The 57,671-nt window shown below is 49.5% G+C and carries 49 protein-coding genes, 3 tRNA genes and 1 pseudogene (1 of these 53 running past the window's edge); 10 read left to right on the top strand and 43 right to left on the bottom strand.

The genetic code is table 11. The features are described 5' to 3' along the window. From DW642_RS07675 to DW642_RS07625, 11 genes are all read right to left on the bottom strand, one after another. Positions 1-658: the 5' portion of a metallophosphoesterase family protein gene (locus tag DW642_RS07675; protein ID WP_117509788.1), read on the bottom strand. 29 nt of this gene lie to the left of the window's left edge; only the first 658 of its 687 coding nucleotides appear in the window; it begins with the start codon at positions 656-658; its stop codon lies off the left edge, out of view. A 113-nt stretch (positions 659-771) separates the two neighbouring features. Further along, positions 772-2,601 (bottom strand): vWA domain-containing protein, encoded by a 1,830-nt coding sequence (locus DW642_RS07670; protein ID WP_117509787.1) that lies wholly within the window; start codon positions 2,599-2,601, stop codon positions 772-774. 19 nt (positions 2,602-2,620) lie between these two features. Continuing rightward, positions 2,621-3,676, bottom strand: coding sequence for an AAA family ATPase (locus tag DW642_RS07665; RefSeq protein WP_055220096.1), 1,056 nt, complete (start codon positions 3,674-3,676; stop codon positions 2,621-2,623). A 136-nt stretch (positions 3,677-3,812) separates the two neighbouring features. Next, a complete protein-coding gene (locus DW642_RS07660) occupies positions 3,813-4,595 on the bottom strand; it encodes a metallophosphoesterase (RefSeq protein ID WP_117509786.1) in 783 nt (260 codons plus the stop codon). Positions 4,596-4,613: 18 nt separating this feature from the next. Then, positions 4,614-5,270 carry a metallophosphoesterase gene (locus DW642_RS07655; RefSeq protein WP_117509785.1) on the bottom strand — a complete coding sequence of 219 codons (657 nt, stop codon included), beginning with the start codon at positions 5,268-5,270 and terminating at the stop codon, positions 4,614-4,616. A gap of 195 nt (positions 5,271-5,465) precedes the next feature. After that, a complete protein-coding gene (locus DW642_RS07645) occupies positions 5,466-6,185 on the bottom strand; it encodes a metallophosphoesterase (protein ID WP_117509889.1) in 720 nt (239 codons plus the stop codon). 62 nt (positions 6,186-6,247) lie between these two features. Further along, a complete protein-coding gene (locus DW642_RS16775) occupies positions 6,248-6,367 on the bottom strand; it encodes a DUF6783 domain-containing protein (RefSeq protein WP_416388126.1) in 120 nt (39 codons plus the stop codon). A gap of 474 nt (positions 6,368-6,841) precedes the next feature. After that, positions 6,842-8,329 (bottom strand): FGGY-family carbohydrate kinase, encoded by a 1,488-nt coding sequence (locus DW642_RS07640; RefSeq protein ID WP_117509783.1) that lies wholly within the window; start codon positions 8,327-8,329, stop codon positions 6,842-6,844. Between the two features lie 319 nt (positions 8,330-8,648). Continuing rightward, the gene (locus DW642_RS07635) at positions 8,649-9,581 is read right to left on the bottom strand and encodes a transketolase family protein (protein WP_117509782.1); all 933 of its coding nucleotides are present in this window, start codon (positions 9,579-9,581) and stop codon (positions 8,649-8,651) included. Beyond that, positions 9,578-10,411, bottom strand: a complete 834-nt coding sequence (locus DW642_RS07630; protein ID WP_117509781.1) for a transketolase — start codon at positions 10,409-10,411, stop codon at positions 9,578-9,580. Before DW642_RS07630 ends, DW642_RS07635 begins: the two co-directional genes overlap by 4 nt. Before the next feature lie 5 nt (positions 10,412-10,416). Beyond that, on the bottom strand, positions 10,417-11,817 hold the full coding sequence (locus DW642_RS07625; protein WP_117509780.1) for an L-fucose/L-arabinose isomerase family protein: 1,401 nt from the start codon (positions 11,815-11,817) through the stop codon (positions 10,417-10,419). A 351-nt stretch (positions 11,818-12,168) separates the two neighbouring features. On the opposite strand from DW642_RS07625, the gene DW642_RS07620 reads away from it, so the two are divergent. Both DW642_RS07620 and DW642_RS07615 read left to right on the top strand, forming a co-directional pair. Then, positions 12,169-13,182 (top strand): LacI family DNA-binding transcriptional regulator, encoded by a 1,014-nt coding sequence (locus tag DW642_RS07620; protein WP_117509779.1) that lies wholly within the window; start codon positions 12,169-12,171, stop codon positions 13,180-13,182. A 140-nt stretch (positions 13,183-13,322) separates the two neighbouring features. Further along, a complete protein-coding gene (locus DW642_RS07615) occupies positions 13,323-15,023 on the top strand; it encodes an ABC-ATPase domain-containing protein (RefSeq protein ID WP_117509778.1) in 1,701 nt (566 codons plus the stop codon). Positions 15,024-15,132: 109 nt separating this feature from the next. Here DW642_RS07615 and DW642_RS07610 read toward each other — a convergent pair whose 3' ends face one another. The 7 genes from DW642_RS07610 to DW642_RS07580 form a co-directional block, all read right to left on the bottom strand. Further along, entirely contained in the window at positions 15,133-16,542 is a 1,410-nt protein-coding gene (locus DW642_RS07610) for a Sapep family Mn(2+)-dependent dipeptidase (protein WP_117509777.1), read from the bottom strand. 107 nt (positions 16,543-16,649) lie between these two features. Then, complete coding sequence (locus DW642_RS07605) at positions 16,650-18,212, bottom strand: ABC transporter substrate-binding protein (RefSeq protein WP_117509776.1); 1,563 nt, start codon at positions 18,210-18,212, stop codon at positions 16,650-16,652. 71 nt (positions 18,213-18,283) lie between these two features. Beyond that, complete coding sequence (locus DW642_RS07600) at positions 18,284-19,051, bottom strand: ABC transporter ATP-binding protein (RefSeq protein ID WP_242991151.1); 768 nt, start codon at positions 19,049-19,051, stop codon at positions 18,284-18,286. Then, complete coding sequence (locus DW642_RS07595) at positions 19,044-19,880, bottom strand: ABC transporter ATP-binding protein (protein ID WP_117509775.1); 837 nt, start codon at positions 19,878-19,880, stop codon at positions 19,044-19,046. The genes DW642_RS07600 and DW642_RS07595 overlap by 8 nt, the downstream gene beginning before the upstream one ends. A gap of 36 nt (positions 19,881-19,916) precedes the next feature. Further along, complete coding sequence (gene nikC / locus DW642_RS07590) at positions 19,917-20,723, bottom strand: nickel transporter permease (protein WP_055228100.1); 807 nt, start codon at positions 20,721-20,723, stop codon at positions 19,917-19,919. Then, positions 20,720-21,661: an ABC transporter permease gene (locus tag DW642_RS07585; RefSeq protein WP_117509774.1), complete on the bottom strand. Its 942-nt coding sequence runs from the start codon at positions 21,659-21,661 to the stop codon at positions 20,720-20,722. The genes nikC and DW642_RS07585 overlap by 4 nt, the downstream gene beginning before the upstream one ends. Positions 21,662-21,671: 10 nt before the next feature. Next, positions 21,672-24,140, bottom strand: coding sequence for a methyltransferase domain-containing protein (locus DW642_RS07580; protein ID WP_117509887.1), 2,469 nt, complete (start codon positions 24,138-24,140; stop codon positions 21,672-21,674). Between the two features lie 144 nt (positions 24,141-24,284). On the opposite strand from DW642_RS07580, the pseudogene DW642_RS16770 reads away from it, so the two are divergent. Continuing rightward, a pseudogene (locus tag DW642_RS16770) lies at positions 24,285-24,440 on the top strand (electron transfer flavoprotein subunit beta); the annotation flags it as partial. A 120-nt stretch (positions 24,441-24,560) separates the two neighbouring features. Here the strand turns inward: DW642_RS16770 and DW642_RS07570 are convergent. From DW642_RS07570 to DW642_RS07555, 4 genes are all read right to left on the bottom strand, one after another. Next, complete coding sequence (locus DW642_RS07570; protein WP_117509773.1) at positions 24,561-25,835, bottom strand: transglutaminase domain-containing protein; 1,275 nt, start codon at positions 25,833-25,835, stop codon at positions 24,561-24,563. After that, complete coding sequence (locus tag DW642_RS07565; RefSeq protein ID WP_330410121.1) at positions 25,732-26,523, bottom strand: N-acetylmuramoyl-L-alanine amidase; 792 nt, start codon at positions 26,521-26,523, stop codon at positions 25,732-25,734. The genes DW642_RS07570 and DW642_RS07565 overlap by 104 nt, the downstream gene beginning before the upstream one ends. An 82-nt stretch (positions 26,524-26,605) precedes the next feature. Then, positions 26,606-27,622 (bottom strand): hypothetical protein, encoded by a 1,017-nt coding sequence (locus tag DW642_RS07560; protein WP_117509772.1) that lies wholly within the window; start codon positions 27,620-27,622, stop codon positions 26,606-26,608. Between the two features lie 60 nt (positions 27,623-27,682). Further along, positions 27,683-29,383 (bottom strand): glycosyl hydrolase family 18 protein, encoded by a 1,701-nt coding sequence (locus DW642_RS07555; RefSeq protein ID WP_158554994.1) that lies wholly within the window; start codon positions 29,381-29,383, stop codon positions 27,683-27,685. A gap of 695 nt (positions 29,384-30,078) precedes the next feature. Here DW642_RS07555 and DW642_RS07550 point away from each other — a divergent pair. Beyond that, on the top strand, positions 30,079-30,828 hold the full coding sequence (locus DW642_RS07550; protein ID WP_055220132.1) for an adaptor protein MecA: 750 nt from the start codon (positions 30,079-30,081) through the stop codon (positions 30,826-30,828). Positions 30,829-30,896: 68 nt separating this feature from the next. On the opposite strand, the gene DW642_RS07545 is transcribed toward DW642_RS07550, so the two are convergent. Beyond that, complete coding sequence (locus tag DW642_RS07545) at positions 30,897-31,067, bottom strand: DUF362 domain-containing protein (protein ID WP_022461616.1); 171 nt, start codon at positions 31,065-31,067, stop codon at positions 30,897-30,899. Positions 31,068-31,273: 206 nt separating this feature from the next. Here DW642_RS07545 and DW642_RS07540 point away from each other — a divergent pair, with 206 nt between their 5' ends. Continuing rightward, complete coding sequence (locus DW642_RS07540) at positions 31,274-31,477, top strand: DUF1858 domain-containing protein (RefSeq protein WP_022461615.1); 204 nt, start codon at positions 31,274-31,276, stop codon at positions 31,475-31,477. Positions 31,478-31,541: 64 nt separating this feature from the next. Here DW642_RS07540 and DW642_RS07535 read toward each other — a convergent pair whose 3' ends face one another. The 10 genes from DW642_RS07535 to srtB form a co-directional block, all read right to left on the bottom strand. After that, positions 31,542-32,138: a MerR family transcriptional regulator gene (locus tag DW642_RS07535; RefSeq protein WP_055220134.1), complete on the bottom strand. Its 597-nt coding sequence runs from the start codon at positions 32,136-32,138 to the stop codon at positions 31,542-31,544. Between the two features lie 157 nt (positions 32,139-32,295). Beyond that, positions 32,296-33,630 (bottom strand): replicative DNA helicase, encoded by a 1,335-nt coding sequence (gene dnaB / locus DW642_RS07530; RefSeq protein ID WP_022461614.1) that lies wholly within the window; start codon positions 33,628-33,630, stop codon positions 32,296-32,298. Positions 33,631-33,634: 4 nt separating this feature from the next. Continuing rightward, on the bottom strand, positions 33,635-34,081 hold the full coding sequence (gene rplI, locus DW642_RS07525; protein WP_022461613.1) for a 50S ribosomal protein L9: 447 nt from the start codon (positions 34,079-34,081) through the stop codon (positions 33,635-33,637). Position 34,082: 1 nt separating this feature from the next. Further along, positions 34,083-36,128, bottom strand: coding sequence for a DHH family phosphoesterase (locus tag DW642_RS07520; RefSeq protein WP_117509770.1), 2,046 nt, complete (start codon positions 36,126-36,128; stop codon positions 34,083-34,085). Between the two features lie 189 nt (positions 36,129-36,317). After that, positions 36,318-36,566, bottom strand: a complete 249-nt coding sequence (gene rpsR / locus DW642_RS07515; protein WP_022461611.1) for a 30S ribosomal protein S18 — start codon at positions 36,564-36,566, stop codon at positions 36,318-36,320. Positions 36,567-36,586: 20 nt separating this feature from the next. Continuing rightward, complete coding sequence (locus DW642_RS07510; protein WP_055220137.1) at positions 36,587-37,048, bottom strand: single-stranded DNA-binding protein; 462 nt, start codon at positions 37,046-37,048, stop codon at positions 36,587-36,589. Between the two features lie 11 nt (positions 37,049-37,059). Next, a complete protein-coding gene (gene rpsF, locus DW642_RS07505) occupies positions 37,060-37,347 on the bottom strand; it encodes a 30S ribosomal protein S6 (protein ID WP_022461610.1) in 288 nt (95 codons plus the stop codon). A 147-nt stretch (positions 37,348-37,494) separates the two neighbouring features. Then, positions 37,495-37,686 (bottom strand): DUF951 domain-containing protein, encoded by a 192-nt coding sequence (locus DW642_RS07500; protein ID WP_022461609.1) that lies wholly within the window; start codon positions 37,684-37,686, stop codon positions 37,495-37,497. 32 nt (positions 37,687-37,718) lie between these two features. Continuing rightward, positions 37,719-38,453 (bottom strand): NAD-dependent protein deacylase, encoded by a 735-nt coding sequence (locus DW642_RS07495; RefSeq protein WP_117509769.1) that lies wholly within the window; start codon positions 38,451-38,453, stop codon positions 37,719-37,721. 26 nt (positions 38,454-38,479) lie between these two features. Further along, positions 38,480-39,331, bottom strand: coding sequence for a class B sortase (gene srtB, locus DW642_RS07490; protein ID WP_117509768.1), 852 nt, complete (start codon positions 39,329-39,331; stop codon positions 38,480-38,482). 207 nt (positions 39,332-39,538) lie between these two features. On the opposite strand from srtB, the gene DW642_RS07485 reads away from it, so the two are divergent. Further along, a complete protein-coding gene (locus DW642_RS07485; protein ID WP_117509767.1) occupies positions 39,539-40,603 on the top strand; it encodes a PTS transporter subunit IIC in 1,065 nt (354 codons plus the stop codon). An 87-nt stretch (positions 40,604-40,690) separates the two neighbouring features. On the opposite strand, the gene DW642_RS07480 is transcribed toward DW642_RS07485, so the two are convergent. The 7 genes from DW642_RS07480 to DW642_RS07450 form a co-directional block, all read right to left on the bottom strand. Beyond that, a complete protein-coding gene (locus DW642_RS07480) occupies positions 40,691-42,574 on the bottom strand; it encodes a serine hydrolase domain-containing protein (protein ID WP_158554993.1) in 1,884 nt (627 codons plus the stop codon). Between the two features lie 177 nt (positions 42,575-42,751). After that, positions 42,752-44,374 carry an extracellular solute-binding protein gene (locus tag DW642_RS07475; RefSeq protein ID WP_117509765.1) on the bottom strand — a complete coding sequence of 541 codons (1,623 nt, stop codon included), beginning with the start codon at positions 44,372-44,374 and terminating at the stop codon, positions 42,752-42,754. A 21-nt stretch (positions 44,375-44,395) separates the two neighbouring features. Next, positions 44,396-45,295 (bottom strand): carbohydrate ABC transporter permease, encoded by a 900-nt coding sequence (locus DW642_RS07470; RefSeq protein ID WP_022461726.1) that lies wholly within the window; start codon positions 45,293-45,295, stop codon positions 44,396-44,398. An 11-nt stretch (positions 45,296-45,306) separates the two neighbouring features. After that, complete coding sequence (locus tag DW642_RS07465) at positions 45,307-46,293, bottom strand: ABC transporter permease (protein ID WP_242991149.1); 987 nt, start codon at positions 46,291-46,293, stop codon at positions 45,307-45,309. Positions 46,294-46,545: 252 nt separating this feature from the next. Next, positions 46,546-48,258: a sensor histidine kinase gene (locus tag DW642_RS07460; RefSeq protein WP_117509764.1), complete on the bottom strand. Its 1,713-nt coding sequence runs from the start codon at positions 48,256-48,258 to the stop codon at positions 46,546-46,548. Continuing rightward, positions 48,236-49,732: a response regulator transcription factor gene (locus DW642_RS07455; protein ID WP_117509763.1), complete on the bottom strand. Its 1,497-nt coding sequence runs from the start codon at positions 49,730-49,732 to the stop codon at positions 48,236-48,238. The genes DW642_RS07460 and DW642_RS07455 overlap by 23 nt, the downstream gene beginning before the upstream one ends. Before the next feature lie 66 nt (positions 49,733-49,798). After that, positions 49,799-51,430, bottom strand: a complete 1,632-nt coding sequence (locus DW642_RS07450) for a glycoside hydrolase family 13 protein (protein ID WP_055220147.1) — start codon at positions 51,428-51,430, stop codon at positions 49,799-49,801. Between the two features lie 101 nt (positions 51,431-51,531). Here DW642_RS07450 and DW642_RS07445 point away from each other — a divergent pair, with 101 nt between their 5' ends. The 3 genes from DW642_RS07445 (at position 51,532) to DW642_RS07435 (ending at position 52,856) form a co-directional block, all read left to right on the top strand. Beyond that, a complete protein-coding gene (locus DW642_RS07445; RefSeq protein ID WP_055220149.1) occupies positions 51,532-52,494 on the top strand; it encodes an AraC family transcriptional regulator in 963 nt (320 codons plus the stop codon). A 215-nt stretch (positions 52,495-52,709) separates the two neighbouring features. Then, a tRNA-Glu gene (locus tag DW642_RS07440) sits at positions 52,710-52,781 on the top strand. 3 nt (positions 52,782-52,784) lie between these two features. Next, a tRNA-Cys gene (locus tag DW642_RS07435) sits at positions 52,785-52,856 on the top strand. 108 nt (positions 52,857-52,964) lie between these two features. Here the strand turns inward: DW642_RS07435 and DW642_RS07430 are convergent. After that, positions 52,965-53,849, bottom strand: a complete 885-nt coding sequence (locus tag DW642_RS07430; RefSeq protein WP_117509762.1) for an SH3 domain-containing protein — start codon at positions 53,847-53,849, stop codon at positions 52,965-52,967. 198 nt (positions 53,850-54,047) lie between these two features. Continuing rightward, the gene (locus DW642_RS07425; RefSeq protein ID WP_117509884.1) at positions 54,048-56,243 is read right to left on the bottom strand and encodes an alpha-galactosidase; all 2,196 of its coding nucleotides are present in this window, start codon (positions 56,241-56,243) and stop codon (positions 54,048-54,050) included. Positions 56,244-56,368: 125 nt separating this feature from the next. On the opposite strand from DW642_RS07425, the gene DW642_RS07420 reads away from it, so the two are divergent. Further along, a complete protein-coding gene (locus tag DW642_RS07420; protein WP_117509761.1) occupies positions 56,369-57,226 on the top strand; it encodes an AraC family transcriptional regulator in 858 nt (285 codons plus the stop codon). Positions 57,227-57,384: 158 nt separating this feature from the next. On the opposite strand, the gene DW642_RS07415 is transcribed toward DW642_RS07420, so the two are convergent. Then, positions 57,385-57,456: transfer RNA gene (locus tag DW642_RS07415), tRNA-Asn, on the bottom strand. Positions 57,457-57,671 lie beyond the last annotated feature (215 nt).

Here is a 57,671-nt window from a genome sequence, read left to right as displayed (position 1 = left end):
ACACAAACACCTCTTCCACTTCCGCATCTTCATGAAAGTGTCCGAAATACCATTTCTGAAACTCTGTCTTATCCGCCACGCGCTGCAGGTACTGGCGGAGTTCCACCTCATCGTCAGACAGCTCTCCATACCCCATTGCCGCGGCCACATCTCTTGGGGCGGTGTGGGTCAGTATGTAGTCCACCCGGAAATCTTCTTTTTCCAGATTTTTCCATCCTTCTTCGTACTCTTCCCGTGACGGAATTTCTTCCGGGAACCACGAAATTCCCTCCGCGCGGGACATTTTGTCGATGCTGTAAGCACCTCCGAAGGTAAAGAATTTCAGCCCGGCAATCGTAAAGATCTGGCCGCGCATCAGATGGATCATGTTGTCCTCAATGATATGCACCTTTCCGCCGTTCCACTGCTCCACGGCGTAGGAGTTCAGCTGTTCGAAGTTCTCATGATTTCCGTCGATAAACAGTGTCGTCACCGGCAGACTTCGGAAAACGGCTCTCGTATTCGCCTCGTATGCTGCAGAAAAGCCGCAGATGCCGACATCTCCGCAGATGATCAGATAGTCATCCCGGGTGTACTCGTCTTTGTGCTCGTTAAAATAGCGTACAACTTTTCCAATATCAAAGGTGCCATGGGTATCGCCTGTAATGACAATGCTCATTCTCAGCATCTCCTCTCGTGTTCTCTGTTTCTGTTCTCTAAAGTATCGCAAAACATCATCCGCAAATTCTGTCCGCTGCTATCGTTTCTTGCAGAGGCACAGACTACGCCGCACTATTCCCGAAAATAAAACACTTCTCCCCGTGCCCGGAACGGCAGCCGGTTTCCTCTCGGAAGCAGAAATGCATGCTCTCGTCTTACCTTCAGGTCATTCTCAATCTCCCCGTCCGTAATAATCAGAATCGGCCCGTCCTTTGGAAAATCGTTCGCCTGTTCCAGACAATCCACGCCCGGCTGCAGTATGGTTCCTCCTCGTCCCGTGACTTTTACCCGGCCGGCAATATCTTCCGGTGCCAGATATCCCGCATCCGTCGCTTTGGCATCACAGAAAATGATTCTCACGAACGGAACATCTTTCGCTGCGGCATAGCTGGCGATGGAGCCGAGTGCCATACCGATCTGTTTTGCACTCATGGAACCGGACGTGTCCACGACCACACCGAAGGTCCGGCTCTCCAGATCCTGCTCGTAATACGCATATCCTGGCCTTGGAATATCCGGCGTGGCACCCTGCCGTCTGCTCGGCCGCGCATAGGTGCGGTGTTTTTCCAGCGGTGGAAACTGTACATCAAACCACTTCGCCAGCGCGGCATCCCAGGGAATGACCGGCATCGCAAGCGCCCTGATTTCCTGCACCAGCCCGGCCGGCAGGAAACCACGATTGTGCTCCTGATGGTAATCCAATCCCTCCCGCAGTGCGTTTTTCAACAGTTCATCCAGGCTGACCCCGTTTTCTCTTCCAGTAAAATGCGGTCTGTTTCCGTTAAACATATCACCTCTGCCAAAGCCCCGGAAGGTGTTTAGTTTTTTGTACTTTCGGATCTCTTTCACGATCAGATCATAGATACTTTCTGCCGATTTGTTGTGAAGTGTTTCATCATACAACAGCCCATCCGGCGGCATTCTGCCGATCTCCATTTCGTGCAGCCAGTCGTTGATGACGTAGTCGCAGGCGATGTTCCACAAAAAGAAGTCACGCCCATTGCACCGTTTCTGGTGCTGCAGTCCGGCATGGAGATATTCATGCGCGAGAACAAAAATCCACTCTTCCTCCGAAAATCCGCACGACGGATTGGCATAAATGATTCCCTGCTCTGCGTCAACCGCTGCAATATGGATTTCATACCGATGGCACATTTCAATGTCCTCCACAATTTTAAATGCAGCCGCAAGACCTCCGAGCAGCGGATAATGGGACAGGAACCATTCTGCTGCTCTGGAAATGACGGTATTCTTTTTCGTTTTAAGATCGTATCCTCCCGCATCGCAGAGTGCAGATTTGATGGAATGAGTGACTGCATAGGAAAATTTTTCAGCATATGCATTTCTTTCTCCCTTTTTATAAACGATCGGCCGTTCTACCCCGATCATATCCTTTAATTTTTCAGAGTTTGTCCCGCAGATCTGCGCACCATTATCCTGGTGCTTCAACAGATATTCATAAATTTTCTGCTCGCTGTTCAGTTTGATCGGATATGCTTCCGCCGGATCTGCGCAGATCGGCTCGCCGAGGCGGATGTCATAAAGGAATCTGGTAATGTAGATATCACAGGCTTTGTTCCAGAGTGCCGGGACAAATTCGCAGTCGGAAGGGATGCTCGCTTTGTCAAAGTGGCCGAACGCCAGGTGCAGAAGGTTGTGTGCCATCACATAGCACCATTGTTCCGGCGACAGGTTCGCCCGCATGTTGACGTAGATATTTCCATCTTTCGTAACACAGGCCAGACTTCCTTTTGCATTCAGATGGGAGGGCTTTGCAGTGATGTACCCATCCAGTTGATGGAACAGTGTATTTTTTTCCAGCAAACCAAAGCCGGCCTCCACTCTGCGGTACCCGGCCGGCTTTTCTTCTTCGCGGTAATACCTGCTTCGAACGTATGGCATCCTTTTCTCCTTCCTTTTTTCATCCGACGAGCCGCGGCAGATCACGGATGATTTCCATCATAAACCAGTCCGGCAGTGCCTCCGCTCCATCAGCTGCGACGGTCATCTGGGCGATTTCGAAATTGATGACTGCGAGTTCTTTGATCATGCCCTTGGCGCGGTACGCAAAGGAAAGCATGCCGCCGGAAATTCCCTGTTTGCTTTTCGGCAGTTCTGCAAGCAGTCTGGCGCGGAAGGACTGTGCGAGAAAATACAGCACATCCCGGTTTTCCGGCTTGTCCGGCCATTTTGCTTTCTGCGCGATAATGTCATCCAGGAGATGTGTGTTGCGCAGTGTTTTTGTGTAAGCAAGAAACATCCCCGCATGCTGTTCCAAGAGGCAGGCGTACGCCATCATTTTTAATGTTTCCTGCGAAATATCCTGCTCCCCGGCCCGGTATTCCTTCAACGCATCGCTCAGCATGTGCCAGGAACGCGGGGTGGAAAACGGTTCTTCGGTTTTCGGCGGTTCGGAAAAGAGGTGATCCGGCCGCTGGATGATATAGTCAATGACCCACGGATGGAGTCCTTCTGCCTGCGCCCACTTGATCCACTGTCCTACATCCGCTTTCAGCTGCACATGGAACATACGGTTTAAAAGGGCGGACGACATCGTTTTTACGATCGCGCTGTCCTCGGCACGGTTTCCTGCTCCGATCACAATGCTTCCCTCCGGAAGATGGTATTCTCCGATCCGCCGCTCATGGATCAGAGAATAGAAGGCTTTCTGCACTTCCTGCGTACAGGCGTTGAGTTCGTCCAGGAACAGGACATATGGCTCTTTTCTGGCGATCATTTTCGGCGGAAGGAATTCCGATGTCTCGCCCCGGATCTGCGGAATGCCGATAATGTCCTCCGGCGCGAGCTGGCTTCCGAGGAGCGACACGCACGGCAGGCCGACTTCGTCTGCGAATTTTTCCACTAACGCGGATTTTCCGATGCCGGGTGCACCCCAGATAAAGACCGGCCGTACCGGCGCAACCTGAAGCAAAACTTCTAATAATTCATCCTGTGTCACACTGATTGGTAAATGCATCTGATGTACTCCCTTCTGTTTCGATCCTGTATCTTTTCAAAGCGGATATCCGCAATCCACTTTACCACTTGCTTAATTTGACTAAATCACTTTTTCTGCCCTGCCGTGATCTTACTGTACTGCATTACAACGTGTCTCACCATATTTCTCTGTATTTTTCAGTTTCACTGTCATATTCCAGCACCGGAATTTTTCCGCTCCGCCAGGTGGTTCCATCGAGATAATAGTGGCTCTGACCGTCGTGCCAGATACCGTCATATGTCCTGTTTCCGCTGATTTTTGCCGTGGAAATGTGGCCTGCAATCACATCCTTATGGAATGCTCCGCGGCTTACCGTTCTTTTCCCCACCATCAGCTCCCTGCTGGTCACGCACAGCCAGTCTTTACCGCCCCATTCGGCAATTCCGGCGTGCACCAGAATCTGGCGTTCTGTTTCATAAAAGTAAGGAAAATGGCGCATCCAGGTGATCAGATCCCCCGCATCTTCGAACATCAGCCGTACTGCTTCTGCATTTCTGGAATCCTCTGAGAGGTGTGCTTCTTTTTCCAGAAACTCTTGAAAATGTTTTTCTTTCAGAAAGCTGTGCAGCGTTTCATAGTCTCCATCTGCATCCGATGCCAGCCATTCCCGGCTGCGATATTGCTCCACACTGCCGATATGCCGGTTGACATCCGCATATTCTTCCAGCCAGTCCAGCAGTGCTTTTTCATGGTTTCCCATCAGGGCAATGACTTTTTCCGAACCATATTTTTCCTGCAATGCCCTGACTTTTTCCAGCACCGCCCGGCCATCTGGCCCATAATCTATGTAATCGCCCAACAGAATCAGCTGGTTTTTCCCCGAAAGATCTGTTTTTTTCAGAGCTGCCTCGAATGCCTCCAGAAATCCGTGAATATCCGACATCATATATCGCTTCATTGCTTTTCCTCTGTTTGTTTATACGTAGAAAGTTTCCTTCGTTTCCAGGCAAAGGCATCCCAGTCTTCCATTCTCAAAGCCGCAGCCGCAGTCACACAGATAGACGTTTTCTTTTTTATTCTTCCAGATGGATCCATTTCCCATGTTCTGATGGCCGCAGACGGAAATATATCCATGCACTCCCTCATGAAGAAAAACCTTGTACCACAAATCCCCCATCAGATAATAGTTGTCCAGTTTCCATTTCCCCGGTTCTGCCGTACAGGCATGGGCAAGCAGATACGGCTGACCATCTACCTCGATTTCCACCTGTACCGGCCAGGAAAGGATGCGCTCTGCGAGCTGCTTTAAATCAACTTCCGTCAGGCGTTCCTGTAAAAGATGGAAGGAATTGTACGGATACGGCTGCAGGAGGGCGCGGTCTCTCTCATCCATCCCGTAATAGTGGAAAATGTAATTGGCAAGCCAATGATCGTGGTTGCCGCGGATCACAGTACATTTTTTCCCCAGCTTCAATACCTGAAAATACACGCCCGCCGGGTCTGGATGATCCATGCAGCGGTCAAACAAATCACCAAGCAGATACAGGTGGTCGTCCTCTTTGAGATCAATTTTTTCCAGCAATTTCATGAACCGCCAGCTGTCGTTATGTATATCGGTAATAATATAGTGCATCCAAAATCTCCTTTTCTTTCGCAGCTTTCGTGTCAGCTCCTGCAATCTTCAAAGCTTTTGTTATCCGCTCATTTTTCCCAAAACGGCTTTCCTGCTTGTGTTTTGGCATGTCCTGTTTCAAAAATCTTCCCGCTTGTTCTGCTGGTTCCGAATCCCGGTCTTCTGATACTGGCATCATGGAACGTCTAAAATCGTTCACCCATTGTTGTCCGAACTGTAAAACTCTTCCCCCGTTTCCAGACAGATTGCCGCCAGCCGCCCTCCCGGGAAGCATGCGCCGCAGTCGATCGCAATGTGGTGATATTTTTTATAAATATACCCGGGATTATCATTTTCTGGAATCGTCTGCGTCGGTGTATGTCCTGTTACCAGATTTGTATCCGCAAAGTATTCCTTCTGATAATCTGGTCTGGCCCATACAAGATCGTGCAGGGAATATTCCTCGATCCTCTTTTCCGGTGTGAATCCCCCCAGCCCTCCATGCACCAGCAGATACTGTTTTTCTCCCACTGTAAGCTCCTCATACAGACTGAAATCCTCCAGAAAATTCAGTACTTCCTCCCGCATCTCGGGATCCAGCGCCCGAAATTCCCGGATCGTAGCATCACCGCCGTTATACTTCCAGCGAACCAGATTGTCCAACAGTTCAGCATCCACTTCCTCGATGGCAAGATCTGTGATTTCCTGACAGAGAAACCGCAGACATTCCAGCGCCATCACCTCATGGTTCCCCACGATACAGAACGCATTCGGCATTTCCATCAGTTTCAATACCACCTTAATCGGATGCTCACCCCGGTCTAAAACATCACCCAGAACATAGAGCGTATCTGTATCTTTCAACTCAATTTCTTCCAGCAGCTCCATAAATTTCTCATACTCACCGTGAATATCAGAAATAACGTAAGTAGCCATAAACAGAATCCTCCCTTTTTCATCCATACGAATCTGCATACGTTCTCCATTACCAGCTTATCTTACCATACTTCCTGTTTTTTACCGGACAAACTCTTGTCCCTCCTTTTTTGCATAATGTACACTCTAGAGCGTGTCTGAAAAAGGCTTTTCGCAAGCTGCGAGTCCCAGTTTGTGGAAATGATTTTTCAGACACGCTCTAATACATCTTCTATTGAAATTTCCTTCATGCGAAATCCCTTTTTCTTGATACTATACCACATCTATTTTTTTCTTCATTGAACTACAAGTTTAATCCTCTTTTTCTTGCTGTTTTCTCGCATTCTATCAGCATTACGCGCTGTTTATACAGCGCCTTTTATTTCTGTACAATTTATTCTCTATATGCAAAAAAGGAACGTTCTATCCAAATCGTTCCTTTTTGTTTGTAGATTATTTTATTTTTCAAATTTCTCAATCACGCACGTATGCGTCTTCGTTTTCTTATCGCAAACGCGTATTTGCCGAGTGCACAGTAATGCCCGCGTCCCCCCTTCGTCATCCCACCGTCAGGCGCAAAAAATCTCCCGCCGCACAGAGCCTCTTGCCCTCCGAAACAGTGCCTGTCCGGGGACTTGTGCTCTGTGGGGCGGGAGGCCTTTTACACCGTCCGTCCCCTATTTACTTAATACCCCGTCGACCGCCGCTTTCCATCCGGCATATTTTTTCTCCCGGATTTCATCGTCCATCTTCGGTTCATACACACTTCGTTTCATATTTCCCGCGAGCTTCTCCAGATCATACACACCTGCCGAAATACCCGCCATATAAGCCGCTCCAATCCCGGAAAGCTCCTCCGCGTCCGGAATATTTACGCGTTTATTCGTAATATCACTCTGGAACTGCATCAGATATCCGTTTCGTGTCGGGCCGCCGTCTACACGGAGTTCCTCGATCCGCATGCCGGTATCCTGCTCCATCGCACGGACAAGGTCGGTGATCTGGTAGGCAATGCAATCGAGTGCCGCTTTTACCACCTCAGCTTTTCCTGTGGTGCGGGTAATTCCGCTGATCGATGCCGTTGCTTTCTCATCCCAGTACGGCGCGCCAAGCCCGGTAAATGCCGGAACCAGATACGTGCGGTCTGCCGGATTTGCCTCCCCTGCCAGTCCTTCCGTCTCTTTTGCCGAAGAAATCAGCTTCAGGTCATCCTTCAGCCAGGTAATCACAGCTCCGGTGTAGTTCAGGTTGCCTTCCAGCACATAGTCCACCTTGCCGCCTCTTCCCCACGCAAGCGAAGTCACAACGCCGTGGCTGCTCTGAATCGGCTTGTCTCCAATGTTCATCATCAGCGAAGAACCCGTTCCGTACGTCGCCTTGATCATGCCCGGTTTTAAACAGCCCTGTCCGAACAGAGCCGCATGAGAGTCGCCTAATACACCACAGATCGGAACCGGCTCGGAAAACAATCCTTCCATCGTCGTGGTTCCATACACCGCATCGGAATCACACACCCTGGCCAGCGCACAAGCCGGAATCCCGAACATCTCGCAGATCTTCTCATCCCACGCCAGTGTTTTCAGATTAAACAACTGCGTTCTCGACGCATTTGAAAAATCCGTCTTAAATGCATGATCCCCCGTCAGCTTGTAAACCAGCCAGCTGTCGATGGTGCCAAGGCAGAGCTCCCCGTCTGCAGCACGTTTCTGTCTTTCTTCTCCGCCGTTTCGAAGCAGCCACGCCATCTTTGCAGCAGGAAAATAAGCCGAAAGCTGCAGACCCGTCGCCTCGCGGATCTCCTCTGCGTGCCCCTGCTCCGCAATCTCCTGCGCAATCCCGCTTGCGCGTCCGCATTGCCATACAATGGCCTCTTCCAGCGGTTTCCCGGTCGCCTTGTCCCAGATCGCCGTCGTCTCACGCTGATTGCTGATGCCGATTCCGGCGATTGTTTCCGGTGCAACACCGGACTCTGCCACCAGCATTTTTACCGTCTGTACGGTATTCCGGTAAATCTCATTCAGATCATGGGACACCCATCCCTTTTCATTGACAATCTGCCGGTGCGGCAGGTCGGTACGGCGGAGTAAATGTCCCACCCCGTCAAAGAGCAGCGCTTTCGTTCCCTGCGTGCTCTGGTCAATTCCGATGATATACCTTTTCTCCATTTTTTCAGCTCCATTCCTAAAATTTTATAAATATCCAGATTCCCATCTCGAATAACGCTGAATACACCCTGTTTTTCAACACACCATGCGTCATTTTCTATTGTCGCAGCATTCACCCTGCCCCTATAGGCAAGATCTTTGGCGATTACCACACATTCCAACATCTTCCGCAGAACGATTTATTCCTGATTATATAGAAAAAGTTCCTGCGTTCCCGGATTTTCTTCCGCCCGGGCACGCAGGAACATGGCATACGCAGACCTGCGGCAGTTTACAGTTCCCTGCGGGCTATCACATTCACCGCTGATTCCATTTCTGGTTAAGCCAGTAATTCTTTCGCTTTTTTTGCAATGCCCTCGGCATTCAGTCCATAATAGTCAAATACTTCTTTGGAAGTTCCCGTGATCACCGGCGCATCCGGCAGAGACATAGGAACGACTTTGCGCGGGCACTCCGCACCGACCACCTGGCTCACCATCGATCCAAGACCGCCGAATGGAGCGTGCTCTTCGATCGAAATGACAACTTTTGCCTTCTTTGCAGCCTCTACCAGACCCTCTTTGTCCAACGGCTTCACACAGTACATATCGAGCAGTCCTACGCTGATTCCCTCTTCTTTCAGCATAGCAGCTGCATCGAGCGCCGGGCGGACCATCTCACCGCAGGCTACCAGTAAAACATCGGTGCCTTCCGAGAGAGCCGTTGCCTTATCCATCTCAAACGGGGTATTTTCTTCGCTGTAAATATCCGCAACGGCATTTCTTCCCACTCGGATATAAGCCGGTTTTTCATCGGTAAGGAGCGCCTCAACCAGTTTTGCTGTCTGGAAACGGTCGCTTGGCAGATACACACGCATATTCGGAATGGCTGCCATTGCTGCGATATCCTGTGCAGAATGATGGCTCATGCCAAGCGCACCGTAGCTCACACCGCCGCTGATACCGATCAGCTTTACATTGGTGTTGGAGTATGCACAGTCAATTTTCGCCTGCTCATAGCTTCTGGTGGAGAGGAAGCACGCCGGAGATGCCGCAAATGCTTTCTTGCCGCATTTTGCAAGACCGGCAGAAACGCTGACCAGATCCTGCTCCGCAATACCCATCTCCACAAACTGCTCCGGATACGCATTTGCAAACGGTGTCAGGGAAGCACTTCCCCTGGAATCGCTGCAGAGCACCACGATATCTTTATCCGTTTCGGCATGTTTCATTAAAACCTCGCAAATGGCCTGTCTGTTTGGAATCTTATTCATGACAGTGCCTCCTTTCTCTCATCCAGATCCTTCATAATCTGTTCTACTTCCTCCGGTGTCGGCACTTTATGATGCCACTCCGCCTTATTTTCCATCACGGAAGAACCACAGCCCTTCGTTGTGTTTGCAATAATAACCGTCGGTTTTCCCTTGCAGTGTTTCGCCAGCTCAAACGCATGAACGAGCGCGTCCATATCGTTGCCCGGTACGGAAAGAACATTCCATCCGAACGCTGCCCATCTCTCCTCCTGGCTGTCCTGTTTCATGACATCCTCGGTATTTCCGGAGATCTGCAGACGGTTGCGGTCTACGATCGCACAGAGGTTGTCCAGCTTGTAGTTTCCTGCGGACATTGCGCCCTCCCAGACAGAGCCTTCTGCCAGCTCGCCGTCACCCATAACGGTGTAGACACGGTAATCTTTTTTATCCATTTTTCCTGCCAGCGCCATTCCCACGCAGACCGGAAGTCCGTGGCCGAGAGAACCGGAATTCATCTCGATGCCCGGCAGTTTATTGTTCGGATGGCCGATGTACGGGCTGCCGAATTTGGAGAATTTTTCGATGACCTCTTCCATCGGGAAGAATCCCTTTGCTGCAAGTACTGCATAATATGCCTCAACGGAATGACCTTTACTCATTACAAAACGGTCGCGGTCCGGGTCGTCCATGTTCTTAGGGCTGATGTTCATCTCTTTAAAATACAGCGCTACAAGCACATCAATGACACTCATGTCACCGCCGATGTGGCCGCCCTTGCCGGAAACTACCATTTCCACTACTTTCTTCCGCAGATCATACGCCAGACAACTCAATTCCTTGTATTCACTCATGATTTTCATTCTCCTCTTAAATATGCTTTGACATCTTCCTCGATCGGATCATATAAATCCGGGGCAATGCCGATGTATTTGCATGCTTCATACAGAACCGGCACAACGTTCTCGTGGATACCGACACAGTGGTGGATGTACGGTCCTTCCACGATTTTTGCCTCGAGGCGTTTCAGGTTCTGTACCTCAACCCATACGTAGGTTCCCTTCGTGTAAGGTCCCTCGACACCTTTTGCATTTCCAAGCAGCAGGGAGTACTCTCCGTTGTCTCCGTCGAAACGCGCCAGTGTCATTTCGCCTAATTTTGCCTGTGCCTCTACAGCTCCCGGATGACTGAATGCCAGAGGATAACCGATGGTCGGTTTTTCCTGTGCTACCGAGATTGGCCACGGTCCGCAGTGCTGCAGCAGCTCGCCGTTCTCGTTGTCCGGGTGGCGTACCGTCCAGTCTGCAAAGAAGCTTCTCTTATCGTTCAGGCCGGCAGCCTCTACCATCAGCGCCGTGATGGCTCCATGGATATCCGTCTCACAGACAACCGGGATTCCCTCTTCGTTCAAAAGGGAGTTTGCTGCGCACGGCATAATGCCGATCTCACCCTGCAGGGCATTCCAGCACTGGATGGCAATCGCATTGCAGGAATATTTTGCAGCCAGATTCTTCATGGCAACTTTCAGGGCCGCAACATTTTCCAGCTCTTCCGGTTTGATCTTTACGCACATATTGGTATTGCAGTAAGAAACGACGTTTGCTACCTCGGTTCCTTCTGCTTTTGCTTTTTTCATCTCTTCGGTCAGTTCCGGCAGCGGAATCGGAGAAAGCTGGATGTTGAATTTTTCCAGCAGCTCGCCCTCGTTGCACATGGTGGACCAGAAATCGAACGGACGCGGTCCGATCTGAAGGATTCTGGTGTGGCGGAAGGTATCTACCACATTACATACAGCAAGGAAATCCTTGATGCCGCGCTCAAATTCCGGATCGGTCAGACGGCAGTTCGTCATGTAGGTGAACGGAACACCAAAACGGCGCAGCACTTTTCCAGTTGCAAACAGGCCGCACTGGCTATCGCGGAGACGCACACCGTTCTCATCCGGTCTCTCATCGCGCGGTCCCCAGAGGAGTACCGGAAGCCCCATTTCCTTTGCCAGTCTTGCACAGACATATTCCGTTCCGAAGTTTCCGTGCGGGAAGAAAATTCCCTTTACGTTTTCACGGCGGAATTTCTCCTGGATTTTCTCACGGTCCGCCTCATCGTAAAACAGACCCTCCTCATTGATGTCTGTGATATCGACAAATTCAACGCCGAGCTCTTTTAAACGCTCTCTCGTCAGGTTGGCGTATTTTACGGCATCCGGGGCACTGAAAATGCTTCTTCTCGTAGGTGCAAATCCGATCTTAATTGATTTCATATTCATTTCCTCCACTTAATTTTCTTTAAACTCTGCTAAATTATGTCTTGAATTTCCCTGTTCTTTATGGCTCTTATATTACTAAATTCTTTTGAACTTGTCAACATCTATTCAGCTTTATTAAATCTTTTTTAGTAATTTATACAAAAAAGAATGGCTGTTTTTATGCATTTCTTCATATTTCATTTTTTTACAGTTCAGAAGTTGACTTCTTTTTTAATTCATATTAAAATCAATGCATAAGTTTAATATTTTTCAGATAAATACTGAAATAAATTTCAACATCCCGCATGCACAAAACAAACGAAAGCACCATGCGGGCTGATTTTATCGAACAGGAGCTGAACTCTTATGAATATTTCTGCGAAAGAACTGGCAAAGCTGATCAACGTATCGCCTGCCACGGTTTCTATGGTTTTCAATAACAAACCCGGCATCAGCGATGCCACAAGAGAGCTGGTTTTAAAAACCGCAGCCGAGTATGGCTATGCGCCGAAAAAAACTGAAGCCTCCGGCGCTTCCTCCCGCATTATTCAGCTGGTCAATTATAAAAAGCACGGAAAGGTCGCTGCCGACACGCCGTTTTTCTCCCAGCTGACCGAAGGAATCTCCACCGAATGCACCCGCCAGGGCTGTGCGCTTCATATCTCCTATTTTTATGAGACCATGGATATTGACAGCCAGCTCGATGCACTCCGCGCTGTGGACTGTGAGGGCATTCTTCTTCTTGCAACCGAAATGGCTCCGTCCGATTTCCGCAAGTTCCGCGATTTTTCTGTTCCGATCGTTGTCGTGGACTGCTATTACGATGAGCTCGATTACGACTGCGTTCTGATCAACAACATTCAGGGGGCGTTCAACGCCACGAATTATCTGATTCAGTGCGGACACAAAAACGTGGGCTACTTTCACTCGAGCCTCGACATCAGCAACTTCTCCGAACGCGCCGACGGCTACTACAAAGCGCTCCGTGCAAACGGCATCAGCACCTCGCATCCATATGTTCACCTGGTTTCCCCGACCTCGGACGAAGGCTACCGCGACATGCTGCGCCTTCTCGAATCGAAAGCTCCGATCGCGGATGCCTACTTTGCCGATAATGACATCATCGCGGCGGCCGCCATGCGTGCACTGCGTGAAAACGGCTACCGCATCCCGGAGGATGTCTCCATCATCGGCTTTGATGACGTTCCGATGTGCGATATGATGGTTCCGCCGCTTTCCACCATGAAGGTCAGAAAACGCGAGCTTGGCGCCACTGCCGTCCAGCGCCTGCTTGACCGCGTGGCCGATCCGAAACGCGAATGTCTGAAAATGTGCATGGCAACCAAGCTGGTGAAGCGCCAGAGTGTTTCCAGACGTTAAAGCTTTTTGGATGAGGCTGTCGTCCAGCGCGTGTCTGAAAAATCATTTCCGCAAACCGGAACTCGCAGCTTGCGAAAAGCCTTTCTCAGACACGCTCTGTACGGCAGCCTCACCTTTTTATTTTGAAAGGAGTTTTTTTCATGCAATCTGCAAATGACCTGAAACAGCTTTTATTCAGTATCAATCACAAAAGCTATCCCGCCTATAAATCTACCCGCGGTGCCTATCAGTTTCCGCGCTACACACTCTCCATCGACCACGTGCAGGGCGATCCGTTCGCCGCTCCATCGCGCGTCAGCGTTCATGTGAATGGAAGAACTGCCGCTTTCCCGGCATCACTCTATGATACGTATGAAAAGCGCGCCGCCCTCCAGGATTACCTGCTGCGCCAGTTTGCGCGCGCTATCGCACCGTATTCGTTCCGCGCAAAGGGCTCCGGCAAAAGTGGTCTGCTTGGGATAAGCCGCTGCGGGCAGGAAATTCTTGAGCGTACTGCCTGTGTTCTGAATCCTTCCGACGGCAGTCTTATCGTCAACATGGAAATCGGCTTTCCGGCTAACGGCCGCACCATCGCCTCGCAGGAGCTGATCCGTATTCTTTTCGACTTTCTGCCCGGCTGCGTGGAAAAATCGCTGTTCTACCGTGCTCTGGATCCGAAAGCATGCGCCAATGTCGCCTATCTCTGTGAGGACCAGCAGGCGATCCGTTCCGCATTAAAAGAAAAAGGGCTTACTGCCTTCATCGCCGACGGCTCCATTCTCCCGCGCGAGACCGGTGTTTCCGATCTGCCGATGAAGCACGCCGTTCCGTTTATCTCACCGGAATCCCTGCGCGTTACCCTCGATCTTCCAAACCGCGGACCCGTTTCCGGCATGGGAATTCCACTCGGTGTCACACTGATCGTAGGCGGAGGCTTCCACGGAAAATCTACCCTGCTGCAGGCGCTTGAGCGCGGCGTATACAACCACATCGCCGGGGACGGCCGTGAATATGTCATCACCGATGCAAGCGCCGGAAAGCTCCGCTCCGAGGACTCCAGAAGCATCAGCAACGTCGATATCTCCCTCTTCATCCACAATCTTCCCGGAAAGAGTGATACGACTTCATTCTCGACCGCCGATGCCAGCGGAAGCACCTCGCAGGCTGCCAACGTGATCGAGGGCATCGAATCCGGCACGAGCCTCTTTCTGATCGATGAGGATACGTCCGCCACCAACTTTATGGTGCGCGATGAGCTGATGCAGCGCGTCGTTGCCGACAGCGAGGAACCGATCACACCGTTTATCAGCCGCGTAAGGGATCTGTATGAGAAGCTCGGGATCTCGTCCATTCTTGTTGCCGGAAGCTCCGGTTCTTACTTCCACGTGGCAGACACTGTCATTCAGATGAAAGAATACGTTCCTTATGACATTACGGATCGCGCAAAAACCACAGCCGCGGAATTTCCGCCGTTTACTGCCTCCGTACGCCCTTTTTCCGTTCCAGCCTTCCATCGCTGCCCGCAGCCGGGTAAAGGCCTGACGGGAAGTGACCGCACGAAAGTCAAAGTGATGGGACGGGAATCCATCCTCATCAACAAATCTCTGACGGATCTGCGCGCCGTGGAACAGCTCACGGACAGTGAACAGCTGAACGGGCTGGCTGCGCTTCTTTTAGAAGCAGCGGAGCACAAGATGGACGGAAGAAAAACACTGGTGCAGGTGGTGGACCTGCTGGAAAAACAGATGGATGAAAAAGGCCTCTCTTCGCTTCTCGCTCCTGGAAGACCCAGCGACCTGGCACGGCCGAGACGGCAGGAAATCTTTGCATGCCTGAACCGGTGCAGGGAACTGCGGTTCTGAGAAAATTTGTAACAATTCAGAGCCATAAAAAATCTTCAGGCAAACCTTGTTCTTTTCAGAATCTATCGGTTTGGCTGAAGATCTTTTTTATCTTTTATTTTTCAATTATTTATTCCCCACAAATCCGCACAATCGCCTCCGCGAAGATCACAACGCATTCTTTCAGGCATTCGATTTCCACGAACTCGTCTGCTCCGTGCATACGGTTGTCGACTTCAAGGTCTGCGCATCCAAACGCAACACCGTTTTTCAGATGATGCACATACGTTCCGCCGCCGATCGCAAATGGTTTGCCTGGTTTTCCAGTGACATCCGTGTAGCACTGCAGCAGGGTCTGGACAAACGGGCTGTCGGCCGGGACGTGGTGTGGTGGGAACATTCCGCTGCCTTCCATGGAGAAGCCGCCTTTTTTCATGTTCTGCCCGGCGGTATCGTACAGGTTTTCTTTTGTCGCGCAGATCGGGGCGCGGCAGTCGTAGGAACCGGTCAGGGTTTTGCCGTCGTAGTTCATGAGGTCGAGGCTTAAGGTGAGCTCGCCGGACTCTTCATCTGACATGGCGACACCGAGGCCTGCGCCTTTGCCGTCGCCGTGCGGGTAAACTTTTGCAAGGAAACTGATGTCGTTTTTCAGTTCACTCTCTTCCATTCCAACGGATGCGAGAAGCTGCAGCAGTGCGGTCAGTGCGTTGTTACCCATTTCCGGGGTGGATGCGTGGGCGAAGGCACCGCAGGCGGTGATTTTTATATTGCCGTTTTCGGTGTCTTCCAGAACGAAGGAAACGCCGGTCTTCTGCTCAGTCTCGTCAGCGCAGGTTTTCAGGTCTTCTTTTTCCATGCCGGCAAGCTCTGCATATGCTTTGCCTGGTACAACGTTCAGTTTGGTGCCGGCCTGTAAGGATACGAGGCGCACGCCTGTCGTTCCGGCATCGGATGTTTTTTCGAAGTGGCCGCGCATGCCGCCTTTTTCAATGTTGATGACCGGGAATTCGGCATCCGGTGAGAAGGTGCATGGTGCTTCCACTTCTTTCTTATAATAATATTCGAGGTCAGAGCTTCCACACTCCTCGTCGGAACCGAGGACAAGACGGACATTTTTCTTTAATGGGTAACCGAGTTCTTTGACAGCGCGCATTGCGTAGATAGCTGCGATCGCCGGTCCTTTGTCGTCTGCGGTTCCGCGGCCGAACATTTTTCCTTCTTTGATGAGCGGGGTGAATGGATCGGTCTCCTGCCAGCCTTCGCCTGCCGGTACGACATCGAGATGGGCGAGAATATCAAGGCCCTTTTCTTCCTGATTAAAGTCAGCTGCAATCGCGTAGTTGTCGTAGTTGGTTACGGCAAAGCCGTATTTTTCCAGAATTTCGATTCCCTGCGCCAGTGCTTCTGCCGCCGGTGCGCCGAATGGTTTGCCTGGCTCTGCCGCCTGTTTTTCGCTTGGAATCCGGATCAGGCTTTTCAGATCCTCGATCATTTCGGATTCGTGGTTTTCAATATATGTTCTCAATTCTTCTTTCCGCATCGTAACTTCTCCTTTTCTCTTCTCTGGCACCGTCGCAGTGCCGTTCTTTTCCTATCATAACGCAGAAAGAGCAGAAAATCCACATTTTCTGCTCTTTTACCAAATAATCATTTGTTTTTGTCCAAATTGACTGTAATTTCATAATAATCGCACGGATGCGCCGTAAGCCCCGTCACGCCCTCGCCGGATACCATCGACATTTTGAGGTGTGATGCGAAGAAAAACATGTGGTCATCCAGCAGCGTCTGCGTCATCTCGATGGCCAGTTCAGTTCGTTTTTCGGTATCAAACTCGCCGCTTAACTGCTGCTCCAGCATCTCGAGTGTCTCACTGTAATAACCGCCGCGGTTCTTGGAGGAATCCTGCAGGCAGTGCGTTGTAAAGAAATACTCGGGATCGCCCGTCGGTGCGCTGACAAATGCGCTTACATAAACATCCCAGTTTCCTTTTTTCAGCAGTTCCAGATGATTTGCCGTGCACTGGATCTGTACTTCGATTCCGATTTTCTTCAGCGATGCCTGTGCACTCTCCGCGAGAAGCGGCAGTTCCTGGCGGCTCGGATACGTGAGCCAGCAGATGGTCAGGCGTTTTCCGTCTTTTTCCACGTAACCGTCGCCGTCCTCATCGGTCCAGCCTGCTTCAGCCAGCAGTTCTCTGGAATGCTCAAGATCATAGGACTCCTCCTGCACTTTGCTGTCGCCGAATGCAAAGTAAGAGGGGAACGGGCCTTCCGCCACGCTTCCGTTTCCTTCCATCAGCGTATTCACAAAGCCCTCACGGTCGATCGCTCCGATGACTGCCTCGCGCACGCGGTCGTCCTGCAGCACCCCGGATGATCCGTTGAACTGTCCGAAGAAGGTACGCGACGTATCCGCCGAAGAAATCGTGTATGGTTCATCGCGGAACAGGATCAGATTGGAATACGGCAGGCCGTACGCCGCGTCGAGCTCGCCTGACTGTAACGCCATCGTCATCGTATCGCCGTCGCGGATCGTTTTTACTTCGATCCGGTCGAGCTTTGGCGTTCCGTTCCAGTAATTGTCATTTTTCACGAGCGTCAGTCCCTGATCCGTCTCCACCTGTACTGCGCGGTACGGGCCGGTTCCGGCGACATTGCCGTCATCCGTCACACCTGCCTGCATATCAATGATGCATCCATATGGGTCAGACAAATAATTCAGAAGCGCCGGGACAGGCTGTTCGGTGTGAATCGTTACGATCAGGCCGTCTGCCTCGATGCTCTCAATTTTCAGATCCCCCCGTGCACGGTCATGTACTGCGGTCAGATCCTCGAGACATTCTTTGACCGCCTCCGCGTCGAGAGTGCGCCCACTCGTAAAGGAGATGCCTTCATGCAGTGTAATCCGCCATGTCGTATCGTCCACAAGCTCATAGCTTTCTGCCAGCCATGGCTCGATCTCCATAGAATCGGAATAATGAAACAGCGTCTCACCGATCCCATAGCGGATACACGCCCAGCCGGAATAGCCGTTGTGCGGGTTGACATCGGACTCGTCGTTTTCGGCGTTGAATGTCGTGTCACCGTATACGAAAACTTTTTCATCTGTACCATCTGCCGCTGTGCTCTGACAACCGGAAAACAGTACCACCGCCAGAATGCCGCACAAAACATATGCAATTTTTTTCCTTCTGCCGTTCTTTCTCTGCATTCTGTACTTCTCCTGTTTTCGCAAATGGCACCACCATTTCTGCTGTCTGATTTTCTGTTTCAACAGTTTTCTCACAGACTATACTCCATCAACAGTTTCGTGTATTCCTCTTTCGGGTACTCCAATACCTCCCGCGTCTCCCCCTGCTCCACGATTTTTCCCTGCCGCATGACAATCACACGGCTGCAGAGTTCCCGCACCAGCGCAAGGTCGTGGCCGATCCACAGCATCGCAAGTCCTTCTTCCCGCTGCAGTTTTTTCAGCAGTTGAACGATCTGCGCCTGTACCGCCGCATCGAGCGCACTCGTTGCCTCGTCGCAGATCAGAAGAGACGGCTGCACAGCAAGAGCCCGCGCAATTGCGGCTCTCTGGCACTCTCCGCCGCTCGTCTCGCGGGGATAGCGCATCGCCGTTTCCGAACTAAGTTCCACTTTTTTCAGCAGCTCCGGCAGATGAAGACACGCCTCTTTCCGGCTCATTCCCTGATTCCGAAAAGCTTCCAGAATCCCGGTTTCGAGCGTCTGCATTGGATCGAAGGAATCCTGCGGGGTCTGGAAGACCATCTGTATTTTCCGGTAAACTTCGCGCTGCCGCCTGCCTTTTCTTCCGAGGATTTCCTCGCCTTCCAACAGAACGCTGCCTGCACCCGCCTGGACCAATCCGGTGATCAGACGGGCCGTCGTGCTTTTTCCGCATCCGCTCTCCCCGATCAGGCCAAGACATTCCCCCGCATCCAGTGTGAAGCTGATGCCGTCCACGGCGGCAAATTCCGTTTCCCGGCCGGTTCCAGCAAAGTTTTTGCTTAAGTTGTTTACTTCCAGCATGTTATGATTATGCATCGTTCTTCCCTCTTCCCGGCACAGCCGCAAGGAGATTTTTTGTATATTCGTCCTTTGGGTGATCGAAAACCGTCCTTGTCTCCCCCTGCTCCACGATGTTTCCATCCTTCAAAACAGCAACCCGGTCTGCCATCTGCTCGAGAACCGCAAGATTGTGCGTCACCAGCACCATCCCCGTCTGCTCTTTCTGCTGCAACGCCTGAAGCTCCCGCAGCACCTGCGCCTGCGAAACCACATCGAGTGCACTCGTCGGCTCGTCCGCCAGAAGAAGCGACGGATGCAGCAGCATTGCGAGCGCAATCCCGACGCGCTGGTTCATGCCGCCGGAGAGCGACGATGGATAGCTGTTCCAGATCGTCTCGCCATCCGAAAGCCCCATATCCACAAATCGCCGGAGCGTCATATCTTTGATTTCTCTGCGGCTTTTTCTGCCAGACATTCCCCCAGAAATCGGGGTGATGAATCCGCAGCGTTTCTCATGGGCGCGCACGCTTTCACAGATCTGTGCTCCGATTTTCCGGGTCGGACAGAGTGATGCCCCTGTATTCTGGAAAATCATACCAATTTCTGAACCGCACAGACTCCGCAGCTTCTTTTCGGACATGCCCGTCAGCTCCTCTCCGCGAAATGTGATCTGCCCGCCGGTGATGGAACCATTCTTTCCCATCAGCCGCAGGATCGCTCGCAGCAAGGTACTTTTTCCACTGCCCGACTCCCCGGCGATGCCGACGATTTCTCCTTTTTCGACGGAAAAACAGATGTTATTTAAAATTTGCTCCCCCTCATAACAGACAGAAAGGCCGCTGATTTCCAGCAGTTTTTCGCTCATGTTTTTGCTCCCTTTGTTTCCATTTTCGTTTGCCCCTTATCCCTGATCCACCGTTTTCCGTACCGCCTCACCAAGCAGATTGCAGACAAGAACGGTCAGAAAAATCGCCAGTCCCGGCGCCAGAATGACCCAGGGCGCGGTCTGCAGCATACTTCTTCCGTTGCTCATCATCGCTCCCCACTCCGCCGACGGCGCTTCCGCACCAAGGCCGAGGAAGGACAGACCCGCGATTTCCAGCATCATCGTTCCGATATCAAGCACCGCTGTGACAATCGTCTGCCCCGCAAGATTCGGCAGAATATGGCGTCCGATCATCTTCCATGTTCCGTTTCCTGTAAGGCGCGCCGCCGCGATGAACGGCATGTGTTTCAATGCCAGCACACGGTTCCGCGCAAGCCGTGCATATTTCGGCCAGGAAACAAGGATCAGCGACACAACGGCTCCCGTCATGCCGCTCTGCAGAACGCCGGAAAATGCGATTGCAAATACCATACCCGGAAAGGCCAGAAAAATATCGGAGATCTGCATCAGAACCGTATCCGTTTTACCTTCCAGCCAGCCGCTGAAAATTCCGGCGAGTGTTCCGATCAGAGCGCTTGCCGCAACGACAAGAAGTGCTGAAAAAATACTGACCCGCGCGCCGGAGAGAATCCTTGAAAACAGATCTCTTCCATAGCGGTCCGTCCCCATCCAGTGCGCCGCGGACGGCGGAAGAAGGGACAGTTCCAGATTCTGCTCATACGGATCGTACGGTGCCAGATGGGCCGCACACGCGGCAAACAGCAGCAGCGCACCGGCGAGGATGCCATAAAAAAGGATCTTTCTTTTCTGTTCTTTTTTCATCGCATTCCCTCCAGCTTCGCCCGCGGGTCCAGTGCACCCATCAGCAGATCAGCAATGAGATGCAGCAGCAGATAGATCGCCGCCATCCACACCAGATATGCCTGAATCACGGGAATATCGTGCATGGAAACGGCATCCACGGCCATTTTTCCGACACCATTCCACATGAAAATCGTCTCAACGATGGCGGTTCCTCCAAGCAGCGAACCGGCGGATAAGAATAGCAGCGTGACCATCCGAAGCAGCACGGATTTTAATACATTTCCAAACAGAATCCGGTTTTCACTTAACCCACGTGCCCGTGCACCCGCCACGTACTCCTGCTCCAGCTCTGCAAGCACGGCAGAACGCACCTGACGGGTGTATTTTGCCGTCATCGAAACCGCAAGCGTCGCCGCCGGAAGCACACAGCTTTTCCATCCCTTTCCCATACTGAGAACCGGAAAAAGATTCCATTTCAGCGAAAAGAAAGACAAGAGAAGAAGTGCAGTGAAAAACCCCGGAAACGAATTACCTGCAAAGCAGAACAGGCTGATACTGCGGTCCGCCCACGTATTCTGATATTTTGCACTTAAGATACCGAGCGGAAACGAAAGACAGACCGTCATGGCAAGCGCCAGCGCCGCAAGTGCAATCGTTGCGGGCAGTTTTTCGCAGAAGCTTGCAAGCACCGGTTTGCCGGAAACGTACGACTCCCCGAAGTCACCGCGCAGGGCGTTTTTCAGCCATTGCAGGTACTGGACAGCTTTCGGCTCATTCAGTCCCAGCTCCTCCCGCATCGCTTCTTTTTCCGCCTCCGACATCACGCCGCCGCTGCTGCTCTCTTTTAAATCCACCGCATCGACCGAGGAAAGTCCCGTCAGCAGAAAAGCGAGAATCGTCACGCCGAGGAATACCGGAATCAGGCGAAGCAGTCGTTTTAACAGATATTTTTTCACAAATACTCCTTTACTGCTTCACGGCACAAATCGAAAACATCGGTGCCGGGTTATAGAACTCGTCTTTTTCCAGATAAATGCGTTTTCCAAGGCTCGTATCAATGCGGATTTCTCCCGCTGTGTTTTCGCACAGCACCGCCACATCGTACGCCGGCCGGTTTTTGCGGCTGATCGGGAGCTGTGATTTGATCCGTTCGCACTCTTCGAGCATCTCGTTTCCAACCTTGAAATGGGCATGCGCCTCCGGAAGTCCCTTCGTATCGGCAACATCTTCTTTTCCGTAATTGGCATCGAAGTTCAGCAGCACACCGCCCGTTTTCAGCACACGCATCCACTCGCCGTAAGCATGCTCCGCATTCGGCAGCGTCCACGTCAGGTTTCGGGAAATGACAACATCGAACGTTTCATCCGCAAACATCGGATTTTCCGCGTCCATGACCTGGAAGCAGCAGTCGGCATTCTCTTCTTCGGCAAGCTGGATTGCATTCTCAATCATCTCCGGTGTCAGGTCGATGCCGAAGACCTCGTGGCCCTCTTTTGCCAGCAGGATCGAGAAAAATCCGGCTCCGCAGCCCACATCAAGGATCTTTAACCGTCTTCCCGCCGGGATCTGTTTTTCAATCTCTTTCATCCAGCGCTTCGCAATCGGGTTTGCAAGTTCGGAGCGTCTCTGCTCTAAAAAGCTCTCGCTCCGTTTCTCCCAGTAATGGACAATCTGCTCTTTGCGGTCGTCGTACTCCGGCTCGCGCACAATTCTTCCGTAAGCAACGACAGGGCCCCCTTCTGTTACCTGCAGACTGCCCGTCTGGTACAACACTACACCGGTGTACTCGGCACGGCACGTCTCACGGAGTTTTCCATTATAATCACGGATCGTTCCGAGCAGTGCGCCCTCTGCAACCATATCGCCCGGTTTTGCCGCCGGATACCAGAGGCCGTCTTCGGAAGCCGCCTGATAGCAGACATCCGTCACTTCCATCGGCACGTAGTTCCGCACATCGCGGCGGATCTGATACATGCCGAGGCTGCTTAAGATATTGCGCACATCACGCTTGTCGGAATTGACCTCCTCGGAAGTCCAGGCTCCCATGCCGCCGCGCTCTAAGAGGATGCTCGCGATGCCCTTGGACGCCGCGTAGTTGTACGCTCCGCCTGATGACACCAGGGAACGCACCATGTACGGAACATCCACCTGCTCCGCCATTTTCCGCGAAACTTCTGTCACCTCCTGCGCCGCTTTTCCGGCGTAATAGACATACGGCGTCAATGCTTCGAAATCATCGCCACTGTGGAGATCAATATAATAATCCACCTTCGGATAAACTTCTTTCGTAATGGCCCACGCCAGCCGCTCCATCTCGGTTCCGTTTGGATTGCCCGGAAATACACGGTTCAGGTTTTTGCCATCGGAAAGTCCGAGACTGCCCGCACGGTTTTCAAAAGCAGGACGGTTTAAGACCTTTAAAATCACGATCGTTCCAACCGTTTTTTCCGGCTGAAGCTCCGCTCCCAGTTCCACACACGCCTGAATGCCGACGTATTCACCGGAATGAACGCCGCCGGTGATCAGCATTGTTTTTCCCGGAAGTTTTCCACAGATAATCGTTCCCGGAAGCACGATATCCCCATTCGCAAAGGAGATATCCCCCTGATATTTTTCGCCGCGGCGGACGGTCACATCACCAAGCTGGAAAGACTGCTCTGCGCTTTTTTCCGCGCGCACCAGAAACATCGGTGTCGATGCATAGTTCAGTCTCTCTTCCTCGCTCCAGACGCGCTTCCAGATTTCGGAATCGGTCTGGATGGAACAGACGCCGAGGGATTCGAGCACCTTCGTATCCCACGCCGGCCGTTCCATCGTAGAGAGCGGCACCTGGCGCGCAATGTTTTCCATGCGGTCAATGTCCGTGCACAGATAATGGTCGTCGAGCTGCTGCTCTTCCACTTTCTTCCGGTCTGCCTCGTACGCTTCTTTTTTCTCCTCGTCATAGAGATAACCGTACCAGTTCGCATCAAAATTGAGCAACACGCCGCCCGGTTTCAGGACACGCATCCACTCTTGGTATGCCTGCTCCGGCTTTTCCAGATTCCAGGTCAGATTTCTGGAAATGACAACATCAAAGGTCTCATCCGCAAACTCCAGATTCTGTGCATCCATCCGCTGCAGCGTCACGCGCTCCAGACCGTATTTCGTATATTTTCCCAGATTCTCTTTCGCCTTTTCCAGCATCTCCTCCGTGTAGTCAACAGCCGCCACCGTATAACCTGCCTCCGACAAAATCATCGGGAAGAATCCCGGGCCGGTTCCGATATCGAGAATCTTCATCTCTTCTTTCTTTTTCTCTGGAAACTGCTCCTCTAATACATGCAGCCACGCTTCTCTCTGGCTTCCCGCCAGTTCTTTTTCATTGACCTCAGAATACCCCTCCGCACGGGTTCCCCAGTAGGAGGCAATTTCCTGTAATAATTCCTGTTCCATATCTTCCGCTTCTTTCTTCTTTTTCTTAATTTTCCCGGCGCGGTCGTTCTCCAACCGCTCAAATATCCCTTTACTCTACCAAAAATCGGCCTTTTTCACAAGCCCCCACGGGGGATATTCTTAACGCCGGCGCAGGGTATTCAGGTGATCGGCGGCGCGGATCTGATTATCTGCGGACGTCAGACAACCGACGGCGATACCGCGCAGGTCGGCCCTTTGATTGCGAAACATCTGACGATCCCGCATGCCGCCTGGGTCGCAGAGGTTACCGATGTCACGGATCATTCCATCACCGTCCGTCAGGATCTTGTGAGTGTTTCCCAGGTTTCCGAACTCCCTTATTCGTGCCTGATTACCATCGAGTTTCTCGAGCGCGAGCTGATCGACATTTTGTTTCCGGATATTTTTAAAGGAGAACCGTCATTCACTCGGTTCTCCTTTATATTGCCAGAATACCATCAGCTTTCTTGTCGCCGTATCCTCGCTGTATGTATATTTTACGGACCCGAGTCCGTAATAGCTGCAAAGATAGCCGGAAGCCTTATCGAGAAGCTCCGGTCGGGCTTCCATGACCTGTGCCATCAGATCATCGGTGGCAAATTTAAATTCGGAATACTCTTTCGTCTCTTCAATATCCGTCTCCATTTCCCACAGAATCTGTTTTGCATCAAATGTATCCATGTACCGGCCGATCTGGCGGTAATACTCGAGGTCATCTGCATTGCACGCCGGGAGCGGCAGATTCGCATCCGCCTGATGCGTGTCCGAAAATTCCGCATCGGAAACGCAGAGAAAATCGTAGTAGATCAGGTCGTCCGGCAGATTGTACTCGCCGCTCTCGCCCTCTGCGAATACCGGATCGCCCCAGGTTACATCGACGTTGTAATAATTGTCTCCGCACTTTACGATATTCCAGCCGTGCGCCTCGCCGGTGTCTGTCGTTCCCGTCACATAAATGACCGGGATGTCCAGGCGGTTCATCAGATACTGGAACGTTCTGGCATAGCCTGCGCAGACCGTCTGTCCGTTCACAAGTCCGCTGTAGAGTGTCTGATTCTCCGGCGCATCTTTCACATAATCAATCTGCCGGATACATTTTTCAAAGACAGCCTTGATCTTCCCATAGTCATCCATCGAACGGTCGATATCACTTAAGAAATCATTTCCCGCCCCTTTGACCTGGGTCTGGCGGCCTGTGATCTCCTCCGCAGGAATCGTGTATTCCGGAACTACCTCGCAGTAGTTCTTCGGCTCGCCGTATCCCGTGACATGTGATGCTCCGTTGATCCAGCAGTACTCCGGGTAATCCATATAGACCCATCCGTAAACCTCCGCCGTCACATCGGGATCGCCGCCTTTTGTGATGATGGTTTCCTGGTGTTCCGCGATTCCCTGCACCAGTTCGCGGTAAATCATCTGTCTGTTTTCATCGAGCTGGCTGTAATAATACCGCTTCGCCAGCTCCTCCTCATCTGTATTTTCCGCCTGAAACTGTGTTGCGCCATTCTCTGACAGACCATTGTTTTCGTCTGCCGTCTGTGAAGCAGTGCTGCTGTCCGCTCCGCTTCCGTTCTGCGCGGGATCGCTCTCATCAAATTCTCCGAATACCAGATAAGCCGCCAGCAGGACAAGCATAAGCGGAAGCAGCGCCCGCAGCGGTCTCTTCCGTCTTCGTCTGTGTCTTCTCTTTGCCATTCTTCTTTTCTCCCAGATACGTTAAAACGCCGTCACACAGTGCATCCGCCACCTTTTTCTGGTACTCCTTTGTGTTCAGGAGCGCTTCCTCCTCCGGATTTGAGAGGAATCCGCACTCGCAGATCACCAGCACTGCGTCTGTCTTCTTCAGCATGTAATACGTTTTGTTTCCCTTGGCTTTCCTGTGATTCGCCGGATCGAGCCCCGCGACCAGTGCAGCCTGCATGCAGAGCGCCAGTTTTTCGCCTTCTTTTGAATCCGTATAATAAAACACCTGCGCCCCTTTGACCGCCGCATCCGGGTAGCTGTTCTGGTGAATGCTGATCACACAGTCCGGCTTTTTTTTATGAATCAGCTGCACGCGCCGCTGCAGATCCTGCACTTTCGCATTCACGGCTCCCGGATCGGAGAGATCATCCTCCCCTTCCCGCGTCATCACCACAAGGATTCCCTGCTTTTCCAGCTTCTTTTTCAGCAGACGGGCAATCGCAAGGTTGATGTCCTTTTCTTTGACACCGTTTGCCCCGATTTTGCCGGGATCGTCGCCGCCGTGGCCGCTGTCCAGCACCACTACTTTTGTGGCTGCCTTCTGTGCTGCCACCAGCCGTGCGCCCTCGCGGGACAGAACATACGCCGCCGAAAGCAGAATCACCGCCATCAGCCATTCCAGTTTTTTCCCTTTTTCCAAATGAAAAGCCCCCTGCTGCAAATTTCCTTTCTTGGTCATTTTATGCAGCAGCGGGGCAGGTTACAACTCTTATTGCTTCCGGTTACTCTTCCTCATCTTCTTCATCATGCGCGCGATTCGGGATTTCATCCTCTTCTTCGTCGTTGTCATCATCGAGATAATCCGGCTCATTTTCGAAATCGATGACTGCGGAATTTTCGACGATTTCGTCTTCTTCCTCTGCTTCTTCTGCGGTATCTTCACTGCCTGGCTCTGCGGCTGTTTCTTTTGCCTCTCCGGGAAAGATACTTTTTACCGGATCTTTCATGAAGGTTTCCACTTCCGACGCAGAACGTTTCATCTCCTCACGCATTTTTTCGATGCCGGCAAAAGCCTCCTCAAAAATTCTGCGGTTCTTCTCGAGTACACTTGTCATGGTTTCCATCTCGGCGTAAATCTTCTGGTATCTGGTGTTGGCTTTCTGCAGTTCCGCGTCCATATGGCTCTGGATTTCTTCTGCTTCGGCCTGCAGTTTTTCTTCATAAACAGCAGCCAGTTCCTCGCCCTTCTGACGTGCGCTCTCTACCATGTATTCGCACTGTTCCTTCGTCTCGCGGCGCTGCTTTGCACAGGATTCCTTTGTCTCTTCCTGCTGTTTCCGGCAGGACTCGTTTGTCTCCTCTCTCTTTTTGCAGCACGCCTCATCCGTTTCCTCCGTTTTCTCGCGGCAGGACTCGTCCGTTTCTTCGGTTTTCCGGCGGCAGGCTTCCTCGGTCTCTTCTTTTAGCTTTCTGCAGCTCTCCTCTGTTTCCTGTGTCAGTTTTTTCGCTTTCACCTGTGCCTCAAACACAAGGCCGCTGATGCTGTCATAATTGTCGATATAGCTCTGGTATTTCTCATGAATGTTTTTTTCGAGCTCCTCGATTTTATCCTCACGCTCGCGGATCTTGCGGTTCAGCTTCTCGATTTCCTGCTCGTTTTCCTCGATCTTCGCTTCCAGTTTCTTCTGAGCGGCATACGCCTGATCTTTCAGGTTCTGCACTTTCGTCATGACATCGTCCTTATCGAAACCGCCCATCAGCGTTGTTTTAAATAATTCTTCGTGATTGTTTTCTGACATGTATACTCCTCCTTCGTGCCCGGGCTTTTATCATTCCCCTTATCCTTCCCGGACTCCTCGTCAACTGTTTGTTTCAATATATTCTGAAATCAGACTCCAGACGTCTGCGCACTCGAATCCGAGCTTCCACTCTGCCACTCCGGCGAGATCGGCGCTTTGGATCACTTTCAGTTTTTCCTCCATGGACTGCTCATCCTCCATCCAGATCGTGTATCTGGCATCGGAAGTTTCTACCGTTGCCACATTCTGGCCAAGGGATGCATCCCAGGTTTCTGTCATCTGATTCTCTTTGGCATAGTTTTTGGCGCCATCCATGCCCAGCACCTCGCTGGTAATGGCGCTCTGTCCGAACTTTTCCGTCCAGACACGGGTATAAAACGGGATTCCGCAGATCACCTGATCGGCAGGCATCACCCGCGTCATCTCCTCCACGGCCTGCTGTACGAACGGGAGGGATGAAACAGAGCCTGCCTCCTCGCTTCCCGCGAAATGCTCGTCATAGGCCATGACAATCATATAGTCCACAAATCTTGCCTGCTCGCCGCGCTGATAATACATCGTGTAAGCCTGCGGTACCGGCGTATCGACCGACACCACAAGATTCTGTGCATGCGCCGCGCTCGTCAGTTCCCGCAGAAACTGCAGGTAATGCGGGATTCCGGCCTCTTTCAGATTCTCGAAATCCACGTTGATGCCGTCCATGCCGCACGATGCTGCCTCGGCGAGCAGCTGCTCAATGATTCTGCTGCGCACGGATGCGTAGGCAAGATCGGTTGTTTCGTCAAATGCTTCATTAAAGTTATCAATCAATCCCCAGACTTCCCGTCCCGCGTCATGCGCCAGTTTCACGTAATCGGCGCTCGCAAGGCTGGAAATCGTACCGGTTTCGTCTGTCACGGAAAACCAGGTCGGTGAAATCACGTTCACGCCGGTCATTTCTGCTGTCATCTCTGCCATCGCGTCGTTCGACTCGGTCGATGTGCTCTGATGCCAGACCAGATTGATTTTGTGATCCCGTGTAATTCTTTCATAGGAATCTTTCTTTGCCGTCCGCGCTTCGATGGCCTCCGGCTCGGAGATATCCTCTGTCTGGATGTATCCGGTATAGCCGTCCGCCGTCATGACTTTGCACCAGTTGTCCAGATTTTCCAGATACAGCAGGGTGTCACCCTTCTGTACATCCGCAAGAATCAGACTCTTGATGCCGCCCTTCTGGCGCACCTGCGCGGTGTCTGACTGTACCGTCGCCTGCTCCACGCCGTCCCATTCATTCCGGATTACAACACGGTTGGGATCGCTGTAATATGCATAGTCGAGATCTGTGTATTCTTTTACGACATCCAGCGAAATGTAAACCGTTCCGTCGCTCTCCTGCTGTACGGCAGGCTGTCCGCCCGGTGTTTTGGCAACGGCCGCATCGCCCGGAAGCAGTGTCTGCACGCCGCCGCTCGTTGTAAGCAGGATTCCTTTTGTTTCTTCATCCCAGTAGAAGCAGCTGTTCAGCTGGGATTCTACATATGTGTACGCCGCATACGGCTCTCCTCCGATAAGGACGGCCTGCTCTTCCAGAAGTTCTCCGTTCTGGATCAGCGCAACGCTGTTTTCGTCTGTCAGGTTAAAATATTCGTTCCCGGCCATGTATTCGGTTCCGGGTTTATATCGGTTTATCAAAAATGAAACAATGCCTGCTGCACCGACTAGCACGATCAGAATCAGTACGACCAGTACCGGCGCTGCTTTTTTCTTCTGTTGCTCCTTCATGTGTTCTTTTCCCCTTTTCTTCGCTCTGAAGATCTCCCCACTTGCGCCCATTATAACAAAAAAAATACCCAATAGCAACCGTTATGCGCAAGGGAACCGCATGCGAGTCAGAAAGTATCGTTACAGTTCACTGGTTCCCAGCGAACTGTAACATTCGCAGCCCTCATTTAAAGTTTTGCTTCGCAAAAGGAGGGCTGCTCACACCTGAATCATGTTCTTACGCAGCGAAACAGCAGGTGTTTCACTGCTGATTGAACAGTAACGAACGTATCGTTGCTTTTTGCTATTGGGTATTTTTCAGAAAATCTGTTTAAAAAGTTTTGTCGATTGTTTGTTTCATGGCTTATTTGCAGTTGTGACGTACAAAAAAGAAAGCCCCATCGATCCGTATGAAATACTTTTGTTTTTAGTTTCAATGATCATGTTTCGCGGGGACGCCTTCTTATCCGATCCGTTTTTTCTGTGCCTGCTTCCGGCCGGAGTATGCACCCTCCGGACAGAAGCAAAGGTTTCCCCAACTCCCATTATACTTCAAACCGGGGGAATTACAAATAAAGTTTATCCCTTCATTTCTGAAAAAATTATGCGAAATGTAAAAAAAATCTTAAGTTCTTTACTTCTTTCCGTGATGTGTTATACTATATTGTAAGCAGCCCTATTTATATAAGTAAAGAGTAATTAAGGACGTGAGAGTTATGAAAATAGAAAAAATCAATGATAACAAGATCCGCTGCACACTGACCAGCGCCGATCTTGCCGAAAGAAATTTAAAGCTCAGCGAACTGGCTTACGGCACGGAAAAGGCCCGCAGCCTGTTTCAGGATATGATGCTTGAAGCCAACCAGCAGTTCGGCTTCAACGTGGATAATGCCCCGCTCATGGTCGAGGCCGTTCCGGTGGCTCCGGACAGCATTGTCCTCATTATCACCAGAGTCGAGGATCCACAGGAGCTCGACACCCGCTTCGCCAAATTTGCTCCATCCGGCGACGATACGGACGGACCGGAACCGGTACAGTATTCCGGCGCGGACGACATCATCGACCTGTTCCACAAGCTCTGCGATGTGAAGAACAAGGCACAGGAAATCGCAAAGAAAGCGGCACAGAAGGAAAACGAAAAAGAGCCTGCAGCATCCGAGGAAAAGAATGTGGATCTGGTACGCACCTTCCACTTCTCAACCCTCGACGATGTCATCAGCTCCGCAAAAGCGCTGAACCAGTATTTTACCGGCAGCAATTCCCTCTATAAGAACAGGGCAGATGCCAACTATCAGCTCGTTCTGCACCAGTCCGGCTGCAAACCGGAGGAATTCAACAAGGTCTGCAACATTCTTTCTGAGTACGGCAGACAGGAATCCTTCTCCCTGGCCGCTGAAGCATTTCTGCTGGAACATGGAAATGCAATGGTAAAAGAGAATGCTCTGCAGGAGCTGGCTTCTCTGTAAGTTTTGAAACGTATGTATAAAAAAAGGAAGTCCGCGAAGGACTTCCTTTTTTGTACGTTCCGTACAAATTACTCTTCTGTGATAGCCTCGGTTGGACATACGCTTGCGCATGTTCCGCACTCAACGCATACATCCGGGTTGATTTCGTAATGGGAATCTCCCTCAGCGATAGCCTCTACTGGACATTCTCCAGCGCAGGTTCCGCAGCTTACACATTCGTCTGTGATTACATATGCCATGATCTTATCCTCCTTGTAGATTTTTTGGCCCTTTCGGTACTATCCACATTGTAAACGATTGCCCCCTGAAATACAAGTACAAAATTATAAACATTCTATAATCTTATGAATTTGTTCTTGCATTCCCCCCGGGGGTACGCTATAATCAAAATAGCCGTCAAAATCGGAACGACGGGTATATACACATTTAAAGGAGGAACTTTAAGATGGCAAAGATCTCGAAAGACATGACAATCGGCGAGTTAATCGCAATGGATACAAATATCATCGGAATCCTGATGGGAGCCGGTATGCACTGCATCGGCTGCCCTTCTGCACAGGGTGAGTCCTTGGAAGAAGCAGCTATGGTTCACGGCCTGGACGCTCAGGTTCTGGAAGACCAGATCAACGATTATCTGGCTGCAAAATAAGTCGGATTTCCGCGTGGATCCAAAAAGAACGCCTCTCGCAGGCGTTCTTTTTTTTCTGTCCGATTTACCCATTGTTCCGATGGCCCCGTTTTGCTTTCGTCCGTTTTCCTTTCTGCTCCAGCGTCGCCGCTGCTTCTCTCCGGCTCTGCTGGTGGCGGCGGATCGCCTCATCCACACGGCGGCTCCGCTCTTCCTGGCGCCGCTTCTGTATCATCTGATCGAGCAGACGGCCGAGCACGCGGTAAAACTCCGTCTGACGCTCCTCCTCTTCCTGCCGCATCACAGTGTCCGCCAGCTGTTCTGCTTCCCGCTCGGGCAGAAGATCGACAACCACCTCCGGCACTTCGTCCGCTTTTCCCGGTATTGCCGGATCCGGCTTCTCCTTTGCCGTCTCTGCCGCTTCCGCCGGAAACGCTTTGATCTCCGCCGTTGCCTGCACCAGCTTCGGCATCAGCTCGCGGATCGCTTTCAGGTGAAGCCCCTTTTTCTTCAGTTCCCGGATTCCCAGAAAAATCTGAATGTCCTGCGCAGTATAGCAGCGGTGTCCCAGCGAATTGCGGTGGATTTCCATGCCGAGCTCGTCCTCCCAGTACCGGAGCACATGCGCTTTCTCCCCGGTCAGCTTCTCCGCCTCCGTGACCAGATACGTTCTATTTTCCATACGGCAGCCACTCCCTTCTTCCCTTTATTATAGGATCTGTTATCCCCTGCCGCAAGAAAATCTCATCGTAATATTCCGACAACTTCATACAATTATACACAAAAAACGTGCCGCAGGACTATCCCACGACACGTTCTGACACATAAAATATTTTCTTTTATCTCTCTGCATTCGCAAATTTCGTATAATCCGGCAGCCAGACCAGATTGACGGTTCCGATCGGGCCGTTTCGCTGTTTGGCGATGATGATTTCCGCGATTCCCTTATTCTCGGAATCCTTATTATAGTAATCATCTCGATAGATAAACATAACAACGTCGGCATCCTGCTCGATCGCTCCCGACTCACGCAGGTCGGAAAGCATCGGACGGTGGTCGGTACGCTGCTCAACAGCCCGGGAAAGCTGGGACAGTGCAACAACCGGCACATTCAGCTCTCTCGCGAGTGCTTTTAAGGAACGGCTGATATCCGAAATCTCCTGCTGGCGCGATTCCGAGGAGCTCTTTCCGCTTCCCGACATCAGCTGCAGGTAGTCAATGATGATGATATCAAGACCGTGCTCCAGCTTGTATTTGCGGCATTTCGACCGCATCTCTCCGATCGAGATACCAGGTGTATCGTCGATCATCAGTCGGGATTCACCGATCATGCCGGCGCTCTCGATCAGCTTGCTCCATTCGTCGTCTTTCAGGTTTCCGGTTCTCAGATGCTGGGAATCTACTTTCGACTCCATCGAGAGCAGACGGTTCATCAGCTGCTCCCGCGACATCTCGAGACTGAAAATCGCAACGGCTTTGTCTTTCTTAAACGCCATATACTGCGCAATATTGAGGACAAACGCCGTTTTACCCATAGACGGACGTGCCGCAATCAGGATAAAGTCAGAGTTCTGCAGACCCGATGTCTTGTAGTCCAGATCCGTGAATCCGGTCGGAATACCCGTGACATTTCCCTTCGTCTTCGATGCACGCTCGATGTTCTCCAGCGTATTGATGACAACCTGGCGGATCGGCATGAAGTCTCCGGAATTCCGCTGGCCCAATAACTGGAACATCTTCTTTTCCGTCTCCTCCATGATGACTTCCACCGGCTCTTTGTTCAGATAGCAGTCATTCTCTATCTCTTCTGTCAGCTTAATGAGACGGCGCAGCACCGCTTTCTCGCTGACGATGTTCGCATAATGGCGCACATTCGCCGAAGTCGGCACCGCATTTAAAAGATCGCGGACAAACTCCATCGAACTGATCTCCGGCGGAACATCCTTTTCACGCAGGCGGTTCTGCAGGGTGACCAGATCGACCGGTTTTCCCTCATTGAACAGCTCCACCATGGCATCAAAAATGACGCCGTACTGGTGCTGGTAAAAATCGTCGCTCGTCAGGATTTCCGATGCCGCCATGATGGCTTCGCGCCCCATCAGCATGGAACCGATGACCGACTGCTCCGCCTCGATGCTGTGCGGAAGGATTCGTTTAATCAGTGCTTCTTCCATAGAATTATGCTTCTTTTACGATAACTTTCAGCTTTGCAGTTACTTTGGTATGCAGGCGGATCGGCACTTCTGTCGTTCCAAGAACCTTGATCGGGTTCGGAAGCTGCATTTTCTTTTTGTCGATGTCGTATCCGAGCTGCTCTTTTGCTGCCTCAGCGATCTCTTTTGCCGATACGCTTCCGAATACTTTTCCACCCTCGCCGACTTTGATTGCTACGGTAACCTGTTTGTCCTCAATCTCTTTCGCGAAAGCCTGTGCCTCAGCGAGCTGCTCTGCTGCCACTTTGTCCTCGTGTGCTTTCTGGAGTTTCAGCTCATTCAGGTTTTTTGCGGTTGCCTCGATGCCGAGTTTTTTCGGCAGAAGCATGTTTCTTGCATATCCGTCACTTACGTTTACAGTCTGTCCTTTTTTACCAAGTGCTTTTACGTCTTCCAGTAAGATAACTTTCATATCAGATTTCTCCTCCATCCTGCATTTCTGTTAAGGTTGATTTTAGGAGGCTACGCGCCCCCTCCAGATCGACGGTCTCAAGCTGGCATCCTGCCATATTCAGATGACCGCCGCCGCCCATCCGCTCCATGATGATCTGTACATTGACCTCATCAATCGCGCGGGCGCTGATATAGATCACGCCTTTATACTCGGTCAGTACAAAGGACGCCTTGACACCGACAATGTTCAGCAGCTCGTTCGCCGCCTGCGCTCCGACCACCGTCGGGCTGTCCACATAGTCGCTCGGGCATTCGGAAATCGCGAACTGGCCGCGGAACAGCTCCGCATTGCGGATCGTCTCTCCTCTTGCCTTGTAATCGTTCATATCCTCACGGAACAGCTTGCGCACACGCGTCACATCCGCACCGCAGCGGCGCAGGAACGCTGCCGCCTCGAACGTGCGGACACCTGTTTTCTGCATAAAGTTGTCGGTATCGATCATGATGCCGGCATAGATGCTGTCCGCCTCCACGTTCCGGATGCGGATTCCTTCGGTAAAATACTGGAGAATCTCGGCAACCATCTCGCTCGCGGATGATGCATACGGCTCAATATAGGAAAGCACCGAGTTGCGGATCGTATCGCTTCCCTGCCGGTGATGATCCAGCACGACGATCATTTTCGCCATGTACAGCAGATCCTCACACTGTGTGATGCTCGGTTTGTTCGTATCGACCACAACGAGCAGCGTGTTGTCGTCCATGATCTCTTTCGCCTCATGGTTGTTGACAAACATGTCCGCCTCATAATCCTGGTTGTCGCTGAACGTATTCATCAGCGGAATGATCGAGCTGGTCGGGTTGTCGATGACGATGTACGCTTTTTTATTCAGCGTTTTCGCCGCACGGTAGATACCGATGGCCGCACCGAACGAATCGGCATCCGGCAGGCGGTGTCCCATGACAACGACCTTCTCTTTCGTGTTCATAAACTCTTTCAGCGCGTGCGCCTTGACGCGGGCTTTGACTCTCGTATTCTTTTCCACAGCCTGCGTTTTTCCGCCGAAATACTGAATCTTCGAACCGTCCTTTAAAACGACCTGATCGCCGCCCCGGCCAAGAGCCAGGTCGATCGCGATTTTCGCATACTCGGAGTTTTTCGCAAACGATCCAGCATCTGCTCCGATACCCATACTGATTGTGACCGCCATCTCGTTTCCGATGTTGATGGTCTTGACGTCCTCGAGGATATCGAACTTTTTCTCTTTCAGTTCATTTAACGAACTCCGGCGCATGACCACGATGTATTTGTCGTTCTCATACCGCTTCACCAGTCCATCGAGATCGTTGAAATATTTGTTGATCTTTCGCTCGACCAGTGCGGTCAGAAGGGAACGGCGGACCTCCTCGACGCTCTCCAGCGCCTCGTCGTAGTTGTCCAGATACAGAAGACCGGTGACCATCGTTTCGTCCTCGAATTTCCGCATATACTCGCGGAGCTCCGTCTCATCGAACAGATACAGTGCCTGAATAAAATAGCCTTTGATATCTGTGTTGATCATCTCCGAATTCTGGATCAGCTCGTCGATGCAGACGCTTTTTACATGGGCACGGAAATTCTTTTCGCCGTAAGCCACGTTGATGTCGGTCTCCTCCTCATTTTTCGGCAGCCGCTCGACCGTCAGCTCCGGAAAAATGGTGGCGATACATTTATGATACTGTGTATCCTTCCCTGTGATTTTTGTAAACTCTTTGTTGACCCAGAGAAGTTTTCCCTGCGAATCCATAACGGCATAGGGCAGCGCCAGTTCCTGGATCAGATGCTTCTGAACCTGGCCGTATTCGGTCGCAAAGGTAATCAGCTCGTTGATCACCTGCGGACGCTGTCTGTAATAGGGAACTGCGGCTGCGATCACATAGACTGCAAAAAACAGCGTGAACCACATTCCTGCCATCACATCCACAAAATACATGCCGATATTCATCACAAGCATCAGGATGGACAAAATCAGCGGCCATCGAAGATAGCTCCGCAATTGGCCGCTCAACTTCATTTTGCTTTTCATTTCCTAACACCTTTCCAACGTTGCGTGTTGTATTTCGCTCCTGTCCTTCCGATTATACCACTTTGACCTGTACTTTGGCAACAAGATACTTCTGGATACAAAAAAGGTACCCGCCCTTTTCGGGCAGATACCTCCATTTATTTACCGATTCAAAATGAACGTTCGGACAGTGCTTAGCGCAAGTCAGAATCAATCATCTACGTACGGCATAATAGCCATATGTCTTGCTCTCTTAACGGCTACTGTTACTGCTCTCTGATGTTTTGCGCAGGTTCCAGTTACACGTCTCGGCAGGATTTTACCACGCTCGGATACATATTTTTTCAGTTTAGCTGCATCCTTGTAGCTGATCTCTTCTCCACCACAGAAAACACAAACTTTTCTTCTTCTGCGGGCCGGTCTTCTGGAAGCTGGTCTTTCACTATTATTATAAGCCATGATCAATCTCTCCTTTTCTATCAATTAAATGGCAATTCTTCGTCAATGCCATCGGGAATATTCATAAAACCATCGGCGCTGCCCAGGTCAGATGTATTCGCGGACGGAGCCGGATTGTTATGCTGCGGTGCGGAGTATCCTCCGTTGTTTCCACCTGCATTTTTGCTCTCTGCAAACTCCTGCTCTTCTACAACTACGTCTGTCGTGTAGACCTTCTGGCCTTCACGGTTGGTGTAGCTTCCGGTCTGAATGCGGCCGGTGATGGCGATCTTCGTTCCCTGACGCAGGTATTTCTCTGCAAATTCTGCCTGGCGGCCGAAAGCAACGCATCCGATAAAGTCTGCGGTTGCGGAATCGCCGTCTCTGCGGAATCTGCGGTCAACAGCCAGTGTATAACGGGCTACCGCTGTGGAGTTTTCTCCAGCAGAGTATCTGACATCGGGATCTCTGGTCAATCTTCCCATCAATATAACTTTATTCATTCGCTTACCTCTTAAGCTTCCTTTTTAACGACTAAGTATCTCAGTACGTTATCCATAATACGCATATGGCTCTCGATCTCTGCCGGAGCTGTTGCGTCTGCTTCAAACTGAATAAAGTAGTAATATGCTTCACGCATATGCTGAATTTCGTATGCAAGGCGTTTTTTGCCCCACTCTTCTACTTCGCCAACTGTTCCGCCGTAACGGGTTACATAACCTTTGGCTTTCTCAACTACAGCTGCGCGTTCCTCTTCTTCAAGTTTTGCATTCACAACCAGTGCTAATTCGTACTTGTTCATGCTTTACCTCCTTTTGGACTTTTTGGCACCCCATTTTCATTATGGGGAGCAAGGAATTATTTTTATACGTCACAATTTGTTATTTTAACATAAAAAAGGGCTTATAGCAAGCCCTTTTTCGCGTGTTTTCTTGTTTTTTTCACGATATTACGCATCTTTTTTTCGTAATCCGCGGGTGTTTTTCTCGACCAGCTTGCGTGCTACCATGATCTGGTGGCCGCAGCCGGTGCATTTGAGACGGAAATCTGCGCCGACACGCAGGATTTCCCACTCGCTGCTGCCGCACGGATGCGGCTTTTTCAGTTTTACAATATCGCCTACTTCGTAATGTTCTGCCATGTTTCTTCCGCCTTATATTTTCTAATTAAAATCTATCTTACTTTGATGCTGCCGAGCACCTGCCCGATCGGCTGCTGGATCAGAAGATCCGCGTTTTTATCCATCGGCGTTGCGCCCTTGTTGATGAGAACCAGCGCATCGCCCTCAAAATACTGGAGAAGGCCTGCCGCCGGATAAACCGCAAGTGACGTTCCGCCGACAATCAGAAGATCTGCCGCCGCAATCGAGCGGATCGCACCGTCGAGCACTTTCTCATTCAGACTCTCCTCGTAGAGTACGACATCCGGTTTGATCATGCCTCCGCATTTTTCACATCTTGGAACGCCGCTGCTCCTTCTCACCAGCTCTGTATCGCAGAATGCCCCGCATTTCATACAGTAATTGCGGTGTGTGCTTCCATGCAGTTCATACACTACTTTACTTCCCGCCGCCTGATGCAGTCCGTCAATGTTCTGCGTCACAATCGCTTTTAATTTTCCCGCCGCTTCGAGCTCTGCAAGTTTCTTATGCGCCGCGTTCGGTTTCGCGCCGACCGGAAGCATTTTGTCGCGGTAAAAAGCATAAAACTTTTCCGGGTACCGCAGGAAATAGCTGTGGCTTAAAATTGTCTCCGGCGGAACGTCATACTTCTGATGATAAAGGCCATCCACGCTCCGGAAATCCGGAATCCCGCTCTCCGTGGACACGCCCGCGCCGCCGAAGAATACGATATTTTCATGCGTATCAATCAATCTCTGCAGTTCTTCGATTTTTCTTTCCTCTTCCATCTGTCATTCCTCCTTCTGACCAATTATTACCGGTTCCGCCGCACGCCCAGAACGACGAACCGTCCAGTCGTATCGCTCGCCGCACAGGTGGACAGCACAATAATATGGCTGTGTTCATCCATCTCCGGCTGCTCCACCGGGATCTCTGACCGCGCCGCCATGGTATTCAGATACTGTACAAACGCTTCACCCCCGCCGGAATACAGCGTGTAGACATCACTGTCTGCCTCCGTATAAAAGGCAGAAAAAATCTGGTACACATCGTTTGATTCCGGCGTCAGCATCCAGAAATAGACGCTATCCCTATATTTTTCCTGCTCCTTCATCTGTTTCAACTTTCCGAACATGGAGAGATTCTTCATATTATGACCGTAAACGATTGTGTTTCCATCACTGAAATCATCCTGATTCTGGTAATCGAGGAAAATGGAACCCGCAAAGTTGCTCGTTCCCTCGTACGTCGTATGAAGATACGTATCATTGTCCGGCCCCTGTACGACCGGGTAACTGATGTCGAGAGCTTCGATATAAAGCCATCCCTTCACATCCGGGTTAATCGCTTTTAAGGATTCAAAATCGACGGCAAGCGGCGGTTCTGTCGGATACGACAGTGGTTCCGGCTCCGGTTCGGAAGGCTCCGCCGGTTCGGATTCCGCCTGCGGCTCCTCTGTTTTCGTCGTTGCCGGTGTCTCCGGTGTTTTTGTAATTTCCGTCGTATACTGCTGCAGATCCCGGTATTCATCCGTGCCGGTCTTGTAATCCAGGTAAATGCCGATCAGCTTGTACCCGGAAAAGCAGAAAACAGCAAGTGCCGCTAAAAATACCAGAGTCCAAAGCGGATTGCCGCGTTTTTTCTGTTTCTTTTTCTGTTTTCCCATGCGTCTCCTTTATCACTTTTTTACTGTCTGCGCTGTTTTCTGGAAGCGCTCTGAATTTGTCTCAATTATAAGCGTGCCCCTTTCTTTTGTCAACTTATGCCCCCGGAAAAGGATTGCACCCGCCCCCATCTTATGATAGACTAAAAGTCGACTGACAAGTCACTTGTGAATACAGTAACACACCACATACATGAGGAGGAATTCCATATGCGAACAATCAAAAAAGTCGCCTCGCACATCTTCATTGATGGCTTCGGCGGCATGACGCAGGGTCTTTTTGCAACCCTGATTATTGGTACGATGATTCAGCAGATCGGTCTTCTGATCGGCGGTTCGACCGGAAATGTGATCTATCTGCTTGGAAAAGCTGCCGCAGCCCTGACAAGTGCCGGTATCGGTGTCGGCGTGGCAGTGAAATATGGGGAAAGCCCGCTTGTCACGGTTTCTGCAGCCGTCGCCGCCATGGTCGGCGGTTATGCCGGCAAGATCACCGGCGGCACATTCTTTGTGGACGGAAATGCCGTTCTGGCAGGACCTGGCGAACCGCTCGGCGCTTTCATCGCAGCTTTCGCAGGCATCACCTGCGGCCATCTGGTTTCCGGCAAGACCAAGGTTGATATCATCGTGACACCGGTCATCACCATCGGAGCCGGTTCCGTTGTCGGACTGCTCGTCGGACCGCCGATCTCCCAGATGATGACAGGCCTTGGAAGCATCATCAACTGGGCAACGGAACAGCGGCCGTTCATCATGGGCATCGTTGTTTCGGTCGTCATGGGTATGGTTCTGACACTGCCGATCAGCTCCGCTGCACTCGGCATCATTCTGAATCTTTCCGGTCTTGCCGCCGGTGCCGCAACGATCGGCTGCTGCTGCAACATGGTCGGATTCGCAGTTGCAAGTTATCGGGAAAACAAATTCGGCGGCCTTGTCGCACAGGGTCTTGGAACCTCGATGCTCCAGGTGCCGAACATCATGCGTCATCCACTGATCTGGCTGCCCGTCATCTTCTCGAGTGCGATTTTAGGACCCGTCTCCACAATCCTCGCCAATATGCAGAATAATGCAACGGGAAGCGGCATGGGTTCCGCAGGTCTTGTCGGACAGATCACAACGTATCAGACGATGATCGCTTACGATGATCCGAAGCTCGTCATCATCAAAATCATTCTGCTCCACTTCGTGCTTCCGGCTGTGATCACCTTGTTCTTCTCAGAGGTATTCCGCAAGGCAAACCTGATCAAATCCGGCGATATGGCTTTGAATCTGTAATCTGTATTTTTAAAAGGGAATGGAACTGCGCATCCGGCAGCTCCATTCCCTTTTTTATCCACATTTCTCTTCTGATTTTTTCTGTTTTTACACCGTTTCTTCTGCGTTTTCCGCATTTTCCACTGCCGCGGCCGATTCAGCTTCCGCTGCCGCTTCTTCTGTCCCCGTTTCTTCCCCCGGCCGCACACGGTGTGCCTCTACCATTGGCTCAATGGTCTGTGCCATCAGCAGATGGATCATGTCAAGGCTCCGCTCGCGGAACCGCGACGGCAGAAGCGGTGCGATCGCCACATCCGTCACGAGGGATTCAAGGCCCTCGATAATCAGATCCTTGCCCGGCGTCTCATTCCACTCCAGTCTGATCCGCTCGAAATCACGCTGGAAAATGATTTTGACCCTCCGTCTTGCGGCCTCTTCCAGAAATGCAAACTCAAGCTTCAGCACCAGTTCGCCGTCTTCATTCTCCGCAAACTGTCCCGTCGTTCCGAGCAGATACGATTCCTCGTTTTCCACCCATTCTACAACTTTGGACCCCGTAAGACCGATCTCAATGCGCTGTGTTTTTTCTCCCTCGGTCAGCTCGACAAAGAAACGGCCTTTTTCATAGAAGAAACCGATGCGGCGGATGCCGTCGGAAAAGTTGTTGTGGAAGACCTGCAGCGTCAGCGGAAACATGCCGACATGCGTGTCCTCCATTTTATATTCTTTTCCGTGCAGAAGCTGCGCCATGTCGATCTGACGCGGTGTTCCGCTGTTCCGCGGCCCCGGTGTTCTCCGCTTCCAGCCGCCGCGCAGGATTCTTCCCGGTGTCTCTTTCGCGCCCTCCAGATCACAGCAGGTCTGCACCAGCTTCTGATATGCCATCGGGCTTTCCGCCTCGCCGGATTTCAGCTCTGCACCAAATTCCGCGCCGAAATACTTCCGCACAATGTCGAGCATCTCACACGTCTGGAACAGCTCGTTGCTGCCCGCATTCGTCACAATCACCACGCCGGTATCCGGGTAACCGAGCACGTTCTGCCCCAGCATGCCATTGAACGCAAAGCTGCCCGGCCGCTCCTCCATCCAGACCTGGTAACCATAGCCATATTTTCCCATCTTTTCCGGCGGTGTCGCATGAACGGAGGTGGACGCTGCGACCCATTCCGCCGGGACGATCTGTTTTCCTTCGAATTTTCCGCCGTTCACGTACATCACCCCGAGCTTGGCCGCGTCCTCCGGGCACAGGAAGAGGCCCCAGCCGCCTTTCGTAATCCCTGCCGGGCAGCTCTCCCAGAAGATTTTTTTGATACCGAGCGGCTCGAACAGGCGCGGCCGCAGGTAATCTACCATCTTCATGCCGGTGCGCTCCTGTATGATTGCAGACAGCAGATACGTGTTCATACTGTTGTACTCAAACGCTTCGCCCGGCGTTCCCTTGACCGGCGCATTTAAGAAGCTGTCCACCCAGTCGTTGCCGGAAACAACGCCCATCTCGTTGAACTGTACGCCGCTCTTCATCGTCAGAAGATGCTCCACGGTCAGATTCGGGCGCAGGATCTTCTGCAGCAGACCGTTTCGTTTTTCAAAAATATCATAGACGTTCTCGTCCAGGGAAAGTTTTCCTTCACTGATCAGAAAACCGACCGCCATGCCGGTGATGCTCTTGCACATCGAATACGTCGCATGCCAGATGCCGCTCCGGTATGGGGCGAAATTGCATTCGCAGATGACCTGTCCGTTCCGCAGGACCAGCAGATGATGCATGTCCGTATGGCGCGCAGCGGCGAGCTCACGAAGCATCTGCGTCAGCTTTTCCGATGAGATGCCCTCGCTCTCCGGCACCACGCGCGGAAAATACGTTTCCGGAGAGGCAAAATCCCCGAACGCTTCCTTCTGCGGCGCAAAGTCCGTCTTTCCCATATGTCCTGTCATCCCACTCATAAATCCCCAGATCATTTCCATTGCGGTTAACTGTTCTTTCGCTGCCATGTACGATGCCTCCTGTCTCATGCGGTTGGATTTCCCTGTTTTTCCAGTTTTCCTCATTATATCCAGATTCCTTGAAAATCGCAATGCTTCTTCTGATAAAAAAGAACCGACATAGAAATCTGTATTTCGATTTCTGCCGGTTCTTTTCCGTGTGTGATTTTTTTATTTTACTTTAGCTTACTCATTCCAGAGTTTCATACGCTCCTGATAATTCTGTGTGATAACTTTTTCTACATCTTCCAGTCCTGCGTCATTCATTTCGGAAATCATCTTGTCGTACTCTTCCATTGCCGCATCGTGGCTGTCTGCATTCACAATCTTCGGATATTCCTGATCGTAGATATCCTGGATTTTCTGCCATTTCAAGCCATCCGGAGTGCTTCCTGCCGGGGTAAGGCCTGCAAATTCTGCGGTATCCCATCTGTCGTTCTCACCAAAGTGATTCATAGCCACCTGCCGGGTCTCTTTTACTTTATACTGTGATACATCGTATGGAGTTCCGTCTGTACCATTTCCGTTCTTTACAAACCAGGTCCATTTGCGGACGCCGGTATCCAGTTTTGTTTTGTCAAAATCCGTCTGGAATCCTTCAATCAGATCATCGTTCGGAACGTGTTTTCCATCTTCCATATTCCAGTTGGTTCCCTCAATACCCCACATCAGAAGATACTGTCCTTCTTCGCTTGCAAGGTAGTTGATCATCTTCATGGCTGCTTCCGGATTTTTACAATTCTTGGTGATCGCGATTGCATCCCAGCCAAGTGTACTTCTTCCGGAGTAAGTAGTTTCATCTGCACTGATTCCGTTTCCAAGGATTTTATAGGAATAGAATTTTGCATCTTCTCCTACAGAAGAAGCAAGTGCTGTATTTGCTGCATCGGTATCCCAGTAGGAAGCAAAGGTACTGAATACGTTGCCTGCAGACAGTTTCTGCGTCCACTGATTTTTCTTGTTGACAACCCACTCTTTGTCCAGAAGGCCTTCGGTATACAGTTCATTGGCAAAGGACATCATCTCTTTGAAGTTTGGTGCTTTGGCAACATGTTCCAGATTGTCCCCATCCTGATAATATGTTTTCAGACCATACATTCCTTTTAATGTTCCATCGTAGTTTTTGGATTCTGCATCAAAGGTAATGGCAATACTCTCTTTTCCGTCAATGGTCGGATGAAGTTCTTTGAATTTCTTACAAATGTCAATATACTCTTCCTGTGTAAATGGCTCATCGCTGTCTGCGCGGTCTTTTCCAACGATTTCGCACAGATAATCATAGCGCATCAGAACACCGGCTACCGGATCCGGATCTTCTCCGTACCAGTTATTCAGATAGTAATTTTTTCCATCGGTATAACGACTCTTGTTTAAGGTTTCCCCGTACATCTCTTTTACATCCGGGCCGTACTCATCGATCAGATCATTCAACGGAAGCAGTGCGCCTGCCTCAATGTAACGGTTTACAATATCATTTCCACGATCCATCAGGACGATATCCGGGTAATTCTGACCGGTCAGCATCAGGTTCAATTTTTCCAGCGGATCTCCGGTTGGATTTTCTACCTGAATTTTGACACCTGTTTTTTCCTCAATTGCTTTTGCAACTGGATCATCAAAGGTATTGCTTCCGGAGTTTTTGTCAAAGATAGAAATCGTAACTCCGTCTGTTGATACCTCGCCCGATGCAGATGATGCACTGCCGGATGCAGTACTTGATGATGTACTGCCATTTGATCCGCATCCTGCAAGCATTCCCGCTGCCATCAGGACACTCATCGCCATTGCGATACTTTTTTTGAACTTCATTTTCTTTTCCTCCTTCTATCATCAGCTCTTTACAGATCCGAGCATGATTCCTTTAACAAAATATTTCTGAATAAACGGATAAACCATGATAATCGGAATGGTCGCAATCATCGTAGCAGCCATTCGAATGCTGTCCGGTGTAATGGTCTGTGACGCCTGATTTGCCGCCTGGTTCGCTGATGAAGTCTGATACTGATTCAGAATTTCAACCAAAATGGACTGCATTGTTTTTAAAGACTGTGCATTCGTAAACAAATATGCATCGAACCAAGAATTCCAATGTGTAATTGCAACAAACAGTGCAATGGTCATAATAATCGGCTTGGACAATGGAATTACCATTTTAAAGAAAACTGTCAGATCATTTGCTCCGTCAATTTTCGCCGATTCAAAAATCTCTGCCGGCATTCCCTCTATATAATTCTTTACCAGAATCATATTATAAACACTTACCAGGTTCGGGAAAATAAATACAATGAAATTATTCAGCATTCCAAGGCTCTTTAATACCATATAATACGGAACCATTCCGCCGCCAAAATACATGGTGAAGATAAAGAACAGGTTCAGCTGTTTCCGGAACAGCAGCTCTTTTCTGGAAAGCACATAGGCAAGTGCTGTCGTGACAAGGACCGCCAGCGGTGTACCAATTGCAGTACGAAGTACAGTGATCAGAATGCCATGCAAAAATGTGGCACGTCCCAGAATATCTTTATAACTTGCCAGACTCAGTTTTCTCGGCAGAAAGTAGAGCCCGCCGCGCAGTGCATCGGTTGCATCGTTAATGGATACCACAAAAATGTTCCAGAACGGATACACACAGATCACAGTAACTAACACCAGAAAAACCACTTTGAAAATATCAAGAAACCAGTCACTGGCACAACGTTTTCTTTTGATTTTAATTGCTTTTTCTCTCATTTTCCTTCCTCCTAAAACAGTGCCGTATTATCATCACTGAATTTCTTCGAAAGTGCATTTGCACTGATGACCAGAATGAAGGAGACTGCGGATTTAAAGAATCCTACTGCAGTACCGTAAGAATACATTCCGTTTTTCAGACCATAGCGGTATGCATACGTATCAAGTACATCAGAATAATTTAAAATAGCATCATTAGACATCAACAGCTGCTGCTCATATCCTGTATTCAGAACACCTCCGATTGCCAGAATCAGAAGAATCATAATGGTCGGCTTTAATGCCGGAAGTGTGATATGCAGAATCTTCTGCATTCTCGTCGCACCATCCACATCCGCTGCTTCATACATATCCTGGCTGATGCCGGAGATTGCCGCCATATAGATAATCGCATTGTATCCAAGTACCTTCCACGCATTTGCGATCGCGATGATCCACCAGAAATATGGTCCTTTCTGGAAAAACAGAATCGACTCATCGGTTAATCCGAAGAATTTTAACAGATTGTTGATGACGCCGTCTGAAGAAAGGAATGTAAGGAAAATGTTTGCCGCAATAACCCAGGAAATAAAATAGGGAATATAAGATGCGGTCTGTACAAATTTCTTTGCCTTCTGGTTTCGAACTTCATTCAGGCAAAGCGCCAGAATGATTGGCAGCGGGAATGAGAATAACAGTGTCAGTAAGCTGGTTGCCAGTGTGTTTCTCATGATTTTTGTGAAATCTGTGGAAAAGAAATACTTGAACCAGTCAAGACCGACAAACTGCGAATTCGCCATATCCGCAAAATAGCCGCTACCCTGCGGCGTGTAGTTGATGAAGGACATATACAGTCCTGTCATTGGTGCATAGCAGATCAGAATGACCCATACCAACGATGGAAGCAGCAGTAAAAACAGATATTTCTGTTTCCAGAACCGTTCCGCGAGGCTTTTTTTGTGCTTTGCATGCACGTTTTCTTTTTTCATGCCTTCTCCTTCTTTCTTCTTTTTGTTCATCTTGTACACTCTTGCTGTCTATGTTTCCATTCTAATGGATAGTCTGTCCTGCAACAATCTCACTTTTTTATGATTTCTATCTCGATTTAACGGAGTTTTATAATTCTCTTTTTTATTCTGTTGTTTTCTTACGATTTCTGTCAATATCTAACGAAACAGAAACCGGCTGACGGGCAAAATCACCTTTATCAGCCGGTTTCTGTTTCCTTTTCTATGCAAACAATACGAAGTTATTTCTGCTTTGTTGATTTTTTATTCGTTTACTGGAATTCTGACAGAAACTGTCGTTCCATATCCTTCCTGGCTTTCTATTCGGACACCATAATTCTCTCCATAAGCCAGACGAACCCTGTTTGCAACATTTCTCAGTCCATATCCTTCCTCTGAGCGCCGCAGAGAACTTCGCAGTTTAATCAGTTTTTCCGCCTCGATTCCACATCCATCATCTGTCACCTGGAATACCACATCCCTTTCTTCTTTTTGAATTCTGACCGCAATGTGGAGAACTTCTTCCTCTTTTCTCGCATGGTGAATGGCATTTTCAACCAGCGGCTGCAGAAGAAGTTTAATGGTTCGATATGTCAGTACTTCTCTTGCAATCTCATACTCCACCTGTACGCTGTCCCGAAAACGCATCTGCTGGATTTTCAGATAGCTCTGCAGCAGTTCCACTTCTTCCTGGATGGAAAGCACCTGTTTTCCCTTATTCAGGGAAATCCGGTAGAAGCTGGACAAATTTTTGACCGCCTGCATCGTCTGTTTTCCACCTTCCCGCATCGCCAGTGCTGAAATAACCGCAAGTGCATTGTAAAGAAAGTGCGGATTGATCTGTTCCTGCAGCAAATTCAGTTCGCTCGTCTGAATCCGGATTTTCTTTTCGTAATTTTCCCGAATTAGCTCCTGAATCTGATCACTGAGCTGATTAAACGCCAGCCCGATCTGTCCGATCTCATCTTCTCCCATATTTTCCAGACGGTAATCAAATTCTCCCTGTCCCATCCGTTTTGCTGCATACACCACTTTCTGCACCCGCGTGGAAAGCCATCTTGTGTAACAGATAATGCAGAGAAATACCATAGCCGCGCTGCAGAGGATCAGGAACATCATCCTTCTTGAAACAGCTTTTGCGTCTTTTAAAACCGTCTCCTTATCCGAAATCACAAGAATTTTTGTTCCGAAAACTCCGCTCTGGATATTTCCGATTTTTGAAATACCGTCACGCTCAAACTCAATCTGCGCTTTCTGCTCCAGATCCTCTTCCGGCATTCTGGTCCGGATCGGAAGGCCTGCCATTTCCGGTTCGGAAGCAGCCAGAATATATCCTTTTTGATCCACCAGATAAATTTCATCGGTGGAATTTATTGTTTCGAGGAGGGGCTGTATCTGCTGATTTTCAATCTGTAACGACAGTACGCTCTTCATCCCGCCCTGTGGATAAAAATTCATCAGACGATTCATATGAAATGCTTTTCCGTCTCCAGATGTCCCACAGAATACCGTTTCCCCTATCGCATCAAATGTCAGCACACGTTCCCTCCGATCTAGATCCTGCATGGAATAAAAATAATAATTATCCTGCGGAAGCGTTTCATTGTTGCTGTAAAAACAGATTTTGTAAATTCCTGCATTCATCAGACAGATTTCGCTGAGCTTCTTATCAATATAGTAAAACATATCTTCATAAGAATCGTTGCTGTAATCCTGAAACAAATATCCGCTCAGCATCTGATCCACATACAGCACCTCCAGAATTGTTTCGTAAGGCTCGACCATCGTAGAAAAATTTTTTTCAATTCGTTCTGCTTCCTGTTCTGCACTCTGATATGCTTCAGTAAGAAGCACGTTCCTTGTTTTTCCATAACTGTACCAGGTAACACACAGCATTGGAATCAGTGCCAGTACCAGATAGCCGATCACCAGTTTAAACTGAAAACTCCGATTTTTATACCATTTTACGATATTCATTTGGTGTCACTCCAAATCTTTTCTGAAAAACAACGCCAAAGTAAGAAACATTTTCATATCCAACCGCCAGACTCACTTCCCGTACTTTATTTTTCTTATTCTTTAACAGTTCCGCCGCCCTCTGCAGACGCATTTCCGTATTGTATTCCAAAATCGTTTTTCCTGTTGCCTCTTTAAACAGGCTCCTCAGATAATTCGGAGACAAACCGACCTCCGCGGCCAGCTTCTCGATATCTGCGCTTTCCGAGCAGTGCTCCTGAAGATATGTTTTTACCTGATAAACGGCATAGTAATTTGGATTTTGATTCTGTTCTTCAAAAAATGCCAACATCCGTTCCAGATACTGCTTCATCTTTTCCCGCATCTGATAATTGTTGTTTGCTTCAAAAATTTCATTTTCTCTCAAAATTTTTTCTGCTTCCATCCAGTTTTCCAGCAGTTCATCGCTCAAAACAAGACGGTTCCATAGATACATATAGAGATTGTAAACTTCTCCCGCAAATGTTTTCGGCGCAAGCCCCTTTAGCTGTTGAAAATAATCTTTCATGGTCTGCAGCGTTTCCTGCTTTTTCCCGCTGCTGACCAGACGACAGATTTCTTCTCTCCGCTCCTTCTGTTCCCGGAAATGATATGCTTTTTCCTCTTCCGTTTCTTTTTCATCTGCACAGAAAAGTTCCGGTGGATCCATATGAAATGCCAGAACACAACAGTTCCGAAGTTTTTCCGCCTTTTCGTACAGGCAGTCAGCTGTCCATGCTCCACTGCACCATCCAACGGCTCTCGGTGCGTCTTCTTTCAAATCATTCCAGATCTGAAATGCCGTATCTTTCACCGACAGATACCCCGCCAGCAGCAGAATGCTGATCCGTTCCGTTTTGCTGATGTAACGGATGCCCTTGTATTTTTCCTGAATTTGGCTACAGATGTTTTCTTCCGTTTTTCCATAAACCGCTATGATTCCAAACCTGCACTCTTCCAGTTCTTCTCCAAATACACCACGGAAATTTTTCCGTAAAAGCTCTGTTTCCTGTTTTTCCCGCAAAGCCATTTCCAGCAACTGCTTCGCCGCCGTTTTCCGCGACCAGTCTGCTATCTCACTTTTCTCCAGTTCACTTCTCACTTTTTTCAGACATGCTTCTACTTCTTCAATCGTAAATGGCTTTAAAAGGTAATCCACGGCATTCACCTGAAAAGCGGAATGGATATAGGAAAAATCATCATATCCTGTCAGAAAAACAATTTTGCATGGATACCCCCGGCGTACGATCGTCTCTGCCAGTTCAATTCCACTCATTCCTGGCATCTGAATATCCGTAATCACAATATCTGCCATATTTTCTTCCAGGCACTCCAGTGCCCTTCTGCCATTGCGCGCGGTAAATACTCTGGAAATCCCGTTCTTTTTCCAGTCAATATAATCCCGCAATGTCTCCAGTTCAATTTCTTCATCTTCTACAAGAAGAACGCGATACATTTTCTCCCTCCTGTTTCCAGTTGCTCCTGCAGTTTTCTTCTCCTGCTGCTTTTCATTTCTGTCTTTTTACTGCAGAAGTTCAATCATATACGCCTCATACGGCTGTAACTTCCACACTTCTTTTGTGAGACTTTCTGTATCATTATGAATCAGAACCGTTCCTTTTGTCAAATCATATCGGGCTTTCATCTCTGCCGCGGTATCCCGGAAATTACAGAGCACAATCAGCTTTTTCTCTCCCAGATTTCTCTCATAAGCAAAAATATCCGGATTTTCTTCCTCAATCAGACGGAAATCCCCATAAACAAGAGTGTCATTTTTCCTACGCAGCGCAATTAGTTTTTGATAGAAATAGAAGAGGGAATCCGGATTTTTTCTGCTGTTTTCCACATTGATCTCCTCGTAATTCTGATTTTCCGCCATCCACGGTGTTCCCGCTGTAAATCCGGCGTGTTTTTCCGCATTCCACTGCATTGGCGTCCGCGCATGGTCCCGGCTGTTCCGTGCAAGATAGGTACGAATTTTTTCTTCCTCCCAGCCTTCTTTTTTACGGTCTTCGGCAAAATTTACAGACTCGATATCCTGATAGTCCTCGATCCGAAGCCCTGACACATTTGTCATACCGATTTCTTCCCCCTGGTAAATATAAGGAGTTCCTTTCATCCCATGGAGAAGGACAGCCAACATTTTTGCTGATTTTTCCCGATACGGTTCCCTGTCATTTCCAAAGCGCGATACGACACGCGGAAAATCATGGTTTCCCCAGAACAGACTGTTCCATCCTTTTTCTTCCAGTCCCGTCTGCCATTTTTCAAAGATCTGCTTCAGTTGCGGCAGCGTATACGGTTTCGGATCCCAGTTTCCACTTCGGATGCCGTCGATTCCCATCAGTTCAAATTGAAAAATCATACTGAGCTCCTGGCTTTCCGGATCAGAATACTGCTGTGCCATTTCTACCGTAGCACCTCCGGTTTCCCCCACTGTCAGGATCTGTTCTGATTTTCCATACGTATTCTGATTCATTTCCATTAAGTATGTATGAATCTGCTCCGAATGAGTATCATTTCCTCCATGTCCATCTTTTACAATATTGTCAATTGCATCCAGCCGGAAACCACGGATCCCTTTATCCATCCAGAACTGGATCATCCGGTACAGCTCTTTCCGAAGCGACGGATTTTTCCAGTTCAGATCCGGCTGCATTACACTGAAACTGTGATAATAATATTCCTGAACCTCCGGCACCCATTCCCAGGTGCTTCCTCCAAAGAATGCTCCGCCGCCTTCTGGCGGCTGCTCCTTCGTTCCTTCCTTCCAGATGTAAAAATCATGGTATTTACTGTTTCGATCCTTTCTGGCTTCCAGGAACCATGGGTGCAGATGGGAACTATGATTTAAAACAAGATCCATCATGACCACAATTTCCCGCTTTTCACAGGCTGCGATCAGTTCTTCCAGCTCTTCCATTGTGCCCGCTTCTTCCATTACTTTATAATAGTCACTGACATCATATCCATTGTCATAATTAGGAGAATCGTTAAAAGGCGAAAGCCAGATGGCTCCAACACCAAGCTCCTGCAGATAGTCCAGCTTCTGCAGAATCCCTCCAAAATCGCCGATGCCGTCTCCGTTGCTGTCACAGAAGCTTCTGGTGTAAATCTGATATACGGTTAAGCTATGCCACCACTCTCTTTTCATTTTCTGTCCTCTCTTTCTTTTTTCCTATAAGAGCAGTATAATGATATTATCTTATATTTTCTAACCTGATTTTCGTATTTAATGAAAGGATTTTGACTTTTATGAAAAAAGAACGTTCAAAAGAGCTCTTTTCTCCTGAATCTTGTTCCCCTGTTCTTTCTGGCGGAATCCGGGATTTTACCGTGCATGGAACCGAACCTGTTCCGCTCCATATCTATCATCAGGATTATGCGCATGGCGGGCTCTCTGTTCCTTTTCACTGGCATAAAGAATTAGAATGGATCTGGGTTGAAAAAGGTACTCTCACTCTGACACTGAAAACTGAAACCCGGACAATTTCCGAAGGTACTTTTCTTTTCATCAACAGTCACGAACTGCATCAGCTCTGCAGCATTGGAACTACCCCTTCGGTTCACCATGCCCTTGTATTTCTTCCAGAAATTCTCTCATGTGCCTATCTGGATTCCTGTGAAGCAGACTGGATTCGTCCGCTGCTCTCTCATCAACTGCTTCTTCCGGCTTTTCCATTGGAAGAGCTTTCTGCTGCTGAAGCCTCCTCTCAGACACAGAAAACATTTGTACTGACATTATCTGAGCTTTTCCAGGAAATCCTGTATGCATACGATACCAAACCCATCGGCTGGTTTCTTCTGATCAAAAGTGACATGTATCGGATTCTTGCACTTCTGGCACAATACCAGCTTTTTCTTCATCCGGAACCCCTCTGCACTCGTAAAAAAGAAAGATCTGATCAGTGTAAAAAACTCTTACGTTATATTCAGGATAACTATGATTCTAAAATCCGTCTTTCAGATCTTGCTGCTATACTCAATATGAATCCACAATATTTTTGTCGTTTCTTCAAAACGCACTTTCACACAACGCCTATTTCCTATATCAACCAGTACCGCGTAACCCAAGCCGCAGATCTTCTTACCGGCAGCTCGCTTTCTATCTTGGAAATTGCTCTGCATACCGGATTTGAAAGCCCCAGCTATTTTGCCAGCATTTTCCGCCGGACTTTTGGTATGTCACCGGAAGAATATCGAAAAGCCATGCCCTGACCCGGCAAATTTTTCTGTTCCCTTTTTATATCTACGCAAAGATAAATCACTTTCTTACACAGCGAAACATCAAATTTTTTCCTTCTGAATGCACGGCAACACAAATCTCAAAAATTTTTGATTTTTTTTCAAAAAACACTTGCCAAACTCGTTTTCTTATGATAATATACTACTTGTCGCTGAGCAAAAATCACGGCAGACAAATCAAAAACTTCGGCTCCGTGGTCAAGCGGTTAAGACATCGCCCTTTCACGGCGGTAACACGGGTTCGATTCCCGTCGGAGTCATATGGCGTCGTAGCCAAGTGGTAAGGCAATGGTCTGCAACACCAGTATCCACCGGTTCAAATCCGGTCGACGCCTCTATTTTCCCGGAAACAGATGGTTTCCGGGATTTTTCTTTTTCAAAATTATTTCAAAAAAGCTGCCGGTTCTGTTTGCTTCGGCAGCTTTTTTGAAAATATCATTTTTTTAATTTTCTTTTTCTTTCACATAGTCTTCATACACATACGCCGTTTTTCCCTCATACGAAATCTTGTACCATCCGTTCTCTTTTCCGAGCATTTCCACTTCTTCCCCTGTCGTCAGAGCTCCGATAACCTGGCTTGTGCTGACGTTGGGTTCTGTACGTACATTGACCGGTGAGATACAGGTGACGGTTTTCTTACCCTTCTGCTTTTTCACGCCATCCGAATTATTTTCTGCTTCCAGCGCTCTTTTCTGCTCCTGGCAGGCCGTCTGAAATGTTTCTGTCAGCAGCTCATTGTCCGGGAACTGCAGAGACTCCAGTATTTCCGGCACGATTTGCTGTGTATCGTTGCTGCCGCTTCCTTTTTTCCATATGATCTGATACCCTTCATTCTCCGTTTTCACCCCGCAGAAAAATGCAATCGGAATCTGCAGAGAATTTTTTACCTGGAAACGATAAAAGGAACTCTCGTTATCTTTTCCTTCGTTAGCTGTTTTCACCATAAAATCGCTGATGCTGTTTTCCCCTGTTATTTCATTCGGATAGAGCAAATTTTCAGCGCTCTCTTCGTCCTCCGGAAAATCCATAAGTATCACTTTTGCCATTCCTTCCCGATACGATATCTCAAGACTTTCTCCATCTTCCGATATGAAACTGCATTGGATTTTTTCATCTCTCATTACATTCCAGCCTTCTGGAAGTGTGATTATAATATTCTGGTATGTAGAAAGAAACTCTTTTTCACCATCTTCTGACTCATCCTGGACACTGGGTGCTCTTTCGGAGACAGCCGATGGATTCTCCTTTTCCACCTGCTGATTTCCACATCCCATTACCACAATAGTTGTCATCAGAAGAACAGCTAAACAGTTTTTTCTGTTTCTCATGTACAATTTCCTTTCTTGACAGTTCCGTCTTTATTTTCTGTCAGAAAATTTCTTTTGCTTATTGTATCACAACTATTTTTGCACTGTAAAGAGTACGTTCCTTCCCTCCTGCTTTGATTTTCTTTATGCAAAAAAAATCTCCAACCAGATTGAGGTTCCCTCCCCCTCAAATCCAGTTGAAGATTTTTCTTATCTTTTTTATTTTACTTCTGTAAATTCGACCCGGATACTCTCATACTCTCCCAGCACCTGATGCAGGGTCAGCCCCGCACGGTTCCAGGTACGGCCAAGGCGAACTTCCTGGTCCAGGCTACAGCGGTACAGCTTATCCTCTGCAAGACCGCACACTTTCGTGTGAACCGGAAGCATATTTCCTTCTGCGTCAGTCTTTACGATCGTAAGCAGTGCGCGGCTCTGATCCTCTGCCACGAACTCCCATGCCATGAAATCCTGTTTTTTCAGTCCGGTCAGACGGTAATACAGGCCTTCGTGTGTGAGCTCGTAATATTCATGCATCGCAGCAACCTGCTCTTTTACCATCTCTTTCTCTTCATCCGAAATCTTATTCAGATCCATCTCATAGCCGAAGCTTCCTGCCAGCGCCACATCGCCTCTTGTCCGGAACGGTGTCACACGGCCGGTCTGATGGTTCGGGCATACCGAAACGTGGGAACCAACGGTACTGATCGGATAGAAGAACGAGCTTCCGTACTGGATGGAAAGACGGTTGATCGCATCGGTATTATCGCTGCACCAGATCTGCGGGGAATAATACATCATACCGGCATCATATCTTCCGCCTCCTCCGCTGCAGCCCTCGAGCAGCAGATTCGGGCATGCGGCAAGGAATCTTTCCATCAAATCGTAAACACCGAGCACATAGCGGTGATACAGCTCTCCGTTCCGGCTCTGTGCTGCCACATGGCTGTAAACATCGCAGACGCTGCGGTTCATATCCCATTTGACATAATCAATCTTTGCATCATGAACGATGGTTGTCAGACGCTCCAGCAGATACTCACGCACATCCTCACGCGTCATATCAAGTACAAGCTGATTTCTGCTGTGGTTCGGCACACGGCCAGGAATTGCAAATGCCCAATCCGGATGTGCACGGTAAAGATCACTGTCCTCGGAAATCATCTCCGGCTCAAACCAGAGACCGAATTTCATGCCCATCTTGTGAATTTTTTCTGCAAGCTGCGCCATGGAGCCGTTCATCTTTTTCTCGTTGACGAACCAGTCGCCAAGACCACTGTTATCATCCTCTCGTTTTCCAAACCAGCCATCGTCAAGCACCAGCATCTCAATGCCAAGCTTTTGCGCCTGCTCTGCAATTTTCAGAATTTTTTCTTCGTTGAAATCAAAATAGGTTGCTTCCCAGTTGTTGATCAGAATCGGTCGTTTGGCATGCTTGTATGCGCCGCGGCAGATATGCTCGCGGATGATCTCATGATACTGCTGTGACAGTTTGGTAAGACCGGTTCCGGAATAGCTTAAGATTGCCTGCGGGGTATCGAACGCCTCTCCTTTTTCCAGATGGAAGCAGAAATTGGTCGGATGAATGCCCATCTGAAAACGGGTCTGATTTTTCTGATCCTTCTGTGCTGCCGCAACAAAGTTTCCGCTGTAAACGAGGCATGCGCCGATGCAGGAACCGTGTGTCTCACCCGCACCCTCCTCGCAGAGGATCACAGCCGGATTGTAATGATGGCTCGATGTACCACGGGTGCTGCCGATCTCGACTTTTGCATGCTGCACCGGAATCCGCTCCGCCGTACGCTCCATCGCATGACGACCCGAGAAATAGATCATCTCATAATTTTCATACATCAGATCCATGCTGAAAGACAGCATTTTTTCCAGCTCAATCGCCGTTTCTCCGTGATTTTCGAGTCTTGCCGCTCTCGTAATCACATTTTCCTTTTCAAATACACCGTAAAACAGCTTCAGAACAATATCGGAAGCCTTCTCCGTCATTGTAATAACAAGAGTCTCACCTTTTTCTTCCTCTGTATCGTACAACGCCGGCATTCCCGGAATGGCATAGGAATGATCCAGAATTTCGTACGAATCGAAACGGAAATCTGCTGCAAAGCTGCCGTCCGCGTGGCGGATCTCAATCATATCATCACGGAAATCACCGACACCACTTCCCGGAATTTCCTGCGGAAATGCATCAAGAGAATATTTCCGGTTAGGGCCTGCTTCCTCCGGATTTCCTGCAAATCCCATATCTGTACAGAAAATCAGACCGGAAAGATTTTCCTCACCGATTTTTTCTCCATAGTAGAGATGCAGAAGCACATTTTTGTCATCTGCGAACATCTGGTAACTGCTGTCTTTTGTCTGGAGGGTAAATAACCGTCCATTTTCACTTACTTTGATTGCCATGATTTCCTCCTCCTGCGGCATCTTGCAGTATCCTGCAAAACACGATATAATTTTACTGATATTTCGGAATCTCATCCTTTGTGACATTCCAGCTTTTCTGATGATTCATTTTGTGAGGTATACTTATGGAAACTTCCTGGACACTTCCTGTCCCAAAGCATAAATTTTCGGATCTTTATCTCTGCTTCTGCGGCTACGAAGCCTGCCAGCCGTTCCACAGCTATGGCCCTGCTGTCCGCCCCAATTACGTGATCCACTATATTATTTCCGGAAAAGGCACTTTTACCATCGGAAACCGCACTTACCGCCTAACCGCCGGACAGGGCTTTTTCCTGATGCCAAATGTCCGCACCTACTATGAAGCCGATGCGGATGATCCCTGGACATATCTCTGGATCGGTTTTGACGGCGAAAAAGCTGCCTCTTATGTGCAGGAACTCGGTCTTTCCGAGGAGCACCCTGTCTACCAGTGCAACTTTTCCGGTGAACTGCAGTCCCTCTTGTTTCAGATGCAGAAGCACAATACCTATGACACCTCGGACCAGTATCTTCTGGAAGGCTGTCTGTACCAGTTTTTCTCAATTCTTTCCCGCGAAATCACGCTTGCCGATCCTTCTGCACGGGAGAGCGGCAATCTTTACGTGGAAAAAGCCGTTGAGTTTATCCGAAATAATTATTCCAATGAAATCCTTGTCTCGGATATTGCCAGATATGTCTGCATCAACCGGAGTTACCTTTATACCCTGTTTCAGAAATATCTCCATACCTCACCGCAGGACTATCTTTCTTCCTGCCGGATCACGCGTGCGCTCGAGCTTTTATCATATACGGATCTCTCCATCGAAACGGTCGCTTTTTCCTGTGGTTACCGGAATGCCGAAGTTTTTACCAAAGCCTTCCGCCAGAAGCAGGGCATGACGCCAAGCGCCTATCGGAAAAAGTTCCGCCTTGACACGACTCCTGACTCTGCACATGTTCCGTGATCTGTCTGATTTTATTATAACGAAATCTTTCTTCCATGAACAGGAAGAAATGTTATGGAAAACCGTCAAAATGTTAGATGGCGTTTCTTAATGGCTACAGACATCAAAAAAGCGATACAGCCATGATTTCTCATTTCTGTATCGCTTCTTCATCTTAGCTCCCCGAGTTGGGCTCGAACCAACAACCCTTCGGTTAACAGCCGAATGCTCTACCATTGAGCTATCGAGGAATACCTCAGGAATCTTTTCCTGACAATCGTTACTATAACACAATCTTTTTCGAAAAACAAGTATTTTGCGGAAAATAATTACAAAAAGCCACCGGATTTCTCCGATGGCCTTTCTGATATACCTTCAAAACCGCATACACTTTACATCTATCATTCCATTTTTTGTGAACACAACCATTCAGGTCAAGCCCTCGACCGATTAGTAACAGTCAGCT

This window comes from Blautia sp. AM23-13AC (assembly GCF_003435675.1).
GTDB lineage: Bacteria > Bacillota > Clostridia > Lachnospirales > Lachnospiraceae > Fusicatenibacter > Fusicatenibacter saccharivorans.
Note: the sequence above shows the minus strand (reverse complement) of the source record. Positions and strands in the feature narration are given on the sequence as shown.

Excerpts from the sequence above, each read along its gene's own strand:
- DW642_RS07670 (WP_117509787.1), bottom strand. The coding sequence starts at position 2,601 with ATGCCATACGTTCGAAGCAGGTATTACCGCGAAGAAGAAAAGCCGGCC.
- DW642_RS07665 (WP_055220096.1), bottom strand. The coding sequence starts at position 3,676 with ATGCATTTACCAATCAGTGTGACACAGGATGAATTATTAGAAGTTTTG.
- DW642_RS07660 (WP_117509786.1), bottom strand. The coding sequence starts at position 4,595 with ATGAAGCGATATATGATGTCGGATATTCACGGATTTCTGGAGGCATTC.
- DW642_RS07655 (WP_117509785.1), bottom strand. The coding sequence starts at position 5,270 with ATGCACTATATTATTACCGATATACATAACGACAGCTGGCGGTTCATG.
- DW642_RS07645 (WP_117509889.1), bottom strand. The coding sequence starts at position 6,185 with ATGGCTACTTACGTTATTTCTGATATTCACGGTGAGTATGAGAAATTT.
- DW642_RS07640 (WP_117509783.1), bottom strand. The coding sequence starts at position 8,329 with ATGGAGAAAAGGTATATCATCGGAATTGACCAGAGCACGCAGGGAACG.
- DW642_RS07635 (WP_117509782.1), bottom strand. The coding sequence starts at position 9,581 with ATGAATAAGATTCCAAACAGACAGGCCATTTGCGAGGTTTTAATGAAA.
- DW642_RS07630 (WP_117509781.1), bottom strand. The coding sequence starts at position 10,411 with ATGAGTGAATACAAGGAATTGAGTTGTCTGGCGTATGATCTGCGGAAG.
- DW642_RS07625 (WP_117509780.1), bottom strand. The coding sequence starts at position 11,817 with ATGAAATCAATTAAGATCGGATTTGCACCTACGAGAAGAAGCATTTTC.
- DW642_RS07620 (WP_117509779.1), top strand. The coding sequence starts at position 12,169 with ATGAATATTTCTGCGAAAGAACTGGCAAAGCTGATCAACGTATCGCCT.
- DW642_RS07615 (WP_117509778.1), top strand. The coding sequence starts at position 13,323 with ATGCAATCTGCAAATGACCTGAAACAGCTTTTATTCAGTATCAATCAC.
- DW642_RS07610 (WP_117509777.1), bottom strand. The coding sequence starts at position 16,542 with ATGCGGAAAGAAGAATTGAGAACATATATTGAAAACCACGAATCCGAA.
- DW642_RS07605 (WP_117509776.1), bottom strand. The coding sequence starts at position 18,212 with ATGCAGAGAAAGAACGGCAGAAGGAAAAAAATTGCATATGTTTTGTGC.
- DW642_RS07600 (WP_242991151.1), bottom strand. The coding sequence starts at position 19,051 with ATGCATAATCATAACATGCTGGAAGTAAACAACTTAAGCAAAAACTTT.
- DW642_RS07595 (WP_117509775.1), bottom strand. The coding sequence starts at position 19,880 with ATGAGCGAAAAACTGCTGGAAATCAGCGGCCTTTCTGTCTGTTATGAG.
- nikC (WP_055228100.1), bottom strand. The coding sequence starts at position 20,723 with ATGAAAAAAGAACAGAAAAGAAAGATCCTTTTTTATGGCATCCTCGCC.
- DW642_RS07580 (WP_117509887.1), bottom strand. The coding sequence starts at position 24,140 with ATGGAACAGGAATTATTACAGGAAATTGCCTCCTACTGGGGAACCCGT.
- DW642_RS07570 (WP_117509773.1), bottom strand. The coding sequence starts at position 25,835 with ATGGCAAAGAGAAGACACAGACGAAGACGGAAGAGACCGCTGCGGGCG.
- DW642_RS07560 (WP_117509772.1), bottom strand. The coding sequence starts at position 27,622 with ATGTCAGAAAACAATCACGAAGAATTATTTAAAACAACGCTGATGGGC.
- DW642_RS07555 (WP_158554994.1), bottom strand. The coding sequence starts at position 29,383 with ATGAAGGAGCAACAGAAGAAAAAAGCAGCGCCGGTACTGGTCGTACTG.
- DW642_RS07550 (WP_055220132.1), top strand. The coding sequence starts at position 30,079 with ATGAAAATAGAAAAAATCAATGATAACAAGATCCGCTGCACACTGACC.
- DW642_RS07545 (WP_022461616.1), bottom strand. The coding sequence starts at position 31,067 with ATGGCATATGTAATCACAGACGAATGTGTAAGCTGCGGAACCTGCGCT.
- DW642_RS07540 (WP_022461615.1), top strand. The coding sequence starts at position 31,274 with ATGGCAAAGATCTCGAAAGACATGACAATCGGCGAGTTAATCGCAATG.
- DW642_RS07535 (WP_055220134.1), bottom strand. The coding sequence starts at position 32,138 with ATGGAAAATAGAACGTATCTGGTCACGGAGGCGGAGAAGCTGACCGGG.
- dnaB (WP_022461614.1), bottom strand. The coding sequence starts at position 33,630 with ATGGAAGAAGCACTGATTAAACGAATCCTTCCGCACAGCATCGAGGCG.
- rplI (WP_022461613.1), bottom strand. The coding sequence starts at position 34,081 with ATGAAAGTTATCTTACTGGAAGACGTAAAAGCACTTGGTAAAAAAGGA.
- DW642_RS07520 (WP_117509770.1), bottom strand. The coding sequence starts at position 36,128 with ATGAAAAGCAAAATGAAGTTGAGCGGCCAATTGCGGAGCTATCTTCGA.
- rpsR (WP_022461611.1), bottom strand. The coding sequence starts at position 36,566 with ATGGCTTATAATAATAGTGAAAGACCAGCTTCCAGAAGACCGGCCCGC.
- DW642_RS07510 (WP_055220137.1), bottom strand. The coding sequence starts at position 37,048 with ATGAATAAAGTTATATTGATGGGAAGATTGACCAGAGATCCCGATGTC.
- rpsF (WP_022461610.1), bottom strand. The coding sequence starts at position 37,347 with ATGAACAAGTACGAATTAGCACTGGTTGTGAATGCAAAACTTGAAGAA.
- DW642_RS07500 (WP_022461609.1), bottom strand. The coding sequence starts at position 37,686 with ATGGCAGAACATTACGAAGTAGGCGATATTGTAAAACTGAAAAAGCCG.
- DW642_RS07495 (WP_117509769.1), bottom strand. The coding sequence starts at position 38,453 with ATGGAAGAGGAAAGAAAAATCGAAGAACTGCAGAGATTGATTGATACG.
- srtB (WP_117509768.1), bottom strand. The coding sequence starts at position 39,331 with ATGGGAAAACAGAAAAAGAAACAGAAAAAACGCGGCAATCCGCTTTGG.
- DW642_RS07485 (WP_117509767.1), top strand. The coding sequence starts at position 39,539 with ATGCGAACAATCAAAAAAGTCGCCTCGCACATCTTCATTGATGGCTTC.
- DW642_RS07480 (WP_158554993.1), bottom strand. The coding sequence starts at position 42,574 with ATGGCAGCGAAAGAACAGTTAACCGCAATGGAAATGATCTGGGGATTT.
- DW642_RS07475 (WP_117509765.1), bottom strand. The coding sequence starts at position 44,374 with ATGAAGTTCAAAAAAAGTATCGCAATGGCGATGAGTGTCCTGATGGCA.
- DW642_RS07470 (WP_022461726.1), bottom strand. The coding sequence starts at position 45,295 with ATGAGAGAAAAAGCAATTAAAATCAAAAGAAAACGTTGTGCCAGTGAC.
- DW642_RS07465 (WP_242991149.1), bottom strand. The coding sequence starts at position 46,293 with ATGAACAAAAAGAAGAAAGAAGGAGAAGGCATGAAAAAAGAAAACGTG.
- DW642_RS07460 (WP_117509764.1), bottom strand. The coding sequence starts at position 48,258 with ATGAATATCGTAAAATGGTATAAAAATCGGAGTTTTCAGTTTAAACTG.
- DW642_RS07455 (WP_117509763.1), bottom strand. The coding sequence starts at position 49,732 with ATGTATCGCGTTCTTCTTGTAGAAGATGAAGAAATTGAACTGGAGACA.
- DW642_RS07450 (WP_055220147.1), bottom strand. The coding sequence starts at position 51,430 with ATGAAAAGAGAGTGGTGGCATAGCTTAACCGTATATCAGATTTACACC.
- DW642_RS07445 (WP_055220149.1), top strand. The coding sequence starts at position 51,532 with ATGAAAAAAGAACGTTCAAAAGAGCTCTTTTCTCCTGAATCTTGTTCC.
- DW642_RS07430 (WP_117509762.1), bottom strand. The coding sequence starts at position 53,849 with ATGAGAAACAGAAAAAACTGTTTAGCTGTTCTTCTGATGACAACTATT.
- DW642_RS07425 (WP_117509884.1), bottom strand. The coding sequence starts at position 56,243 with ATGGCAATCAAAGTAAGTGAAAATGGACGGTTATTTACCCTCCAGACA.
- DW642_RS07420 (WP_117509761.1), top strand. The coding sequence starts at position 56,369 with ATGGAAACTTCCTGGACACTTCCTGTCCCAAAGCATAAATTTTCGGAT.